The sequence below is a fragment of the Kitasatospora sp. NPDC059408 genome, assembly GCF_042751525.1.
Classification (GTDB): Bacteria; Actinomycetota; Actinomycetes; order Streptomycetales; family Streptomycetaceae; genus Kitasatospora.
This window is the reverse complement of sequence record NZ_JBHYWI010000048.1, coordinates 1-56,654: the sequence shown is the minus strand read 5'-3', so window position 1 is coordinate 56,654 and position 56,654 is coordinate 1. Positions and strand designations below refer to the sequence as shown.

The following is a 56,654-nucleotide window of genomic DNA, read 5'->3' as shown; positions in this document are numbered from 1 at the left end:
GGTAGCGCAGGCGGTCCGGCAGCCGGCGCAGGACGCCCCCGGCGCCGTGGTGCAGCAGCCGGGACAGCAGGGCGGCACGGCGGGTGCGGACCAGGCCGAAGCGCTCCCGGACGACGGGCGGCAGGTCGGCGATCGTCAGCGCCGTCACCACCCGGGCCACCACCGCCCGCACGGCACGCCAGCCCGCGTCCCCGAGGAACCGGAGCCGGCGCGGCCGGGGCGCCTCGCGCAGGATGTCGAACAGCAGGTAGCGCGCCGACTCGGTGAACTCCAGCCGTTCTCTGGCGACTTCGACGAAGTAGCCGGGCAAGTCGGCTGCCGACTGCGGGAGTTCATCAGCCGGAAGCCCGAAGGCGGCAACGACTTCGGCGAACTCGCGGTACGCCTGGTCGAGTTCGCCACGGTCGTACGGATCTCCGCCCAACTCCCGCATGGTGACGACCGATTCGAAGAGCGTCAGCAGCACCCACGCCCTGGTCGCCGCGTCCTTCGCGTCGTACGCACGCCCGTCCGCGTCCGTCCCGCGGATCCGCTTGTGCGCCCGCTCCAGCCGCGCGACCTCGCGCCGGAGCGCGTCGGCGTCCTGGTAGAACAGCCGCCGCCCGCTCCCCAGCGTGTGCTCCACCCGCCGCCACGGATGCGCGTGGTACGTCGAGTGCTCGTCCATCCCCGCCCCGACCACCGGATGCGCCGCCTGCAACACCAGCAGCCGCCACGCGACCAGCCCCACCCGCCACTCGGCCAAGTCCCGCCGGAACGACACCCCCGCCTCAGCCACGCCGCTCCCCGGTGATCTCCGGCCCGATGACGAACCCCTTGGCCGGGCCCTCCTCGATCACGGCTTCCTTGCCGTACGGGACCCGCGCGGAACGGTTGTAGGCCCGGCGCTCGACATCCGGGTCGGTGAGGATCGTCACCGCGCCGCCGTGGTCGTCATCGTCGATGATCTCGGCCCTGACGTACTCCGGGACTCGGAAGCGTTTCCAGACGTCCCAGAGCCGTTCTTCGGGGCTCATCACGCTTTCCTCGACCTCGGGGTTCATGGTCCGAACCGTGGCACGGATCCTGCCCGCCGATCGGGTGATCGGGTCGTATTCACCCGATCGGGGTCAGGAGGCCGTGGTCGTCGGGAGTTCGACGCGGAAGGTGGCGCCGGCGCCCGGGGAGGTTTCGAGGGTCAGGGTGCCGCCGTGCGCGTGGGTGAGGGCGGTGGCGATGGCGAGGCCGAGGCCGGCGCCGCCGCCGTCGTGGCGGCTGCGGGAGGCGTCGACGCGGTAGAAGCGCTCGAAGACCTGGAGGGCCTGGTCCTCGGTCAGGCCCGGGCCGGCGTCGGCGACCTCCAGGAGGCAGACCCCGCCCGGGCCGCCGCCGACGCCTATCCGGACGGGGGTGCCGGGCGGCGTGTGCTTGACGGCGTTGCCGACCAGGTTGGTGACGACCTGGCGCAGCCGCGCCTCGTCGCCGAGGACGGGGGCCGCGCCGGGGGCACCCGTCCCGGCCGGGCCGGTGAGGGCGACCGGGCGGGTCGGGTCGAGGGCGGTGAGGTCGTGCAGGGCGTCGGCGGCGAGGGTGCGCAGGTCCATCGGGGCGAGGTCGAGCGGGCGTTCCTCGTCGAGCCTGGCGAGCACCAGGAGGTCCTCGACGAGGGCGCCCATGCGCACGGCCTCGCTCTCGATCCGGGTCATGGTGCGCCGCACGTCCTCCTCGGTGGGCAGCGCGCCCATCCGGTACAGCTCGGTGAAGCCGCGGATGCCGGCCAGCGGGGTGCGCAGTTCGTGCGAGGCGTCGGCGATGAACCGCCGCATGCGGGCCTCGGATTCGGCGCGCGCGGCGAACGCGGCCTCGATCTGGGTGAGCATCCCGTTGAGCGCGATGGACAGCCGCCCGACCTCGGTGCGGCGGGAGGGTCCGGGCATGCGGTGGGAGAGCTCGCCGGCCGCGATCCTGGCCGCGCCGGCCTCGATGCGCCGCAACGGGCGCAGCCCGGTGCGGACGGCGAAGAAGCCGAGGGCGGCGATGATGACGAACACGGCGCCGCCGATGGCGAGGAAGGAGGTGCGGAGCTTGCCGATGGTCGCGTCGATGTCCTCGCGGGAGACGGCCACCATCAGGTAGGTCGGGGTGACGAGCGGCGACGCGTAGGGGCTGGCGACCGTCCCGGCGCCGGGCGTCTTGGCCGGCTGGAGCGGCAGGACGAGCACCCGCCAGCTGCGGTGGCCGCGCTGGTCGGGCAGGTCGAAGGGCACGTCGGGGGCGGTGGCGGCCGGGTCGAGGCCGGCCAGCTGGGGCGCCGGGTCGCTGTCGGAGACGGGCTGGCGCATGACGCCCTGCACCTTGCCGTCGGAGGTGAGGTACTGCACCAGGTACTGGCTGGGCAGGCCCTGCCCGCGCCGCCCGTTGACGGGCAACCGCCCCCCGGCGTCGGGCGGGCTGAGCTTGCCCGGCGACCGGTGGGACATCGGCAGCCCGAAGCGCTGGAGCTGCTGGTCGAGCTGCTCGACCAGTTGCACCCGGACGGTGCCGAGCACGATGGTGTCGCTGACCACGAGACCGGTGGTGACGAGGGCGAGCACGAGCACGAGCAGCCGGGCACGCAGCGAGAGCCGGGAGGTGAAGCGGGGCAGCACGGGACGGATCGGCACGGTCGGGCGGGTCCGGTCAGCCCTGCGGGGGCCGGCGCAGGGCGTAGCCGATGCCGCGCACGGTGTGGATCAGCTTGGGGCCGTGGGCGGGGCCGGAGTCGAGCTTGCGGCGCAGGTATGAGATGTAGGACTCGACGATGGAGAGGTCGCCGCCGAAGTCGTAGGCCCACACGTGGTCGAGGATCTGGGCCTTGGAGACGACCCGGCCGACGTTGGCCATCAGGTAGTGCAGCAGCTTGAACTCGGTCGGGGAGAGCGAGACCGGGATGCCGCCGCGGGTGACCTCGTGGGCGACGGGGTCGAGGCTGAGGTCGGCGACGATCAGCCGGCCGTCCTCGGCGGGGCCGCCGGCCCGGCGCAGGATGGCGCGGATCCGGGCGATCAGCTCTTCGAGGCTGAACGGCTTGGTGACGTAGTCGTCGGCGCCCGCGGCGAGGCCCTGGACCTTGTCGCCGACGCCGTCCTTGGCGGTGAGGAAGAGCACCGGGAGGTGGTCGCCGGGGTGGCCGTGGGCGGGCCCGGCGATCTGGCCGCGGCTGGTCTGCTCGCGCAGCTTCTCGACGACGGTGAAGCCGTCGAGGTCGGGGAGCATGACGTCGAGGACGACGAGGTCGGGACGCTCGTGGGCGATCAGCCGCAGGGCCTCGGTGCCGGTCGCGGCGGAGGCGACCCGGAAACCGGAGAACCGCAGGGAGGCGGAGAGCAGTTCGCGGATGTTGGGCTCGTCGTCGACGACGAGGAGGAAGGCCTCACCCGGCCCGCCGGCCACGGCGGAGCCGCCTGGCGTGGTCACAGTGCCTTGCACGGGGGTTTCGCCTCCCGGTCGGACGATGGCGTTCAGCATGAGGCTAGCCCCCGGAGGCTATGCGGCATGGATGAATGTTGGATTAACACCTTATCGGTCGGTTTTTGGCCGACAGGCCTACGACGAAGGGCTGGGTGGTGTGCGTACCGGCGAGTACGCAAACGCCGCCGGCCGGAGAGGTGGCTCCTGCGTCGCACGCGGCAGGATCGACTCCGCGATCAGCTCGAACTGCCGCGGCGAGGTACTTGAAGACCGTCCCCATGACCGGGCCGGCAAAGGGGTCCAGGCGAGCTTCCATCGTCCACTCCCAGGGTGTCGGTCGTGCGCTGTCACCCACGAAGGCAGGACAGCCCCTCACTGCGGGAAGCGTCGCCTCGCGCAGGCGTGCGCGAGGCGACGCAGAGGAAGGACCGCAGCGCAGGAAGTCGGCTGGGCCGACTTCCTGCGCTCTGATCCGAGAGGACTCAGCTGCTCCATCGCGTCGAAGAGCCGTCCGGAGCGGTGTAGCCGACGAGCAGTCCCTCCGGCCCCGCCTCGACGGTGAACCACTCGCGGCGGGGGCGGTTGTGGTCGAGCCAGGACCTGTGCGCGGCCTCGATCAGCTGCCAGAGGTCACGGGGACCGCTGACGAGGACGGTGTCGTCCTGCACGTAGGCGACCGAGCCGTCCGCCGGGTCGTGGAGGGTGCTGCCGCACCGGACGACCGTGGGGCCGAGGTGGAGACCCGCCCAGAACGAGAACCCGTGGTCGTCCAGGACACGGGAGCCGGCCGCAGTGGTCCGCCCGCCGGCCCCCGGCCCGGGAGCCGGCGGGCCGGGCTCGTCGGCGGAGCGCAGGGGCATGAAGGCGGCGGGCTGGTGGAGGAAGCGGCCCACGGCTCGGCCGTCCGGCAGCTTGGTCAGGCGGGCCCCGGCGCCGCCGCCCAACGCGTCGGCGATCGGGGCGACGATGAGGCCGCCAGGCGCGCACTGGTCGAGCCAGGCCCGGGGGATGCGGCGGACGGAACACGTGGCGATGATCCGGTCGAACGGCACTCGGTCCGGACACCCGTCCTGCCCGTCCGTCCGCAGGACGCTCGGTTTGAAACCGGCCTCGGCCAGCCGAGTGCGGGCTGTCGACACGAGGCGCTCGGTGCGGTCGATCGTGGTGACGTGAGCCGCGCCGGCGAGGTGGCACAGCAGAGCGGCGTTGACGGCGACCGACTCGCCGTCGAGCGTCCTGCGGATCGGGAGCAAGGGGCTGCAGGAGCGATTCGCCAGGGGGTGAGCTCGTCGGCCTTGGCGCGCTGGAGGAGGTCGGCGAGCTTCTGGGGGGTGGCGCGGAGGATGGCCTCGCTCTCGTCGGACCGAGACCACGCTCGACGGCCGCATCCGGGTGACGTTCTCACCGTCGCGCTCGGCGTCGTCGCGACGCTCAGGATGAAACCGCCGGACGACCGCGAGCAATAGGGCGCGCGAAGGCCCCCGCCCGATGACGGGCGAGGGCCTCGCGGCGGGCGGGGTCAGCCGCCGGACGGGGTGCGGTTGCCGCCACCGCCGCCGAAGCCACCGCCTGCGCCCGCGGCGCCTTCGACGAGCTGGCTGGCGGTGTAGCCACCGTTGGCGTCGGGGGTGCCGACGACGGTCACGCTCTGGCCGGGCTGCAGGTCCGCGACCTTGCCGTCCTTGTTGAGCTGGACCTTCGTCGCGTCGCCGGTGGTGACCTTGACGGTGTTGCCGTTGGCGTCGGTCAGGTAGACGGTCGTGCCGTCCACCGCCTTCACCGTGCCGCGCGTGAAGCCGGGCTGCCCGCCCTGCCCCTGGCCGCCCTGGCCACCGCCCCTGCGGGAACCGGTGCCGCCCTGGCCGCCGTAGCCGCCCTGCCCGCCCTGCCCGCCCTGCCCGCCCGCCGCGGCACGCTGCGACGCGCCTGCGGCCGAGGCCCGGGGCGCGGAGGAGGTCGTCCCGTTGTTCTGCTGGTACCAGACCCCGCCCGCGAACGCGGCCGTGGCGATCACGCCGCCCGCGAGGAACAGCGAGAGCCAGGGCAGCGGCCGGCGCGGCGGCGCCGCGAGCTCGCCGGCGACGTCCCGGGCGTCCGGCGGGGTGGCAAGGAGGGCGACCTGTTCGGCCGGGTCGTTGATCTCGGTCATGGTCGTGTCCTACTCGTGCCGGAGGGCGTCGATCGGCCGCAGCGAGGCGGCCCGGTTGGCGGGGTAGCTGCCGAAGAAGAGCCCGATGGCGACGGCGATGCCGAACGCGCCGAGCACCGACTCGGGGATCACCACCGGCTTGATGCCGACGATGCTGAAGTGCGAGCCGGCGATCCCGGCCGCGACCCCCAGCCCGGCGCCGATCACCGACAGCAGCGTGGACTCGGTGAGGAACTGCCCGAGGATCACCGCGCGGGGGGCGCCGAGCGCCTTGCGGATGCCGATCTCCCTGGTCCGCTCGGTCACCGTCACCAGCATGATGTTGGTGATCCCGATCCCGCCGACCAGCAGCGAGATCGCGGCCACCGCGCCGAGCAGCACGGTGAACGTCTTCGTCGTGCTCTCGCGGGCGGTGAGCAGCGAGGCCTGGTTGGTGATCCGGAAGTCGGCCTTGGCCGGGTCGGTGATCGCGTGGGCGGCGAGCAGCACCCGGGTGATCTCGGACTGGGCCGCCGTCGTGCTGTCCGCCGAGGCGGCCTGGACGAGGATCTGGTTGACCGGGCCGAAGCCGGTGAAGGCGTTCTGCACGGTGGGCAGCGGCGCGATCAGGACGTCGTCCGGGTCGGTGAAGCCGCTGCCGCCCTTGGCCTGGAGCACGCCGACCACCGTGAAGGGCGTGCCGCCGACGGTGATCTTCTTGCCGACCGGGTCCTCGGTGTCGAAGAGCTGCTTGGCGGTGGTGGCGCCGAGCACCGCGACCTTGCGCGAGCCGAGGACGTCGTCGTTGGTGAAGTACTCGCCGTGCGCGACCTTCTGGTTGGAGGTCTCGAAGTACGCCGGGTAGGTGCCGACGACCGAGCCGGGGCTGTACGAGACGTTCCCGTACAGCGCGGTGGCGCTGGTCGTGACGACGGGCGCGACGGACTTGACCGCGGCCGGGTCCGCCTCCGTCGCGAGCGCCTTGGCGTCGGCGACGGTCAGCTTCTTGACCGACGAGGTGGCGCGCGAGCCGCCGTTCGCCGAACCGGAGCTGACGGTGAGGGAGTTGGTGCCGAGCGAGGTGATCGAGTCCTTGACCGCGACCGACGAGCCGTTGCCGACGGCCAGCAGCAGGATCACCGAGGCGACGCCGATCAGCACGCCGAGCATGGTGAGCGCCGATCGCACCTTGTTGGCGGCGAGGCCGCCGACCGCGAAGCGGAGCATCTGCCAGAGGATCACGCCGGCACCCCCACGACGAGCGGAGGGCCGTCGAACAGCGGCGGCGGACCGTCCACGCGGGCCTGCCGGACGTCGCTGACGATCTGGCCGTCGACGAGCCGCAGCACCCGCTTGGCGTGCCGGGCGACCTCGTCCTCGTGGGTGATCAGGACGACGGTGCGGCCGGTGGCGTTGAGCCGGTCGATGATGGCCAGCACGTCCTCGGTGGCACGGCTGTCCAGGTTGCCGGTCGGTTCGTCGGCGAGCAGCATCGCGGGTGCGGTGACCAGTGCCCGGGCCACGGCGACGCGCTGCTGCTGGCCGCCGGAGAGCTCGTTGGGCCGGTGGCCGGCCCGCTCGGCGAGCCCGACCAGCGACAGCGCGGCCATCGCCCGGCGGCGCCGTTCGGCGGCGCGCACGCCCGCGTAGGCGAGCGGCAGCTCGACCTGGGCGAGGGCGGTGGTGCGCGGCACCAGGTTGAACGACTGGAAGATGAAGCCGATCTTGCGGTTGCGGACGAGCGAGAGCTGCCCCTCGTCGAGGTGCCCGACGTCGATGCCGTCCAGCTGGTAGCTGCCGGCGGTGGGGACGTCGAGGCAGCCGAGGATGTTCATGAGGGTCGACTTGCCGGAGCCGGAACTGCCCATGACCGCGACGTAGTCGCCCTGGTCGATGTCCAGCGCGACGCCGAGCGGCGTGCCGGTGGCCGGGTCGGCCGGGCCGCGCAGCGCGTGCACGGTGGCGTCGCCGTGGCCGTAGGCCTTGGTGAGCCGGCGGATCCGGATGACGGGTGGCGGGGGGCCCGCGGGCACCCGCTTGTCGATGACGTGACGCATGCTCAGCCCTTGCCGCCGCGGCCCGCGCCGCCGGCGTTGCCGCCACCGCCGCCGCCGGGGATGCCGCCGCCACCGCCACCGAAGCCGCCGCCACCACCGCCGAAGCCGGCCGCACCGCCGCGACCGCCCTGGCCGCCCTGCCCCGGGAAGGAGCCGTTCGGGAAGCCGTTCCCCGCGCTGGTGGTGGGGAGTTCGACCTTGTCGCCCTCCTTGAGCCCGGTGAGCACCTGCACGGTGCTGTCGCCCTCGACGCCGACCGTGACGCTCATCCGCTGGGTGGAGCCGTCGGCCTGCATCACGTTCGCCGTCCGGCTGCTGCCGGTGCCGGCGAGCGCGGAGGTGGGCAGCGAGAGCGCGTTGTCGGCCTCGCCGGTGACCACCGAGACGGTCGCGCTGAGGCCGGTGCGCAGGGTGCTGGTGTCGCCGCTGATCTGGAGCGTCGCCGCGTACTGGACGGCCGACGAGCCCGCGCTGCCGCCACCACTGCTGCTGGGCAGCGAACTGACCGACAGGACGGTCGCGTTGAGCTTGGTGTCGGACTGCGCGTTCAGCGCGACGGTGGCCGCCTCGCCCTTCTTGAGCTTGAGCGAGTCGAGCTCGGAGAAGTTGGCGGTGACCTGCATTCCGGTGGGGTTGGTCAGGACGATGAAGCCGCTCGGCGTGCCGCTGCTCGAACTCGCACTCGTCCCGGTCGACTTGGTCGATCCCGAGGTGGTGGCGGACGATCCCCCGCCGACGGTGTCGCCGACCTTGGCGGAGACCGACGCGACGGTGCCGTCCACCGACGCGGTGAGGGTCGTGCCGGCCAGCGCCGCCTGGGCGTTGGCCACGTTGGTCTGCGCGGTGGCGACCTGCTGCTCGGCCGAGGCGACGGCCGCGTCGTCCACCTTGGTGGTGGTGACGGTGGTGGTCTGCGGAACGGGCGCGCTGTTCCCGCCCGTTCCGCGGCCGCCGCCCCCGGCACCGGCGCTGGGGCTGGGGCTCGGGGCGGCGGGAGCGCCGGTCTGGGGCAGCGGCTCGACGGTCGTGGTGGTGACACCGGCCTGGGCCTTGGTGAGGTTGGCGTCGGCCGTGGTGAGCGCCGCGTTGGCCGCGTCCACCTGCTGCTGGGCAGCGGTGGTGTCGACGGTGGCCAGCACCTGGCCCTTCTTCACGGTGTCCCCGACCGCGACCTTGACGGCCGTGAGCCGGCCACCGGTGGTGAAGTCCTGGGCGGCGTCGGTGGGCGACACCAGCGTGCCGGTTCCGGACACGGTGGCCAGGACCGTCCCCTTGGCCACCGTCGCGGTCCGGGCCTTCGGCTGTCCGGCGGCCGCGCTCGGCCCGCTGTTCACCGTGGTGTACGCCAGCGCGGCGCAGGCCAGCAGGGCCACGCCCAGGGCGGAGTTGACGAGGACGGCGCCTCGCCGTCGTGGGAGCACCTTCATGGCGGACAGCTTCGCCGGGCGCTCTTGCGTCGGCCTGGGCGCGGGCTGGGAGAAGGCTGAACGGGTGGATCCGGACATTCCGCTCGCACCGGCCCGTTCGCGCGGGCCGCTTGGCCGCCGCGTGGCCGGCCGTTGGCCGAACTCCCAGCCCGCTCCCAGCGATCCCCAGGCATCCGGCAGCGCCCGGCACCACGCCGGCGGCATCCGCGCCTCCCGAAAGCGCCCGGAGCACCCCGCGAGCACGTCGCGAGCACCTCCGGAACGCCTCCCGAACGCCGCAGGGGCGCACCGCGCGTGCGGAACGCCCCTGCGTACGGACGCGGACGTCAGAGCGTCTTGCGGAACTCCTCGGCCACCGCGAGGAAGATCGTGTTGCCCTCGGCCTCGCCGATCGACACCCGCACGCCCTCGGGGAACGGCCGGACGATCACGCCGGCCGCGGCGGCCGCGGCGGCGAAGTCCGCCGAGCGCGCGCCGAGCGGCAGCCACACGAAGTTGGCCTGCGAGTCCGGGAGGTCCCAGCCCTGGGCGCGCAGCCCGGCCACCACCCGGGCACGCTCCTCCACGAGCGCGTCCACCCGCACCTTGAGCGCGTCCTCGGCGTGCAGCGAGGCGACGGCGGCGTCCTGCGCGAGCTGGTTCACGCCGAACGGGACGGCGGTCTTGCGCAGCGCGGTCGCCACCGGCTCGTGGGCGATCGCGAAGCCGACGCGCAGGCCCGCGAGGCCGTACGCCTTGGAGAAGGTGCGCAGGACGCAGACGTTCGGGCGGTCCCGGTAGAGGTCGATGCCGTTGGGCACCTCGGGGTCGCGGATGAACTCGATGTAGGCCTCGTCGACGACGACCAGCACGTCGCCGGGCACCGCGTCGATGAAGCGCTCCAGCTCGGCGCGGTGGATCACGTTGCCGGTCGGGTTGTTCGGGTTGCACACGAAGATCAGCCGGGTGTTCGGCGTGATCGCGGCGAGCATCGCGTCCAGGTCGTGGTCGCCGCCGGCGGTGATCGGGACCGGGACTGGGGTGGCGCCGGCGACCTGGGTGATGATCGGGTACGCCTCGAAGGAGCGCCAGGCGAAGATCACCTCGTCGCCCGGGCCCGCCGTGGCGAGGATCAGCGACTGGGCGACGCCGACCGAGCCGGTGCCGGTGGCGATGTGCTCGGCCGGCACGCCGAAGCGCTTGGCCAGCTCCTCGGTGAGCTCGTTGACCGCCATGTCCGGGTAGCGGTTGAACGACCCGGCCGCCTCGACCGCCGCGGCCAGGACGCCGGGCAGCGGCCCGTACGGGTTCTCGTTGGAGGACAGCTTGTAGGCGTCGGCGCCGGCCGGCTTGCCGGGCTTGTAGGTGGGGATGCCGTCCAGGGTCGGCCGCAGCCGCGGGCCCTGCGCTGACGTGTCGCTCACGGTCCTGCTCCTTCTCGATCTTCTCGATCTCCGCGTCGGGTGGACGCGCGATGTCCGGGTGTGCGTCCTCCGGTGCGGGTCCTCCGGTGCACACGCCCGGACCACCCCGGTCGGGTGCCTTGCACCATACCGACCGCGCTCACCCGTAGGAGTGAGTTGGCCGGTCGGCCCACCGGTGCAGATCAGCCATTCTGCCGGGTTCCTTTGGCACATGTCAGAGGTAAGACGCCAGGTTTTGGGCCGGTATCGAAGGGGCGCGCCCCGGCTCACTCGTGGAGAAACGTATCTCCAAAGGCTCCCGATGCGCCGGTCACAGGACCTTGTCAGGAGCCATACGATCGGTCCGCCATGACAGCAGCAGCCAACCAGAGCGGTCGGCGACCCACCACCTCACGGCGTCTGGAGCGGGCCGGCATCCGGGATGTGGCAGCAGCCGCCGGAGTGTCGATCACCACCGTCTCCGACGCGCTGAACGGAAAGGGCCGCCTGCCCGACGAGACCCGCAGCCGGGTGCGCGAGGTCGCCGAGCGCCTCGGCTACCGCCCCTCCGCGGCCGCCCGCACCCTGCGCACCGGACGGTCCGGCCTGATCGGGCTGACCGTCACGACCTACGGCGAGGAGCCGTTCACCTTCACGGAGTTCGCGTACTTCGCCGAGATGGCCCGCGCCGCCACCAGCGCCGCCCTCGGCCGCGGCTACGCGCTGGTGGTGCTGCCCGCGTCCTCCCGGCACGACGTCTGGGGCAACATCGCCCTGGACGGCACCGTGGTGATCGACCCGCCCGACCAGGACCCGCTGGTCAGCGAGCTCTACCGGTCCGGCGTCCCGGTGGTCAGCGACGGCAAGCCCGGCAACTGCCCGGTCACCGCCTGGGTCGACAACGACCACGAGGCCGCCGTGCTCGGCATCCTCGACCACCTCTCCGAAGCCGGCGCCCGCCGGATCGGCCTGCTCACCGGGACCAGCACCGACACCTACACCCGGCTCTCCACCGAGGCCTACCTCGGCTGGTGCGCCAAGGTCGGCCAGGAGCCGGTGTACGAGGCCTACCCCGCGCACGACCCGGCCGCCGGCGCCGTCGCCGCCGACCGGCTGCTCGCCCGCCCCGACCGCCCCGACGCCGTCTACGGCCTGTTCGACCCCAACGGCACCGACCTGCTCGCCGCCGCCCGCCGCTACGGGCTTCGGGTGCCCGACGACCTCCTGCTGGTCTGCTGCAGCGAGAGCGACGTCTACGCCTCCACCGAGCCCCCGATCACCACGCTCTCACTGAAGCCCCGCCGGATCGGCACGACCGTCGTCAACCTCCTCATCGACGCCATCGAGGGCGTCGACTCCGGGACGGGCGTCGACATCGCCCGGCTCTTCCCGCCCCGCTTCCGCACCGCCGGAACCGGCCCGCCGCCCGGCACCCTGATGCCCACCGAGCTGATCGTCCGGGCCTCCTCGCAGCGCCGCAGTCCGCGCACCACCGTCAGTCCTCCCCGACCCCCGGGCGAGGTCTAGACCATACCGAGCCGGGACAAAACGGACCTTGCGGGACGGCCCGGCTGACGCTCCGGAGGATTGGATACCCACCAGGTGACGACGCCGGGAGAGTGGTCTTCCTATGATGGGCGAATGACACCCGAGGACCGCTTCCCCGGGCCTGAACACCCCTCCTCAGGCCCCCGCCACCAGCCGGACCTCGACGTGCTGCCGTACGGCACCTACTACGAGCCCGAACCCGCCGGCTACGCCGGGACGCCGTACGAAGCGGAGACCTACAGCGGCTACGGCGGCGCCCGCTACCTCGAACAGCACTGGCCCGCCGACAGCCAGGCGCACGGACACACGATGCACGCCCCCGGGCAGGCGCCGGCGTTCAACCACCAGGACCACCCCGGCTACGAGCCGACCCTGCCCGACCGGCCCTCGCCGGCCCTCCAGTTCCCCGACGCGGTGCCCGACCCCCTGGCCGACGGACACCCCGACCGGCCGGCCGACCAGTTCCCCGGCCGCGACGACCCGCCGACCATCGAGCTCGGCCCGCCGCTGCCCGAGCCCGTGCCCAGCTACCCGTACCCGGCCCCCGGCCCGGACGAGCCACCCGGCCCGCTCTACGTCGTCGGCGACGTCCACGGCTACCTGGAAGAACTCGTCGCCGAACTCCGCCACCAGGGCATCATCGACGCCGACGGCCACTGGTGCGCCGGCCGCTCCCGGATCTGGTTCCTCGGCGACTTCACCGACCGCGGCCCCGACGGCATCGGCGTCATCGACCTCGTCATGCAGCTCGCCGCCGAGGCCGCCGCCGCGGGCGGCTACTGCCGGGCCCTGATGGGCAATCACGAACTGCTCTTCCTCGGCGCCGCCAGGTACGGGGACGAACCCGTCCAGTCCACCGCCGGCACCGCCTCCTTCCTCGCCGCCTGGCGGCTCAACGGCGGCCAGCAGCACGACCTCGACCGGCTCCAGGCGCACCACATCAGCTGGCTCTCCCGGCTGCCCGCCATCGCCATCGAGGACGGCCACCTGCTGCTGCACTCCGACACCACCGCCTACCTGGAGTACGGCGAGTCCATCCCCGACGTCAACGACGCGGTGCACAGCCTGCTCGCCGACGAGGGCGTGGACGAGTGGTGGGACTGCTTCCGCCGCTTCACCAAGCGCTTCGCCTTCCGCGGCGACGCCGGCCCGACGGCCGTCCACGAGCTCCTCGACACCTACGGCGGCAGCCGGATCGTGCACGGCCACAGCCCGATCCCGTACCTCACCGGCGCTGTGCACGCCGACGACGGCGCCCCGCCGCACATCCCCGGGCCGTACGTGTACGCCGACGACCTCGCGGTCGCCATGGACGGCGGCGTCACCATGGAAGGGCGCCTGCTCATCGCCCGACTGCCCGTCAACTGACGTCACCCGACGGCCCACCCGTCGCACGGGTGTTCCCGGCGCCCGGGCCGTCGCACGCGCGCGGCCCGGGGCGCGAAATTCCGGAATCGGACTGTCAGCGCGGGCGCACCCGCCCCTACCATGAGGCACACCACGAGCGGCCGCCCGTCCGGCGGCCCGCCTCCGCGCCCGATTCGGCGCCCCTGCGGGCCCACCCAGCCCGCGAGGCGGAGCGAACCGGGGTCCGCATGAACGGGGTCCCCATGACCAACCCCCCGCCGCTGCTCGCCGAGGACCGCCCGGAGTACGAGCGCCTCCTCGCCGAAGCCCTCCGCGACGGCACCGTCCGCACCGCCCTCCGCGCGCCCGGCGCACTCACCGCCGACCAGCTGCGCGCCCGCGCCCTGCGCGACGCCGACGCCATCGCCGCCGCGGCCGCCACCGAGTACGAGCACTACACCGGGCTGCGCGAGAGCCTGCGCAGCACGCCCCCGCCCGCCGAGGGCGCCGAGCCGGCCGCCCCCGGCCTGCTCTCCCAGCTGCGCTCCGCCGACGGCGGCGCCGGGCTCTTCCCGGTCCTCACCGTGCTCACCCCGATCCTGGCCTGGGCCGCGGCGCTGGTCCTGCTGCTCCTCGGGTACGCCCTGCGCGCCGCCGACCCCGGGCTCGTCCTCGCCCGCTCCCTGCTCACCGCGGGCTGGATCGCGCTCGCGGCCGGGATCGTCGCGATGACCGTCGGCCTCGTCGGGCTCGTCCTCACCGCGTTACGCGACGGCTCCGGCGCCCCCGCGGGCACCGACCCCGACCTCGCCGCCGAGCTCGCCGCCGCCCGCCGCGCCTGGCGCACCGCCCTGCGCGACCGCGGCCTCCTCCCCTACCTGCACGCCGGCCTCCCGGCCGTCCCCGCCCAGCGCCCGGACTTCACCAGCCCCGGCTACACCCCGCCGGGCTACACCAGCCCGGGCCCCGACGGCCTCACCGACCCCGAGGGCCGCGCCTCCCGCCCCGCCGCCTTCACCCCGCCCGACTTCAGCACCCCCGGCTACACCCCGCCGGGCTTCACCGGCCCCGACGAGGTCGGCTGACGCACCGCTGCCCCGGGCCACGCCCGGGGCAGCGCGCAGGACCCCGGAGCGGCCGCTACGGCAGGTAGCGTTCGAGCGCCGCCGCGCCCTTCTCGTCGATCTGCCGCCTGGCCCACGCGAGGCGCTCGGGCGTGACGTCCTGCCCGGACGCCATGACCAGGTCCTCGGGGTCGAAGGGCCGCTCGCCACCGCTGTACAGCTGCCGCGGGGACGCCTTGGCGTCCCGGTTCGTCTCGTCGCTCGGATCGGTCCCCTTGATCGGGCTGCCCATCGCTGCCTCCTTGGTCGGCCTTCCCCCCAGGGTGCCTCCGATTTCCCCCGGACGCACGACGGCGTGGCGGCAAAGGCCGGAACCCGTCCGAGGCCGCCGGGTGGAAAGGAAAACGGCCCGCGCTCTCCCCCCGGAGGAACGCGGGCCGGCTCTGGGGCGGCGGCGGTCAGTCCGCCATCGGCAGGTAGACCTTGTTGCCGTGGGCCTTGAACTCCTCGGACATGGCCTGCATGCCGGCCAGCGCCTCGGCGTCGAACTCGGTGCCGACGGCCGTGGAGCCGTCGCCGTGCTCGTCGCGGATCTTCTGCGAGATCTTCATCGAGCAGAACTTCGGGCCGCACATCGAGCAGAAGTGCGCGGTCTTGGCCGGCTCGGCGGGGAGGGTCTCGTCGTGGAAGTCGCGCGCGGTCTCCGGGTCGAGGGCCAGGTTGAACTGGTCCTCCCAGCGGAACTCGAAGCGGGCGTCGGAGAGGGCGTCGTCCCAGGCCTGGGCGCCGGGGTGGCCCTTGGCGAGGTCGGCGGCGTGGGCGGCGATCTTGTAGGTGATCACGCCGGTCTTGACGTCGTCCCGGTTGGGCAGGCCCAGGTGCTCCTTGGGCGTCACGTAGCAGAGCATCGCGGTGCCCCACCAGGCGATCATCGCGGCGCCGATGCCGGAGGTGATGTGGTCGTAGCCGGGGGCGACGTCCGTGGTGAGGGGGCCGAGCGTGTAGAACGGCGCCTCGTCGCAGATCTCCTTCTGGAGATCCATGTTCTCCTTGATCTTGTGCATCGGGACGTGGCCCGGGCCCTCGATCATCACCTGGACGTCGCGCTCGCGGGCGATCCGGCCGAGCTCGCCGAGGGTCTGCAGCTCGGCGAACTGCGCCTCGTCGTTGGCGTCGGCGATGGAGCCGGGCCGCAGGCCGTCACCGAGCGAGAAGGTGACGTCGTAGGCGGCGAGGATGTCGCAGAGCTCCTCGAAGTTCGTGTAGAGGAAGTTCTCCTTGTGGTGCGCGAGGCACCACGCGGCCATGATCGAGCCGCCGCGCGAGACGATGCCGGTCTTGCGGCGGGCGGTCAGCGGGACGTACCGCAGCAGCACGCCGGCGTGGACGGTCATGTAGTCGACGCCCTGCTCGCACTGCTCGATGATGGTGTCCCGGTAGACCTCCCAGCTCAGCTCCTCGGCCCTGCCGTCGACCTTCTCCAGGGCCTGGTACAGCGGCACGGTGCCGATCGGCACGGGGGAGTTGCGCAGGATCCACTCGCGGGTGGTGTGGATGTTGCGGCCGGTGGAGAGGTCCATGACGGTGTCGGCGCCCCAACGGGTGGCCCAGGTCATCTTCTCCACCTCCTCCTCGATCGAGGAGGTGACGGCGGAGTTGCCGATGTTGGCGTTGATCTTCACCAGGAAGTTGGTGCCGATGATCGCCGGCTCCACCTCGGGGTGGTTCACGTTCACCGGGATGACGGCCCTGCCGCGGGCCACCTCGTCGCGCACGAACTCGGGGGCCAGGCCCTCGCGCAGGGCGACGAACTCCATCTCCGGCGTGACGATCCCGCGCTTGGCGTAGGCGAGTTGGGTCACGGCGGCGCCGCCGCGGCCGCGCAGCGGGCGGCGGGGGCGGCCGGGGAAGACGGCGTCGAGGTTGCGCAGGTTCCCGCCGCGCGGCGAGGTGTGCTTGATGCCGTCGTCCTCGGGGCGGGCCTCGCGACCGTCGTACTCCTCGACGTCGCCGCGCTGGCGGATCCACGCGTCGCGCAGGGCGGGCAGGCCGCGGCGCACGTCGGGCTCGTAGGCGGGGTCGGTGTACGGGCCGGAGGTGTCGTACAGCGGAACGGTCTTGCCGTTGGTGAGCACCACCTCGCGGAACGGGACCCGCAGATCGGGGCGGGATCCCTCGCGGTGGGCCTTGCGCCAGGCCGGGGTCGGGTAGCCGGTGCGCTCGCTGCTGGGGGCGCTCTGGGCAGACTGCGGCTGTGCGTCGAACGTGGTCATCTGACCTTCACTCCCTACGCCGGCATTACCCGGTCCAGGTTCCTGCGGTCGGCGCAGCGTCCCGGCCGTCCGTCGACGGACCGTTCAGCGCCCTCTCAGCCCGGTGCTCCGAGCTCCCGCGTCCGCAGGCGGTGTTGCCTGCACATGACGCCCAACACCGTAGCGAGAGGATCGCCGCAGGTCCAGAGGGCTTCCGGTGGGCGGGCGGCGAGCGCAGACTGAAGCCCATGATCGGACTGACGGGACGGGTCACGGGGAAGGTCGGCGCGGGACTGGTCGGGGAGGTGCTGGTGCACGTGCCCGAGCGTCAGGGGACGGAGGCGTTCCTGGCGTACCTGGCGGTGCCGGGGGATCCGCTGCCGACGGGCACGCAGGTGATCGTGGTCGAGTACCAGGCGCCGCGCACGGTGTTCGTGTCGCCCCTCTGACGGACGATCCTCCCTCGTCACCGGGCCCGTGACAGGACCGGGACGAAGTCACGACGTCACCTACTGGCGCACGCGCACGAACAGGCGCAGAATCTCCGCTGCCACCGCGTCCGCGCACTCCTGCACAACCACGCGCAGCCACGGAGCGGTGTGCCTTGAAGGGGGAGTCGGCCGATGGTTATCGGCGTCGTCGCGGGGGCCGTGGTGGCCTCCATCATCGTTGTGATCATCCTGTTCAAGCTCATGTGGCGGGTCGCCGAGCCGAACGAGGCACTGATCATCTCCGGGTCGAAGCACGGGGACGGCCTGGGCTTCCGGATCGTCACCGGGCGGGGCACCTTCGTCGTCCCGGGCATGCAGGCGGTGCGCCGCCTGTCGCTGGACCTCAACGAGGCCGAGCTGGACGTCGAGTGCGTGACGCAGCAGGGCATCCCGGTGCACGTCAAGGGTGTCGTCATCTTCAAGGTCGGCGACGACTCGGTGTCGATCGCCAACGCCGCCCGGCGTTTCCTGGACCAGCAGAAGATGATGGGCCAGCGGGTGCACAACGTGTTCGCCGGTCACCTGCGCTCCATCGTCGGCGGGCTGACGGTCGAGGACATGATCCGCGACCGCGAGCGGCTGACCGGCGAGACCCGGGCCGCCTCGGGCGCCGAGATGGAGAAGCTCGGTCTGATCATCGACTCGCTGCAGATCCAGGAGATCCTGGACCCGACCGGGTACATCCGCAACCTCGCCGCCCCGCACGCCGCGGCCGTCCAGCGCGACGCCCGCATCGCGGCCGCCGCCGCCGACCGCGAGGCCACCGAGGCGGAGCAGGAGGCGTTCGCCCGCAAGGCCGAGGCCACCCGCAACAGCGAGATCCAGCAGGCCTCCTACCAGGCCGAGATGGACACCGCGAGCGCCCGCGCCCGGCAGGCCGGACCGCTCGCCGAGGCGGCCGCCCGCCAGGAGGTCGTCGTCCAGGAGACGAAGGTCGCCGAGCTGGAGGCCCAGCGCAAGGAGCAGCAGCTCCAGATCGACGTCCGCAAGCCGGCCGACGCCAAGGCGTACGAGACCCGCACCAAGGCCGACGCCGACCGTGACGCCCGGATCTCCTCGGCCCAGGCGCACGCCCGGGAGACCGAGCTGCGGGCGGCGGCCGACGCCAGCCAGGTGAAGGTCGCCGCGGCGGCCGAGGCGGAGGCCACCAAGCTGCGCGGCCTGGCCGCCGCCGAGGCGACCAGGGCCACCGGTCAGGCGGAGGCCGCGGCCGTCGAGGCCCGCGGTCTGGCGGACGCCGAGGCGGCCCGGGCGCTCGGGCTGGCCAACGCCGAGGGCATCCGGGCCCGCGCCGCGGCCCTCGCCGAGAACCAGGACGCCGTCGTGGCGCAGGAGTTGGCGGAGAAGTGGCCGGAGATCGTCCGGGCCGCGGCCGAGTCCTTCGGCAACGTCGAGCACATGGTGCTGCTCAACGGCGCGGACGGCATGGGCGAGATGTTCGCGAAGGCGCTCACCATGGGCGGCACCGGCCTCGGCCTGGCCCGCCAGCTGCTGAGCACCATGAAGGAGGCCCCGGCCGACGCGCCGGCCGACGCCAAGGCGCCGGTGGTGCAGCAGGTCCGCATCGAGGAGTGACCCGGCGCGGTCCCGCACCGCGACGGCCGAGGCCCGGCACCCCCACGACGGGGTGCCGGGCCTCGGCGTCGACGCCGGAGCGTCGTCAGAGCTTCGCCGCCTTCTTCACCAGGATGACCACGGCCGCCCCGATGCCGACCACGACCAGCAGCTTGATCAGCAGGCCCAGCAGCGCGCCGACCACACCGAACACGAAGGTCACGACGTTCCAGGCCAGCACCAGGACCAGCACCGGCACGACGATGTTGCGCACCCAGGAGGGCAGCGACTTCCAGAGCTCAGCCATGTCCGTTCCTTCTCTCCCCTCGGGCCGGCCGCCCCTTCGGTGCCGCATCCCGCTTGCTTTCGATACGTCGATCGTACGGGGGCGCCAGTGCCGGAACGAGGCCCAACGGCCCGGAGAGAACCCCGAGATCACCCCGACCCCGGCCCCCGGGGATGACCCTGGGGAACCGCCCCGGAAGCGTCAGACCGGCCAGCGCTCACCGCGCCACGCGGCGTCCCAGAACATCCACTCGTAGCGCGAGGTCGTCGTGAAGTGCTCGACCACCCGGCGGCGCTCGACGGGGGAGAGCTCCTCGCCGATCCGGTCCGCGAGCGCCAGCACGCGCCGCACCACCGACTGGAACGCCTCGTCGCCGTAGGTGGCGATCCACTTGGCGTAGAGCGGGTCCGGCGAGCCCTGGGCGAGCAGTGCCTCGCCGACCCGGGCGTAGATCCAGTAGCAGGGCAGCACCGCGCCGAGCGCCTCCGCGAAGGAGCCGCCGTAGACGGTCGCGAGCAGGTAGCTGGTGTAGGCCCGGGTGGTCGGCAGCACCGCCTCCTCGGCGGCCTGTTCGGCACTGGCCCCGAAGGCCGTCATGAACTCGGCGTGCATGCCCTGCTCCGCCGCGATCGCGCCGACCGCGTCGGCGGCGAACGCCCGCACGTCCTCCTCGCCGGGCGCCTTGGCGGCGCAGACGGCGAGCGCGCGGGCGTAGTCGCGCAGGTAGTGCGAGTCCTGCACGACGAAGTGGCGGAAGGCCTCGCGCGGCAGGGTGCCGTCGGTGAGGCCGCCGATGAAGGGGTGGGCCAGGATCTCGGCGTAGACCGGCTCGATGGCCGACCAGAGCTCTTCGGTGAGACGCATGCGTCCGACCCTAAAGCCTGCCGGTCAGTCCTCCGGGGGCGAGAAGACCACCAGGACCCGCAGCTCCTCGGTGACGTGGTGGAAGCGGTGCGGCGTCCCGGCCGGCACGTACACGACGGTGCCGCGCCCGACGGTCGCGGTCTCGCCGCCCACGGTCAGCTCGGCCCGGCCGCTGATCACCTGGTAGATCTCGTCCTGGTCGTGCGCGGTCTGCGGGTCGGTGGCGCCGGGGGAGAGCGCGTACAGCCCGGCGGACATCCGCGGTTCGCGCAGGAACCGCAGGTACGCGCCGTCGTTGGCCGCGCGTTCGGCGTCGAGTTCGTCCAGCCGGAACAGCTTCACCGGTGCCGTCTTCCCTTCTCCGTCCACCTCCGGGACCACCGGCATTCAACACCAACATGCCCGGCGGGAGCTTCCCTGCGCCCCCGGCGGCCTGCCAGGCTGGTCGGCATGAAGGGTTTCGTTCTCAAAACGCTGATCAACGCGGTGGCCATCTGGGTCGCCGCCTGGATCGTCACCGGCATCCAACTCACCGACGCCAACACCGACTGGCAGCACAAGGCGATCACCGTGGTGGCCGTCGCGCTGGTCTTCGGCGTGGTCAACTGGCTGGTCAAGCCGGTCGTCAAGCTGTTCTCGTTCCCGCTGTTCATCCTGACCCTGGGCCTGATCACCTTCGTGATCAACGCCCTGATGCTGCTGCTGACCTCGTGGGCGTCGGGGCGGCTCAGCCTCGACTTCCACGTCACCGGCTTCGTGCCGGCGCTGCTGGGCTCGCTGATCATCAGCCTGGTCTCGTGGGGCCTGCACCTGGCCCTGGACGACGACTGAGCGCAGCCGCCGCCGCATCGTGGGAAGGGCCCGTACCCGGGTGGTTCACCGGGGACGGGCCCTCCCCCTTCTCCGGCCGCCCCGGGCCGCCGCGCCCCGATCGGAGGCACCCCGGCGGGTCGGCGTTTCGTCCCGGCCCGGCTGCGGCAGACTCCCGCACAACGCTCGCGCCCCGGAGGTGGCCATGGGTCCCGACAACCGCACCCCGCCACCCCGCCCGGTCGTCAAGCGCACCGCGCGGGCGATCCTGCTGGAGCTGGACCCGGCGGACCCGCACGGCCCGGCCAGCCTCGTCGTGATCCGCCGGGTCCGCCCCGGCTCCCCGCACCCGTACTGGATCACTCCCGGCGGCGGGGTGGAGCACGGCGACCGGACGGTGGTCGAGGCGCTGCACCGCGAGGTGGACGAGGAGCTCGGCGGCAAGGTCGTCGACGTCGTGCCCGCGTTCGTCGACACCATCAGCCACACGCACCACGACGACGGCACGCTGCTCCACCCGCACGGGGTCAAGGTGCAGCACTTCTTCGTGTGCCGGCTCGCCTCGATGGACCTCAGCCGCCGGCACGGGCCCGAGGTGGACGACCCGAACGGCGAGTACGAGGTGGTCCGGCTGCCGTTCACGCGCGAGGGCGTCACGTCGGTCAACGTCGTCCCGCCCCGGCTGCGGGCCTACCTGGCGGCCAACATCGAGGGCATCCGCGCCCTGCTCGCCCCCGACCTCGGCTGAGCCCGGCCGGCGGCGCCTCAGCCCGCGGCCAGGTCCCCCACCAGGTCGTGCCGGATCCGCTCCACCGGCACCCCGGCGCGCACCAGCGCCCCGACGCTCCGGCGGACCATCGCGGCGGGCCCGCTGAGCACCGCTTCCCGGCCCGCCCACGGTCCGAACCGGCCCACCACCTCGGGGAGTTCACCGGCCAGCGCGCCCCCGGCGGGGCCGGTGCCGGAGACCACCGGGCGCACGGTGAGCCACGGGCACCGCCCGGCCAGTTCGCGCAGCCCGTCCAGGTCGTACAACTCGGCGGGCCTGCGGGCCCCGTAGAACACGTCGACGCGGCGGCCGGGACCGCCGTGCTCGGCGACCTCCTCGACCATCGCCCGGATCGGCGCGATGCCGGTGCCGCCGCCGAGGCAGAGCAGGTCGGTGCCGCAGCCGTGGTCGACGGTCATCGCCCCGGCCGCCGGGCCGAGCCGCAGGACGTCCCCCGGCGCCGCGCGGTGGACGAGCGCGTTGCTCACCCAGCCCGCCTGGACGGCCTTGACGTGGAAGGTCAGCAGCCCGTCCGGCCGCGGTGCCGAGGCGAACGAGTAGTGCCGCCACACCCGCGGCCACCAGGGCGTCTCCAGGCTCGTGTACTGCCCGGCGCGGAACGGGTAGGCCTGGTCCGGGCGGACGGTGATCACCGCGACGTCCCTGGTGCGGCGCTCGTGCCGCACCACCTCGCCGTGCCACCACGGCGGCGAGGTGCGGGCGGCCTCCTCCGCGGCCTCGATCATGATCGACGAGACCAGGCGGTAGACCCGGCGCCAGGCCAGCTCGGTCGCGGCGTCCCAGCGGCTGCCCGCGTACCTGGCCAGGGCCTGCACCAGGCACTCCCCGACCGGGCCGTAGTGGCCGGTCAGCGTGCCGTAGCGGCGGTGGCCGCGGCCGAGCGCGCTCAGGTGGGCGCGCAGGGCCGCCGGGTCGTCGGCACCGCGGGCGGCGGCCAGCAGGGCGCGGAAGAGGCGGTCGCGCTGGACGTCCATGGCGGCCGGGAAGAGGGCGCGGACCTCGGGGTGGTGCAGGAAGATCAGCGCGTAGAAGTGCGCGGTGGCCCGGTCGGCGACCGGCTCGACGACCGCCAGACTGGCCCGGATCAGCTCGATGTCCCGTGCGGTGGGCGGAAGTTCGGCGGCCGAGCAGGTGCCGCCGGCGAGCGCGGCGGGCGCCGGACCACCCTCGGCGAGGGCCTGCACGGCCCAGGCCTGGCTCCAACTGTCGCCGGGTCCGGCCCAGTTGAGGCCGGGAGCGTCGGCGAACAGCGGCCGGAACGGCGGGGCCGCGGGCGGCGCGGCGAGCGGGGCGGCAGGCGGCGCGGCGAGCGGGACCGCAGGCTCGGGGCTCGCCGGCCGCACGGGCCCGGTGACCAGGTCCGGCAGCACCGGCAGGACGGCCGTCGGCGCCTCCACGGGCGGGAGGTCCGGCGGGTCGAGCGGCATCGGGGGCGGCACGGGGGCCTGCGCCCGTTCGGCGGCCGGGTGGTCCGGGGGCAGTTCCGGCAGGCCCGGGACGGAGGAGACCCCCGCCGAGCCGTGCCCGGTGCGGACCAGAAGTGTTCTGCGGGGCTTCACCGCAACGTTTCGAGTACCCAAGAGAATCGTTTCGCCTCCGGCCGGCCTACGCCACCACCTGGCTTGTCCCTGTTGACGCCTAGGCAGCGTGGCACGCCCGAAGTGCTCATCCGACAAATCACGCGAAGCCCGGACGCCCGGCCCGGGAACGCGCTAGTGTCACTCATTCCACGGTCGCCCTGAGTGGCTCCCCCGTCTATTCAGGGCGACCGCGGTTCGAGAAGGGCCCGGTCAGAGCTGCCGCAGCAGCATCCCGGGCCGCTCCACGCAGTCCGCGACGAACCGCAGGAGCCCGCCCGCCGTGCCGCCGTCGCAGACCCGGTGGTCGAAGGTGAAGGACAGCTGCGTCACCTCGCGCACCGCCAACTGCCCCTCGTGCACCCACGGTTTGGCGACGATCCGGCCGACGCCGAGCATCGCCGCCTCGGGGTGGTTGAGGATCGGGGTGGAGCCGTCCACGCCGAACACGCCGTAGTTGTTCAGCGTGAAGGTGCCACCGGTCAGTTCGGCCGGGGTCAGCGAGCCGTTCCGGGCCGACTCGGTCAACCGGGCGAGCTCCTCGCCGAGTTGCTCGGTGCTCCGCGCGTGCGCGTCCCGCACCACCGGGACGACGAGCCCGCGCTCGCCCTGCGCGGCGAAGCCCAGATGCACCACCGAGTGCCGGATGATGCCCGAACCATCCTCCGTCACACTGGAGTTGAGCTCGGGGAAGCGCGCCAGCGCGACCGTGCAGATCCGGGCGAGCAGCGCCAGGACGCTCACCTTAGGACCGGGCGTGGCGTTCAACTGCCGTCGCAGCGCCATCAGTTCGGTGGCGTCAGCGTCCACCCAGCAGGTCGCGGCGGGGATCTCCCGGTGGCTGCGGCTGAGCTTCTCCGCCACCGCCTTGCGCAGCCCGCGCAGCGGGACGACGCCCTCGGCCGCGGCGGAGACGACCGCGGCGGGAGCGGCGACCGGAGCGGCGACCTTGGCCGCGACCGCCCGCTCGACGTCCGCCCGCATGATCAGCCCGTCCGGCCCGCTGCCCGCGACCGCCGCGAGGTCGACCCCCTGCTCCCGGGCCAGCCGCCGCACCAGCGGCGAGATCACCGGCACCACGGCGGGCGCCGCGGCGACCACCACAGGGGCAACGGGGACGGGGACGGGAACGGGAACGGGAACGGGAGCCGGAGCCGAGGAAGCCCCCACCCGGCGACGCCGTGCGCCCCGGGACTCCGCCACCCCGTACCCGACCAGCGGGCGCTCCACCTCTGCGGACGGCGCGGCGACGGGAGCGTCCGCCGGCCCGCCCGCGGCGGCCACCGCGACGGTGACCAGCGGCGCGCCCACGGCGATCTCCTCGCCCGGCTCGCCGTACCGCGCGGTGACCACCCCGCCGTACGGGCAGGGCACCTCCACCACGGCCTTGGCGGTCTCCACCTCCACCACCGGCTGGTCGACGGCGATCACCTCGCCGACCTCGACCATCCAGCGCACCACCTCCGCCCCGGTCAGTCCCTCACCGAGATCGGGCAGGGTGAACTCGCGCACGACGGGCATCATCCTCAGTCCTCCCACTGCAGCCGGGCGACCGCGTCCAGGATCCGGTCCACCCCGGGGAGGTGGTGGTGCTCCAGCATCGGCGGCGGGTACGGGATGTCGAAGCCGGTCACCCGGAGCACCGGCGCGGCCAGGTGGTGGAAGCAGCGCTCGGTGACCCGGGCGGCGATCTCCGCGCCGGTGCCGCCGAAGCCGCTCGCCTCGTGCACCACGACGGCCCGGCCGACCGAGCGCACCACGCGGGCGACCGTCTCGTCGTCGAACGGCACCAGGGTGCGCAGGTCCAGCACCGCGAGGTCCCAGCCCTCGGCCTTCGCCGCCTCGGCCGCCTCCAGGCAGACCGGCAGCGAGGGCCCGTACGTGATCAGGACGGCCGAGGTGCCGGTGCGCCGCAGCACGGCCCGGCCGATCGGCTCCACCGGCGCGGTCGGGTCGAACCCGTCCTTGCCCCAGTAGAGCCGCTTGGGCTCCAGGAACACGACCGGGTCGTCCGAGGCGATCGAGGCGCGCAGCAGCCCGTAGGCGTCGGCCACCGTCCCGGGCGTGACGACGTGCAGGCCGGGCGTGCTGGTGTAGTACGCCTCGGAGGCGTCGCTGTGGTGCTCGACCCCGCCGATGCCGCCGCCGTACGGGATGCGGACGGTGATCGGCAGCGGGAGCCTGCCCGCCGTGCGGTTGCGCATCTTCGCGACGTGCGAGAACAGCTGCTCCAGCGCCGGGTAGGCGAAGGCGTCGAACTGCATCTCGACGACCGGGCGCAGCCCGTACATCGCCATGCCGATGGCGGTGCCGAGGATGCCGGCCTCGGCCAGCGGGGTGTCCAGGCAGCGGTCCGGGCCGAACTCGGCGGTCAGCCCGTCGGTGATCCGGAAGACGCCGCCGAGCGCGCCGACGTCCTCGCCGAGCACGTGCACCGCCGGGTCGTCGCGCATGGCGTCCCGCAGCGCGGTGTTGAGCGCCTGCGCCATGGAGGCGGTGCGCGGGCCAGAGGTGCGCTGCGCAGCAGCTCGGCCAAGGGTGGGGGCGGGCGACGGGTGGGCGGAGTTCATCAGTGCTGCACCTCGGCCTCGGCGGCCAGCTCGGCGGACAACTGGGCGGCCTGCTCGCGCAGTTGCGGGGTCGGCTCGGCGTAGACGTGGGCGAACAGCGCCATCGGGTCCAGCTCGGCGTCGGCGTGGAACTCGGCCCGCATCCGGGCCGCCAGCTCCTCCGCCTCGTCGGCCGCCCGCCGGACCAGCTCGTCGTCCAGGATCCCGAGCTCGCGCATGGCGCGGTCCAACAGCAGGATCGGGTCGTGCTCGCGCCAGGCCGCCACCTCGTCGTCGGTGCGGTAGCGGGTGGCGTCGTCCGCGTTGGTGTGCGCGTCGATCCGGTAGGTCAGCGCCTCGACGAGGGTCGGGCCGCCGCCGGTGCGGGCCCGCTCGACGGCCTCGGCCAGCACGCCGTGCACGGCGGGCGCGTCGTTGCCGTCCACCAGGCGGCCCGGCATGCCGTAGCCGACGGCCTTGTGCGCCAGGCTGGGCGCGGCGGACTGCGCGGTGAGCGGGACGGAGATCGCGTAGCCGTTGTTCTGCACCAGGAAGACCACGGGGGCGCGCAGCACGGCGGCGAAGTTCAGCGCCTCGTGGAAGTCGCCCTCGCTGGTGCCGCCGTCGCCGAGCATGGCGAGCGCGACCACCGGCTCGCCGCGCAGCCGGGCGGCGTGCGCCAGGCCGACGGCGTGCGGGGCCTGGGTGGCGAGCGGGGTGCAGAGCGGGGCGGTGCGGGTGGCGCGCGGGTCGTACCCGGTGTGGGCGTTGCCGCGCAGGAGGGTCAGCGCCTCCAGCGGGTCGACGCCGCGGGAGACCACGGCGAGGGTGTCGCGGTAGCTGGGGAACAGCCAGTCCTGCTCGCCGAGCGCCAGCGCGGCGGCGATCTGGCAGGCCTCCTGGCCGGCCGACGCCGGGTAGACCGCGAGCCGGCCCTGCTTGGTCAGGGTGGTGGCCTGCTGGTTGTAGCGGCGGCCGATCACGAGCCGGCGGTAGAGCTCGCGCAGCAGGGCGGGGTCCTGCTTCTCCAGCGCCGGCGTGCCGAGCACGCGGACGGGGGAGGCGTCCGGCAGCAACGGGGCCGGGTCGGTGCGGGGGGCGGTGGCCCCGGGCATCCAGCCGGGCACCGCCGTGGAGTGTCTGTGGTCGAGAACGGTCATCTCGGGCACCTCCGGGGGTGGTGGGGGCTCCCTACCGATTGTTCGGTCGTCTGTTCATCTTGACCAGAAGCGTGACAAGGTGGTGGACATTCGGCCTGAGCGGAGGTCGACTGGTGGCAGTGCGTCCAATCGGTGAGGGTGGGGGGTCATGTCGGCTGAACAGATGTCCAGACTCGACCGTGTCGACCGGTCGATCCTGCGGCTGCTGCAGCAGGACGGTCGCGCCTCGATCCGCTCGGTCGCCGAGCGGGTGCACGTGTCCCGGGCGAACGCCTACGCCCGGATCTCCAGGATGGTCGAGGACGGCGTCATCCGCGGCTTCACGGCCAGGGTCGACCACGAACGGGCCGGTCAGGGCGCGTCCGCGTACATCACGCTGAAGATCGTCCAGAACTCCTGGCGCACGGTGCGGGAGCAGCTGCTGGAGCTGCCGGGCGTCGCGCACATCGCCCTCGTCGGCGGCGACTTCGACGTCCTCCTGCTGGTGCACACCGCCGACAACCACGCCCTGCGGGAGCTCGTGCTCAACCGCATCCAGTCCATCCCGCAAGTGCTCGGTACACGAACGATGCTGGTGTTCGAGGAGACCGACCAGGTTCCGCCGGACTAGGGCGTGCCGTGGCGTCGCGGCACCCGGCCCGACCCGACAGACACGCCCCAGTGGGCTACCGCGCGCGGAGCCCGTCGAAGGCCAGGTGGACGACGGCGTCGGCCACGCCGTCCGCGGCCTTGAGGCCGGGGCGGTACCACTCGACGATCGAGTTGATCATGCCGAACAGCAGCCGGGTGGCCAGCCGCGGCTCGACGTCCGCGCGCAGCGAGCCGTCCGCGACGGCCGCCCGCAGCAGCTCGGCGACCTGGTGGTCGAACTCCCGGCGGCGCTCCAGCGCCCACTGCTCGGTGGCCGTGTTGCCGCGCACCCGCAGCAGCAGGGTGACGTACGGCAGCTCCGCCAGCAGCACCTCGGCCGTGCGCCGCACCACGTGCTCCAGCCGCACCACGGCCGGACCCGTGACCGCGGCCGGCTCGGCCAGGATCCCGAACAGCCCGTCCAGCGCCCGGCCGACCGCGAGCCGCAGCAGCTCCTCCTTGCCGCGGACGTGGTGGTAGATCGAGGACTTGGAGATCCCCGCGGCCCGCGAGAGGTCCTCCATCGAGGTGCCGTCGTACCCGCGCTCGTTGAACACGTCGACGGTCACGGCGAGCAGCGACTCGACGGTGTAGGCGGGACGCGTGGTGTGATCGGCCATCCCCCGAGTATCCCCGGCCCCACCCGGCCCCACGCGATCGGGTCTCCGCCCGGCCGCAGCCGCCTCGTTGGTCCGCACCAGGAGGATGGGCACAGGCCCTAGAATCTCCGGACGATCGTCCACGGCCAGCAGGGTGGGTCCAGTCCGATGACCGCAATACCGGCAGTCGAGTCCGACGTGCCAGAACAGCGCAACGACGAACCGGCCGCACCCGCCGCCGGCTGGCAGGGACGCGCCCGCGCCCTGGCCGTCCGCTTCGGGCCCGCCGTGTGGTGCTACGCGGTGCTCAAGCTGATCGGCTTCACCGTCTTCATGAAGCTGCTGTCGTTCTCCGGGGAGTACGCCAAGAAGCACCCCCGCTTCGGCGGCGGTGCCAACCCCTGGGACGTCCTCGCCAGCTGGGACGGCTGGTGGTACCAGCAGGTGGCGCAGTTCGGCTACCACCCGGCGCTGGTGCCGGTCCCCGGCGGCCAGGTCGGCTTCAGCATCGAGCAGAACTCGGCCGCGTTCTTCCCGCTCTACCCGGGCCTGATGCGGCTGACCTCGGACGTCACCGGCCTCGGCCTGTACGGCGCCGGGATGCTGGTGTCGGTGCTCGCCTCGCTGTTCGCCGCCGCCGGCATCTACGCCGTGGTGGACCGGCTGGCCGGCCCCCGCGCGGGCGTGATCGCGGCGGGCATCTGGGCCGTCGCCCCCGGCTCCGGCGCCGAGTGGGCGCTCTACTCGGACTCGACGTTCGTCGCCCTGGCCGCCTGGGCCTGCTACTGCGTGATGACCAGGCAGTGGGTCGCGGCCGGCGTGATCACCCTGTTCGCCGGCCTCAACCGCCCGACCGCGGCCGCCCTGATCGGCGCCGTCGGCCTGGCCGCGCTGGTCGAGCTGTGGCGGCGGGAGAGCGGCGTCCTGCGCCCGCTGGCCGCGATGCTGCTCGCCCCGCTCGGCCTGCTCGGCTACGTCGGCTGGGTGGGGTGGCGGACCGGCGAGTGGGGCGGTTACTTCCGCCTCCAGCACGACGCCTGGCTGCACTACTTCGACTGGGGCCAGGGCACCTTCCACGCGATCCGCGGCGTGATGCTCGGCCGCAACGACTACCCGTTCGCCTTCGCCCTGCCGGACCTCTTCGCGACCCTGATCGTGCTGACCCTGCCGGCCCTGATCGTGCTGCTGGTCCGGCTGCGCCCGCCGCTGGTGCTCACCGCCTACACCCTCGCCACGATCGTCTCGGTACTCGGCAGCCTGGGCATCTTCGGGAACGTCTCGCGCTACCTGCTGCCCGCGTTCCCGCTGTTCATCGCGCTCGCCATCGGCATGCGCAAGCTGAGCTGGCCGGTGCTGGCGACGGTGCTGGGCACCGCGGCGGCGGCGTCCGGCTGGTACGCCGGGTACGTCATCTTCGAGCTCGGCGTGCCGTAGACCGCCCGTCCTCCCCGCTTCCGGGGGCGCGTCCGCCACGGACGCGCCCCCGTTCTCTTCTCCGGAACCAAATCCCTTCCCCCTCTTGAGCCGACCGATCGTTCGGTTACTCTGTGACGTGTCCCGTCTTCCTCCCCGAGGCTCTCTGAGGAGCGAACAGATGTCCGCGGTCACCCACCCCCTCGTCAGCGAGCTGGTCGCGCGCCACCAGGCCACCCTGGACGCCGCGCTCGACGCCGCCGCCAAGCGCGACTACTGGTCGCCCTACCCCGAGTTCCCGAAGGCGTACGGCGAGAGCGGCCCCGCGGACGGCAAGGCGGCGTTCGACGCGCTGCTCGGCGCCCCGTTCGCCCTCGACGGCCACCCCACCGACGGCGACCTGGTGGGCGGCGAGACCTCCCCGTACGGCGTGGAGCTGGGCATCACCTACCCGCACGCCGGGCCGGACGCGCTGATCGCCGCGCTGAGCGCCGCCCGCCCCGCCTGGGCCGCCGCGAGCCCGCTGGAGCGCGCCGCCGTCTGCATGGAGATCCTGCAGCGGATCAACGCCCGCTCGCACGAGTTCGCCCAGGCCGTCATGCACACCACCGGCCAGGCCTACGGCATGGCCTTCCAGGCCGGCGGCCCGCACGCCCAGGACCGCGGCCTGGAGGCCGTCGCCTACGCGTACGCCGAGCAGACCCGGCTGCCCCGGCAGGCCGGCTGGACGAAGCCCCAGGGCAAGCGCGACCCGCTGGTGATGAGCAAGGAGTTCACCGTCGTCCCGCGCGGCCTCGCGCTGCTGATCGGCTGCAACACCTTCCCCACCTGGAACGGCTACCCCGGCCTGTTCGCCTCGCTGGCCACCGGCAACCCGGTGCTCGTCAAGCCGCACCCGCGGGCCGTCCTGCCGCTCGCGCTGACCGTCGCGATCGCCCGCGAGGTGCTCGCCGAGGCCGGCTACGACGCGAACCTGGTCTGCCTGGCCGCCGAGCACGAGGGCGGCACCGTCGCCAAGGACCTCGCCGTCCGCCCCGAGATCCGGATGATCGACTACACCGGCTCCACCGCCTTCGGCGACTGGCTGGAGGAGCACGCCGGGCAGGCCCTGGTCTACACCGAGAAGGCCGGCGTCAACGCCGTCGTCATCGACTCCACCGACGACTACAAGGGCATGCTCGGCAACCTGGCCTTCGCGCTCTCGCTCTACAGCGGCCAGATGTGCACCACCCCGCAGAACCTGCTGATCCCGCGCGGCGGCATCGGCACCGACCAGGGCGACAAGTCCTTCGACCAGGTCGTCGCCGACCTCGCCGGCGCGATCGAGGGCCTGCTGTCCGACGACGCCCGCGCCGCCGCCGTCCTCGGCGCCGTCGTCAACCCCGGCGTGCTCCAGCGCTCGGCCGCCGCGGCCGGCGGCGAGTACGGCGAACTCGTCCTCGCCCCGCGCGCGGTCGTCTGCGCCGAATTCCCCGGCGCGACCGTGCGCACCCCCGCCCTGGTCAAGCTCGACGCCGACAAGCCGGACGACCGCGCGGTCTTCCGCAGCGAGTGCTTCGGCCCGGTCTCCTTCGCCGTCGCCGTCGAGTCCACCGCCGCCGCGGTCGAGCTGCTGCGCACCACCGTCCGCGAGAAGGGCGCGATGACGGCCACCGGCTACACCACCTCCCCCGAGGTCGAGGCCCTGCTGGTGGAGGCCGTGCTGGACGCCGGCGTCTCGCTCTCGCTCAACCTGACCGGCGGCGTCTTCCCCAACCAGACCGCCGCCTTCTCCGACCTGCACGGCACCGGCGCCAACCCGGCCGCCAACGCCGCCTACTGCGACGGCGCGTTCGTCGCCAACCGGTTCCGCACGGTGGAGATCCGCCGGCAGGGCTGAGCCTTCCGGCACGTCACCGGGCCCCGGCGGTCACCGACCGCCGGGGCCCGGCGGTTCACACCCCGCGCCCGGGCCGGGGGATGATGGAGGCTGGAGGGACGCCGAACGACGCGTCCAACCGCCCTCCGACCACCGGGAGCTGACACATGACCGCGAAGCAGACCGTCACCGACGTCCTGATCGTCGGCGCCGGACCGACCGGCCTGCTGCTGGCCGGCGACCTCGCCGCCGCCGGCCTCGCCGTCACCCTCCTGGAGAAGCGCGGCGCCGAGTCCAACCTCACCCGGGCCTTCGCCGTGCACGCCCGCACGCTCGAAATGCTCGACGCCCGCGGCCTCGCCGACGACCTCATCGCCACCGGCCGGCCGCTCACCTCGCTGAAGATGTTCAACCGCTTCGGCGTCGAGCTCGGCAACCTGCCGACCCGCTTCCCGTTCGTCCTGATCACCCCGCAGTACAACGTCGAACGGCTGCTGCACGAGCGCGCGGTCGGGGCCGGCGCGACGATCGTGCGCGGCAGCGAGGTCACCGGCCTGCGGCAGGACGCCGAGGGCGTCACGCTGGAGACCGCCGACGGCACCACCCACCGCGCCCGCTACGCGGTCGGCACCGACGGCGTCCGCTCCACCGTCCGCGAGCTGCTCGGCGTCCCGTACCCCGGCGAGTCCGTGGTCGACTCCGTCCTGCTCGCCGACGTCCGGCTGGAGCGGGAGCCCGAGAACACCATCACCGTCGGCGCCGGCAGCGCGGGCTTCGCCTTCCTCGCCCCCTTCGGCGACGGCTACCACCGCGTCATCGCCTGGGACCGCACCGAGCGCGTCCCGGACGGCACCACCCCCTCGCTGGAGCGGATCGCCGCCATCACCGAGGCCGCCATCGGCGAGGACTTCGGCATGCACGAGGCCCGCTGGGCCTCCACCTTCCACAGCGACGAGCGCCAGGTGCCCAACTACCGCTCCGGCCGGGTCTTCCTGGCCGGCGACGCCGCGCACTGCCACTCGCCGGCCGGCGGCCAGGGCATGAACACCGGCCTCCAGGACGCCGCCAACCTCTCCTGGAAGCTCGCCGCCGTGCTGCGCGGCCACGCCACCGACGCGCTGCTCGACAGCTACCAGACCGAGCGCCACCCGGTCGGGAAGATGGTCCTGCGCACCTCCGGCGCCCTGATCCGGCTCGCCCTCGCCGAGTCCGCGCCCACCCGCGCCCTGCGCGGCGCGCTCACCGCGCTCGGCGGCCACCTCGACCCGGTCACCGAGCGCGGCGCCCGGCTGGTCTCCGGGATCGACATCGCCTACCCCGCCCCGAAGGACGCCCACCCGCTGGTCGGCAAGCGCGTCCCCGACCTGCGGCTGACCGCGATCGAGAAGCCCCGCGACGACGAGCCCGCCGCACCCGAGCGGCTCTACGAGGCGCTGCGCGCCGGGAAGTTCGTCCTGGTCAGCAACGACGTCCAGAGCGCCGCCGCCCCCTGGGCCGGCCGGCTCGTCACCACCGCCCCCGCCGACCCGCACGGCAAGCTGCGCGACACCGTCCTGCTGATCCGCCCCGACGGCTACGCCGCCTGGGCCGCCGTCGACCCGGGCCACCGCGACGTCACCGAGGCCCTCACCGCCCACCTCGGCGCCCCGACGACGGCCTGAGGACCCCTTCGTTCTCCCGCGCCCCGTGCGGGGCGCGGGAGAACGCCGCGCTAGCCCTTCGCCTTCACGTAGTGCCGGGCCGCCTTCGCCCGGTTCCCGCACACGGCCATCCGGCACCACCGCCGCCGCCCGTTCTGCGACGCGTCGAAGAAGTGCAGGATGCAGGCGTCGTGCGCACACTGCCGCACCCGGTGCGCCCCCTGCGCGACCAGCCCGAGGAAGTCGTCCACCGCGAGCCAGGCGGCCAGCCACTGCGGCTCGTCGACCTCGATCCGGTCCTCCGCGCCGCCCGCGCCGGCCGTCCGCCGGATCCGTCCGTGGGCGAGCACCTCGTCCAGCCCGGCCCGCGCGGCCCCGCCCAACTCCCCGTTCTCACCGAGCGACCGCACCGCGGCCCCGAGCGCCTCACGGGCCCCGAGCACCGCGGCCAGCCCGGCGGCGTCGGCCTCGCAGCGCTCGCCCAGCCCGGCGGAGGAGAGCCAGATCCCGTACCCGTCGGGCTCGCCGAGCAGGTCGTTGAGGGGGGTGCCGGCCCAGCGCGTGTTGAGCAGGTCGAGCGCCAGCGGCTCGCCGATCAGCGGGCGGGGGTCCCTCGGGTCCGCCTTCACGTCAGTCATCGTTCTCCCTCGGCTCCACGCGATTCTACGGCCGTCCCGGAAGCCCCAACTGGTGTGGACCACCGCCGAATTTCCGATCATTCACTGTATGAAACACCTGCCGTTCCGCCGTTCCACACTTGACTGTTTTTTAGCAACGAATTGCCTGACCATGAGCCAATCCCCGGAGTTGTTCTGTCATGTTCTAGCCAGCGTTCTACCCCAGAGCGTCAAGTGCCCCTTGCCGGACCCCACATCCGGCCAGAGGAGGATCCGTTGCGCCCCCGCACCCTCGCCCTCGCGGCCGCCATAGCCGTGCTGCCGCTGACCGCCGTCTCGCTCGGCGTCACGACCGCGCAGGCCGCGTCCACCCCCCACGCCGCTCCCCGCATCGAGCTGCCGAACACCGTGAACCCCGCGGTGGCCCACTCCGAGAAGAAGGGCGACGTGCCCGCCGAGCAGCAGATCTCGGTCGCCGTCAGCCTGAAGCTCCGCAACGCCGACGAGCTGGAGCGCTTCCTCGCGGCGGTCACCACCCCGGGCACTCCGGAGTACGGCCACTACCTGACGCCGGAGCAGTTCAACCAGCGGTTCGGCCCGACCCAGGCCGCCGTCGACCAGGTCAAGGCCTACCTCGCCGGCCAGGGCCTGACGGTCACCGAGGTGAGCGCCAACCGCCAGGTCGTCAGCGCCCGCGGTACCAACGACCAGGTCTCGCAGGCCTTCGGCACCCACGAGAGCTCCTACGTCGACCCGCAGCTGCAGCGCGCGTTCTACGCGAACGACGCGGCCGCCTCCGTCCCGGCCGACCTCGCCGACGTCGTCCAGGGCGTGCACGGCCTGGACAACCACGCGGTCCGCAAGAACCGCCTGGCGACCCCGCACGCGGTCACCCCGAACGCGGCCTCGGCCACCCCGAACGGCGTGGGCCCGGCCCAGTACGACGGCGCCTACAACCTGGACAAGACCGGCGCCGACGGCACCGGCGTCACCGTCGCCCTCTGGGAGTTCGACGGCTACACGTCCTCGGACCTGACCACCTACGACAGCCAGTACGGCCTCTCCGGCCCGGCCGTCTCCACGGTCTCGGTCGACGGCGCCAACTACGACTCCGCCCCCGGCCAGGGCCAGGGCGAGGTCGAGCTGGACAGCGAGATCGTCCGCGGTGCCGCCCCCAAGGCGACCCAGCTGATCTACGAGGCCCCGAACTCGGACCAGGGCGAGATCGACATGGCCAACAAGATCGTGGCCGACAACAAGGCCTCGGTCATCTCGATCTCCTGGGGCTCCTGCGAGCCGGACACCACGGCCGCGTCGATGACCGCCGTCGACAACGCCTTCAAGCAGGCCGCCGCGCAGGGCATCTCGATCTTCTCCGCCTCCGGCGACGACGGCTCGCGCGACTGCACCCGCTCAACCAGCGGCTCGACCGTCAAGGCCGTCGACTTCCCGGCCTCCAGCCCGCACCAGACCGGTGTCGGCGGCACCAACCTCAAGGTCTCCGGCAACGCCTACTCCTCGGAGAGCGCCTGGAGCACCGCCGGCGGCGGCGTGTCCACCGTCTTCAGCAAGCCGACCTGGCAGACCGGCACCGGCGTCAACGGCACCATGCGCACCGTCCCGGACGTCGCCTCCAACGCCGACCCGGCGAGCGGCTTCGCGATCTACACCGCCGGCGCCTGGCAGGTCTACGGCGGCACCAGCGCGGCCGCCCCGCTGTGGTCCGGCTACGCCGCCCAGTTCAACCAGAAGGCCAAGGCGGCCGGGCAGTCCGCCCTCGGCGAGGCCAGCCCGCGCCTGTACGCCGTCGCCAACAGCAGCAGCTACGGCAGCACGTTCCACGACGTGAAGACCGGCTCGAACCAGGACTTCCCGGCCAAGACCGGCTACGACCAGGTCACCGGCTGGGGCTCCCCGGTCGCGGACGCCCTGACCACCGCCCTGCTCGGCGGCGGCGGCACCCCGACCCCGCCCCCGACCGGCGGCTGCACCGCGGCCCAGCTGATCGGCAACGGCGGCTTCGAGTCCGGCACCGCGGCCCCGTGGACGACGTCGAGCGGCGTGGTCGACAACAGCAGCTCGCAGCCGGCCCACGGCGGCAGCTGGAAGGCCTGGCTGGACGGCTACGGCAGCTCGCACACCGACACCCTGTCGCAGACCGTCTCGATCCCGGCCGGCTGCACGTCCGCGTCGCTGACGTTCTGGCTGCACATCGACACCGCCGAGAGCGGCAGCACCGCGTACGACACGCTGACCCTGCAGGCGAACTCGACCACGCTGAAGACCTGGTCCAACGTGGACGCGGCCGCCGGCTACGTGCAGCGCACCGTCGACCTGACCTCCTTCGCCGGCCAGACCGTGACCCTCAAGTTCACCGGCACCGAGGACGGCTCGAACCAGACCAGCTTCGTGATCGACGACGTCGCCCTGAACGTCGGCTGATCACCTTCTGGTAACCGAGACCCCGCCGGGGCGGCGCCGTCAGGGCCCGCCCCGGCGGTGTGTTATACGTCACCACCTGGGACGATGCGTGTTTCCGCAATGTTTCAAGATCGCTAACCCTGCGGTTCACCTCCCGTGACCACTGTCATACGCACGACGGATGACGTAGCCTCTCGACCGTGCATAGGGTTCCCCAAAGCTCGGTGAAGCCGCTGGCGGCGCGCCCCGGCGCCGACCCGGTCCCGCCGAACTCACCTGGTGGGGAGGGTTACCGCATGGCCGCACAGCAGCCCCAGGACGCCGCGCGACTCCGGCTGGTCGAAGAGCGCCCGGAGCGCACCGGCCCGCCCGTACTCGCGCCCGCGCCGGTACCGGCGGCCCTGCCGCCCGCCGGATCGCCGGCCGCCGGCCGGCCCGCCACCGCGGGCGGCTTCGCGGACACCCTGCACCTGGCGATCGAGGCCAGCGGCCTCAGCCTGGACCGGATCCGGGCGGCGCTCACCCAACGCGGCGTCAGGGTCAGCGTCACGACGCTGAGTTACTGGCGGCGCGGCCGCAGCCAGCCCGAGCGGGCCAGCTCGCTGCGCGCCGTCCACCTGCTGGAGGAACTGCTCGGCCTGCCGCACAGCTCGCTGTCCTCGCTGCTCGGCCCGCCGCGCCCGCGCGGCCGCTGGGCCGCCGCCGCCAACACCTGCCACCTCGGGCTGGAGGACGTCTGGCCCGGCGAGCAGGAGATCGCCGACATCTTCGCCGAGCTGGACGCCCCGCCGGCCGGCGAGCTGGAGCGGCTGAGCATCCACGACTCGTACTACGTCGACGCCCAGCGCCGTGGCAACCTGCTGCGGATGCGCCAGGTGGTCCGCGCCACCGTCGCCGGCGTCGGCCGCTGCCTGGTCGTGCACAAGGCCGACGAGGAGGCCACCGGCTGCCCCGAGATCACCTCGGTCCGGCACGGCCGGCTCGGCCGCGTCCGCCGCCGCCCGGAGGCCGGGCTGACCGTCGGCGAGATCATGCTGGACCGCCCGCTCGGCCTGGGCGACAGCACGGTCTTCGAGTACGAGGTGGAGATCCCGCCCGGCGGCCCGACGCTGGAGTACAGCCGCCGCTTCGCGACCCAGGTGCGCGAGTACGTGCTCCAGGTCCACTTCGACCCCGCGGCCGTCCCGGTGCACTGCGAGCGGTACGACCGCGACCCGGGCGAGGACGTCGACAGCCGCCGCGAGCAGCTGTGGATCGGCGCCTCCGCGAGCGCCCACGTGCTCTCCCCGGACCAGCAGCCGGGCCACATCGGCATCCGGTGGGAGTGGGAGTAGCCGCCGCGCGGCTCCCCACTCCCACTCCCGTTCCCCCCTTCCCGCTCAGTCGCGCCCTCGCGCCCTCGCGCCCTCACACCGCCGCGCCCTCATGCCGCCACCACCTAACCCCTGCATGCCCTGATACCGGTTGACGCTCCATCACCTAACCACTAACTTCATGAGTACCGGTTAGGCACGAGCCCCTCCGGACCACCCAGCCACGGGAGCGTCCAGGCATGTCCAGCCCCGCCCTGATCCACACCCTGAAGACCGGCCACGTCGGCCTCAACGTCACCGACCTGGAGCGCTCGATCGCGTTCTACCGCGCCGTCCTCGGCGTCCAGGTGACGCACGAGGGCACCGACGCCGAGCGCCGCTACGCCCTGATGGGCCGCGACGGCCGTCTGGTGGTCACCCTCTGGCAGCAGAGCACCGGCACCTTCGCCACCGCCTCCCCCGGCCTGCACCACCTGTCCTTCGAGGTCGAGAGCCTCGACGAGGTCCGCGCCACCGAGCACCGACTGCGCGAGCTCGGCGCCGAGTTCGCGTACGACGGGGTCGTGCCGCACGGCGAGGGCTCGGACTCCGGCGGCATCTTCTTCACCGACCCCGACGGCATCCGGCTGGAGATCTACGCCCGCGCCGGAGTCGCCGCGACGGGCGCCGCAGCGCCCACGGCGGACGCCCCGACCTGTGGCTTCTTCTAGGCCGGAGGCCGCCGTGACCACCTCCGTCACGCCCTACCACCCCGGCGAGCTCGCCGCCCAGGCGCTGGCCGGCGTGCGGGAGCGCGCCGACCACGCCGGCCGGGCGATCCGCGGCACCATCCCGCCGGTCGCCGCCCGCTTCCTCACCGAGCGCCGGACGCTCGTGGTCGGCGCCGCCGACCCGGACGGCCGGGTCTGGGCCACCCAGCTCGCCGGTGCCCCCGGCTTCCTCCAGGCCGGCGACGAGCGGACCATGACGGTCGCCGCCCGCCCCGCCGGGGACGACCCGCTGGCCGCCGCCCTGGCCGGCCCGGCCCGGGTCGGCACCATCGCCCTCGACCCGGCCGGGCGGCGCCGGATGCGGCTCAACGGCCGCTCGGTGCCGGACCGCCGGGGCGGTCTGGTGATCACCGCCGACCAGGTCGTCTCCAACTGCCCGAAGTACATCCAGCGCCGCACCCCGCTCGACCGCCCGTCCGCCGGCGCCCCGCGCGCCGTGTCCGCCGGGCCGGCGCTCTCCACCGCGCAGCGGCTGACCGCCGCCACCGCCGACACGTTCTTCGTCGCCACCGTCGGCCCGGACGGCGGCGTGGACGCGTCCCACCGGGGCGGCTTCCCCGGCTTCCTGCGGGCCGCGGCCCCCGACCGGCTGGTCTGGCCGGAGTACCAGGGCAACAGCATGTTCATGACGCTCGGGAACCTGGAGCTCGACCCGCGGGCCGGCCTCCTCCTGCCCGACTGGGAGACCGGCGGCGCCCTGCTCGTCACCGGCGAGGCCCGCACCGAATGGTCCCCCGGGGCCCGCGCGGGCGTGCCCGGCGCCCAGCGGATGGTCGAACTGGCCGTCACCGGCGTCGTCGAACTCGCCGACGCCACCCCGCTGGCCTGGACCGACCCCGAGTACTCCCCGGCCAACCCGCACCCTGCCGACCGAACCGCCGACTGACCCCGCCGACCGGCCGAGCCGCCGTCAGCTCCGGTGCCGGCACTACCGTCTCCCCTCCACCCCCGCCACGCCCGGGCCGCCGAACGGCCGTCACCCGCGCGGCCCAGCCCGCCGCGCCGCGGCCCGCCCGCTTTGGGACCTTGGTCCCGGTACCACGCGGAACCGGCCCGGGAAGGTCAGTCCTGCCACACCGTCAGACCGACCATGAAGAGGTGGACCATGACCGGCGCCGACCCGTCCCCGCTGCTGGAGTTCGTCGAGGTCGAACCCGGCGACGACTGCATATGCGGGGGCTGCAACGCCCGCCGCCGCGCCCGGCTGCACGCCGCCCCGGTGCACGAGGGCGGGCACGCCGCGGCCCGCAGCGTCCGCCGCCGGGCGGCGGTCCTGGTGGCCGCCGTCGGCACCGCGATGGGCGGCGGCGCGGCCGCGGCGACGGCGGCGGTCGCCGCCCCCGCGCCCAACCCGGGCGGCGGCAGCAGCGCCACCCCGCAGAACCCGCAGGGCGAGGTCAGCAGCCTCTACGGCGAGGACGACGGCGGCACCGACACCACCCCGCGCACCTCCGCCCAGCCGGTGACGAGGGCCCGGATCATCCAGCGCGCGCAGAGCTGGGTCGACCAGCGGGTGCCGTACGGCATGGGCCGCTACTGGTCGGACGGCTACCGGCAGGACTGCTCCGGCTTCGTCTCGATGGCCTGGGGCCTGGACGGCAGCCAGACCACCTGGACCCTGCCGAACTTCGCCGAGCGGATCGGCAAGGCCGACCTCCAGCCCGGCGACGTCCTGATCTACAACAACCCGGCCAACCCGCAGGCCGGTTCGCACGCGACGATCTTCGGCGGCTGGACCGACTCCACCCGCACCCGCTACGTCGCCTACGAGCAGACCGCCCCCGGCACGACGAAGCGCAGCACGCCGTACGCGTACTGGAACAACCCCGGCTCGTACGTCCCGTACCGCTACACCGGCCTCTCCGGCGCCGGCAACGACGGCACCCCCTCGACGGCCTTCCCCGGCGCCGACAAGTTCGGCCCCGGCGCGAACAACGCGTACGTCACCGAGCTCGGCCGGATGCTCGTGCAGCGCGGCGGCGCCCGGTTCTACTCCGAGGGCCCGGGCCCGCAGTGGGGCGAGGCCGACCGCAAGGCCACCGAGGCCTTCCAGCTCGCCCAGGGCTGGCGCGGCGGCGAGGCCGACGGCATCCCGGGCAAGGACACCTGGGACTACCTGGTCAACGGCAAGGGCCGGAGCATCGACGCCGGCGCCCCACTGCCACCCCCGCCCCCGCCCGCGAGCGGCGCACCCGCGTACCCGGGCGCCGACCGGTTCGGGCCCGGCGCGAACAACGACTCCGTCCGTCAGCTCGGCGAGCAGCTCGTCCGCAAGGGCTTCGGCGGCGCCTACGCCGTCGGCCCCGGCCCGCAGTGGGGCGAGGGCGACCGCGCCAACGTCCAGTCCTTCCAGCAGGCCCAGGGCTGGAGCGGCATCGACGCCGACGGCTACCCGGGCCCGGAGACGTGGCGGCGGCTGTTCTCCTGACGCCCCGGCGCCCGCCCGCTCAGCCGCGGCCGGGCGGGCGCCCCGACATCCAGTGGAAGAGCCCCATCGCGACGCTCGTCGCGAGGTTGAAGCTGGACACCCCCGGCTGCATCGGCACCGCGACCAGGTGGTCCGCACGAGCCTTGAGCTCCGCCGAGACGCCGTGCCGCTCGGTGCCGAACGCCAGCAGCGCGTCGTCCGGGAACGCCAGCGTGCGGATGTCCGCGCCCTCGGGGTCCAGCACGTAGAGCGGCCCGGCGGGCAGCTCCGGCAGGGCCAGCCGCTCGACCGCGGTCGCGAAGTGCAGGCCCGCGCTGCCGCGCACGACGGTCGGGTGCCAGGGGTCGAGGTCGCCGGTGGTGACGACCCCGGTGGCGCCGAAGCCCGCCGCGAGCCGGATCACCGCGCCGACGTTGCCCAGGTTGCGCGGGTTCTCCAGCAGCACGACCGGCGCGCGGCGGGGCCGGTGCCCGAGCGCGGCCCGGTTCGCCCCGGCGGACGGCCGCACCGCCAGCGCGATCACCCCGGTCGGGTGCAGCCGGGGCGCCAGCGTCCGCAGCGCGGTCTCCGGCACCTCCACCGCGAGGCCGGCCAGCGCCGGCCCGACGTCCTCGGCCAGCTCGGCGGCGAGCGCCAGCAGCGCGGCCCGGTCCGCGGTCAGCACCTGCCGGACCTCCCCGCCGAAGCGCAGCGCGTGCTTCAGCGGGTGGAACCCGTCCAGCAGGACCGTCCCCGGCTCCCGCTCCACCGCCCGCCAGCCGCGCACCACGTCGTCCACACCGCTCATGCCGTTCATGGCGTTCATGCTTCCACCCCGCCGTCCGCGGGCTCACCGCCACCCGCGTCCGCCACCCGCGTCCGCCCCCCGAACGTCCTCCCGCCCCCGCAAAGCCCGCTCCAGCTCCTTCAACGCCTGCATCAGCAACCGCACCCCCGCCCACAGCACATCCCGCTGCACCCCCTCCGGCACCTCCGCCAGCCGCTTCTCCAACTGCGCCTGCGCCCCCCGCACCGCCCCGAAGTCCACCGGCCGCCCGGTCAACAGCGCCCCCGCCGCGAGCGCCGTCCCGAGCCGCAGCTCCTCGGCGAACCCGGCCGCCCCCGGCACCGGCTCGGCGTCGCCGGCCGGCAGGTGGGCCTCCAGCAGGACGGCCGCCCGCCCGAGGCGTCCGACCGCGGCCCTGGCCCGGTCGATCCGGCGCCGGCTCACCCCGGGCAGTCCGGACGCGTGCCGTCCCGGTTCGGCGTCGGCCCGTTCCATCGCCTGGAGCAGTTCGGAGCGTGCCTCCCGGGAGTCCAGCAGCGCCGTCCGCACGTCCCGTCCGCGCGGCGCCGCCGGGTCCTCGTAGCCGTCGATCACCGCCGCCGCGTACCGCCCGGCGGCGGCCAGCCACTCGGCGAGCCGCTCACCGAGCCGGGCGGTCTGCCAGGTCGGGAAGAGCGCGTACGTGACGAGCGCGACGGATCCGCCGAGCAGGGTCAGCCCGACCCGTTCGAAGGCGGTCGTCAGCGGGTCGCCCGGCTGCAGTCCGAGCAGGAAGACGACGTACGACGAGATGCCCACGGTCATCAGCGCGTACCCGGTCCGCAGCGTCAGGTAGGCCCCGCCGATGCAGAGCACCGCCAGCGCCGCGAGCACCCACGCGCCGGGGTGCGCCAGCTGGACCACGAGGGTCGGGACGGCGACCCCGACGACCGTCCCGGCGAGCCGGGCGACGCCCCGGCTGTAGGTCTGGGCGAAGTCGGGCCGCATGACCATCGCGGCGGTCATCGGCGCCCAGTGGCCGTGCTCGAACCCGGCGGCCCGCGCCAGCAGGTACGCGGCCGTGACGACCCCGGTGAGCCGGACGGCGTGCTGGAACACCGCCGAGCGCGGCCGGACCTGCCGCCGCACCGCCCGCAGCGCGGCGGGCAGCATCCGGAACAGCGGCGGCTTGTGCAGGGCGCCGCCGGCCCCGACGACGGGCACCGTGACGGTGTCCACGTCGCCGCGGTCCAGCGTGTCGGCGGCCTTGCGCAGCAGCCCGCCGAGCCGCCGGGCCGAGCGCTTGGCCGCACCCCGCAGCCGCCCGTCCGCCTCGGGTGCGGCCAGCGGGACGGGTGCGGCGAGCGCGTAGACGGGCGCGGTGCGGGGGAGGCGGACGGGATCACCGGTCCTGATGGCCCGGGCGAGGGCGTCCATGGCCTCGGCGGACGCGGCGAGGACCTCCCGGGCGCGGTCGCGCTGCGGCCCTTCCGCCGGCGCGCCGACCTTGGGGTCGGCGAGCGCGGCGAGGGTGGGGCGGATGCGTTCGGCGATGCCGCGCAGGCCGCGCAGTTCGGGCGGCCGGTGGCGGTCCTGCCAAGGGGTGAGGGCGGCGGCGTGCCGGGCGGTCATGAACGGCGCGGGGTCGACGTGCGCGGTCGGGTCCTGCCGCAACCGCCGTGCGTAGTCGCCCAGTTCGGCGTAGGTGTCGGCGAGTGCCACCCGCTGGGCGGTCCAACTGCCGATCGGCCACAGGGTGATGACGGCGGCCTGGACGACGCCGCCGAGGGCCGCGACGAGTCCGTGGCCGAGCGCGGCGAGCACGCCGACCGGGAGCTGGACGACGATCAGCATCACCGAGACGGTGTTGGCCGCGACCACCCCGGCGGTCGGCCCGATCGCCCAGGCGAGTCCGGCGGCGAAGGCCCACACCGCGAGCAGCGCCGGGAACAGCCCGAAGACGCCGACGGCCAGGTACCCGAGGAAGGTGCTGGTGCCGAGCCCGATCCCGGCGGCGACGGCGAGGCTGGCCCGGGGCCGGAAGCTGCGCTGGAAGGTGGCCGTCCCGGCGATGAACGCGCCCATCGCGGCCGAGGTCGCGAGCGAGGGCCCGCCGAGCGCGAGGGTCGGGAACAGCACGAGCCCCACGGCGACGGCCCCGCGCGCCGCCCGTTTGGGGTCGGTCAGCGCCCGGTCGAGGGTGAGTCCGGTCCGCGCGGTGTCACGTAGCGCGGCGAACCAGGACATAGCGCCATCCTAGAGCGGCTCGTCCGCTCCCACCGGCTCTCGCTCCCGCTCCCGCGGGACCGCACCGCCCCGCCGGACCGGCCGCACCCGCCGCACCCGCCGCACCTGCCGCTCCGCCCAGAGCAGCGCCCCGGTCGGCAGGAACACCGCGTCCGCCGCGACCATCGCGAGCGAGAACACCGGAAGCCCGAGCACCACCGCGATCCCGAGGTGCTCGGCCATCATGATCGCCAGCAGGACGTTCTTGACCCGCCGGTCGAGCAGCGTGAACGGGAACGCGACCTGCACGATCACCGTGCCGTAGGAGATCAGGAACACCGGCACCAGCGCCGAGCCGACCAGCGCGGACAGCGCCGGCCAGGGCGCGAAGTAGTCCAGGTGGAGCGGGTAGTACAGCGCGGTGCCGTCCTGCCAGCGCGTGCCCTGCACCTTGTACCAGCCGGCCGTCGCGTAGATCAGCACCACCTCGGCGGCGATCACCAGCATCGCGCAGTTGTGCACCGTGTTCGCGAGCCCGTCGAGCACCGCCCGCACCTCGCCGTCCGGCCGCAGCCGGCCGAGCGCCCACCAGAGCCCCGCCACCGCCCAGAGCCCCCAGAACAGCGGTGCCCACCCGAGGTACGGGAACGCGGCGGAGGTCCAGGTCAGGCTGTCCCCGGAGAAGTCCCCGAGCTGACAGACCGCCAGCACGGCCCCGAGGACGGCCCAGAGCACGACGCCGCCCCACCCGGGACGGCCCCGCCGGGCGTCGAGCGACCACACCTCGGCGCAGCGGGTGAAGACCAGGTAGACGGCCATCAGGTGGACGACGTTGTCGCCGCCGTCGCCGAGGAAGACGTCCCGGTTCTGCAGCGACAGCACGGTGACCAGGAAGAGCACGGTGCTCGCCCGGGTCCGCCAGCCGAGCACCACGGCGAGGGCGGCGAGCACCGCCAGGTGGTAGACCGCCTCGAACCAGAGCCGCCCGTCGAACCAGGGCAGCACGGTGAAGGCCCCGTTGTCGGCGAGGAGCTGCCGGGCGAGGTCCAGGGACCAGGGCGACCGGTCGCCGTACAGCACCCGCCGGTTCGGCCACTCGCGCAGCAGGTAGGCGAGCCAGACCAGCCCGAAGCCGATCCGCACCACGGCCGCCTGGTGGCGGCCGAGCACCCGCCCGGTGAACGCCTCCAGCGCCCGGCCGACGCGTGCGAGCGGACCCGGGGCCGGTGTGGGCACGGACTCGGGTGCGGACACGGCAACGACCTGCTGCCCGCCCTGGCACGGGATCCCGTCCAACCGCGGCTGTTCGCCCCCGGACGACGAGACCTCCCGCGGCTGTTCGACACCGGACGGCGAGACCCCCGACGGCGAAACCCCCGACGGCGAGACCTCCGGCTGCGACACCTCGTTCACCCGAGCCCCCGGAAGTCCGCGTCGTCCACCGGCCACCAGGGCAGCTCCCGCGTCTTCGGCTCGGGCGGCGGGGCCTCCCCGCTCCAGGACGGCGGCGGGACGGTCGCCGAGGTCACCCGGAACTGGATCTCCAGGATCCGCTCGCCGTCCACGCTCCGGCCGATCCGCTGGAGCGCTATGCGCTTCAGGTACTCCTCGGCGAGCTTGCCCCGGCTGTTGGTCAGCGTCTCGTCCTGCGGGTTGTGCGAGCCGTCGTAGAAGTCCCAGGCCCGCCGCAGCAGGTTCTGGTCGACGTGGCTGGGCGCCGGGTTGCCCCTTATCGCGGCGATGTCCCGGGCGGTCAGCCCGAGCCAGTCGCGGGTCTCGGTGGCGCCGCCGCCGGCGACGGTCCGCACCCGGGCGTCCAGGCTGACGTTCTGCTGGAGCGGGTTGGGCGCGAAGAGCTTCCAGTTCTGTTCGAACTCGGGGTAGACCACCCCGTCGATCTGCTCCCGGTACTGCCGGGACACCGTGTTGGCGGGCGCGACGTGCAGGAACACCGCGCCGAGGAACAGTCCCGTCCCGGTGAGCAGCACCACGGCGGCCAGGCCCAGAACGAGCTGCGCGGGCCGCGACCGGACCCGCGCGCCGGCCGGTGTGTCCGTGCTGTCCGCCATGCGCGCTCCCCCTGCCGGACGGGCGCCGCCGGGCCCGTCCCGGGTCGGTCGCGCGCCCATCCTGCCCTACCGGGCCAAAGGGTGCGTACCGGTCGGAGCGGGGTTCAGAGGACGAACGCGTCCTGGCCGGTGCTGCTGACCATGGGCCGGCCGGCGCCCTCCCAGGCGTACATGCCGCCGTCCACGTTCACCGCGTCCCGGCCCTGCTGCACCAGGTACTGGACGACCTGCGCCGAGCGGCCGCCGACGCGGCACAGCACGTACAGCTTGTCGTCCGGCAGCTCGCCGAGCCGGGCGATGACCTGCCCGAGCGGGATGTGCAGGGCGCCGTCCACGTGGCCCGCGTCCCACTCGTCCTGCTCGCGGACGTCCAGGAGGACGGCATCGGCGGGCACGGAGGCGGCGTCGGCGGAGGGGATCTGCGGGAACATCGTGTGGGTCTCCTGGGGCTCGATCGGGTCCGTGCCATTGTCGCCCACCGGGGGCCGGGGATCGCCGAGCAGCCGGGCCAGCTCGGCCTGCCGGTCCGCGGCCTTGGCCAGCAGCTCCTCGGCGAGCTGCTCCAGCAGCCCGTCCGGGTCCTGCGGCGCGAGCGCGAGGAGCTCCCCCATCGGGGTGCGCTCCAGCCGGACCTGCTCGGCGGCGGTCTCGGCGATCTTCGCGGTGAGCCATTCCAGTCGGCGGCGCAGCCACTCCAGCCGGTCCGGCGCGTCCGGCGCGGGGGCCGCCTCGGGCGCGGTGGACCACTCGGCGGCCAGGCCGGCCAGCGCGCCGGCGTCGCCGAACGCGTAGGCCTCGTTGACCCGGACGAGGAACGCGGCCCGGCGCTCCTGCTCGGCCGGGTCGGTGGTGAGGTCGGGGTGGGCGCGGCGCACGAGGTCGCGGTAGATCCGCTGGGCCTCCCGTCCGGAGCGGACCTTGGCCGGGGCGGCGGGCGGCGGCGGGACGGCCTCCTCCTCGCCGCCGCGCTCCTCGCGGACCGCCTGGACGGAGTCGAACAGCGCGTCCAAGTCGGGGAGTTCCTCGACCTGCTGCCTGGCCTCGGCGGCCCGCCGGACGTCCTCGGGGCGCCCGGTCGTGGCCGCGACGGCCTCGGCGACCAGGGCGTCCAGCTCGTCGAGCCGGGCGTAGAGCGGGCCGAGCAGCTGATGGTGGATCAGCGCGAAGTTGTCGATCTCGACCCGCAGCGTCTGCACGTCGACGTCCATGCTCAGCCAGGCGAGTTCGGCGGCGGCGACCCGCTCCTCCAGCTCCTGCTGCTCCGGGTCCGTCCAGCGGACGGGGATCTGCGCGGTCACTTCTCGCCTCTGTCTCGTCCCTACTGCGTTCGGCCGCCGGGCGGCCCGGCCTGCCACCCTACCCCCGCGCGGGAAGCGTCAACCGGGCGGAAGGGGGGTACGAACCGGCGCGAGGCAAGCGGCGTGCAACCGATCCTGATGAATCTCCCCGTTTCGCTATCGAGCCCGGCCCGGTCCGTGCTTCGCTGGTATCCGCACAGCGTGCCTTCCTCCGGAGAGACGGCCGCCTCCAGGCGTGGCGGCCAGGCGGGAGCAGACCGAATCCATGGTGGACGAGCCCAACTCCACACCGCGTCCGGCGGGCGCCGAGGCCGTTCCGGGAGGCCACCCGGCGGGTGTCGCCGCCCTGGTCCGGCTCGCCCTCGTCCTGGTCGACCGGGCCGGACGGATCGCCCAGTGGAGCCGGGCCGCCGAGGAGCTCTTCGGGCACCGGGCCGAGGTCGCCCGCGACCGCCCCGCCTCGGGCCTGCTGCCCGCCATGGAGCCCCGCGGATCCGCCGGCGCCACCTGCGCCCGCCGCCGCTGCGACGCCCTCGACACCCTGGCCGCGCTGACCGCCGACGGCCCGCCCTGGGCCGGCCAGATGCCCGTCACCGACCGCGAGGACCACCTGCGCGACGTGCTGTGGTGGGCCTACCCGCTGCCCGGCCCGTCCGGCGGCCTGCTCGCCCTGGCCGCGGACGCCCGCCCGCTGCGCACCTCGGGACCGCGCCTCGCGCTGGGCGAGCGGCTGCTGCCGTTCGCGCCCGCCCCCGCCGCCCGGGGCGGCTTCCACGGGCTGGTCGCCGCGCTCACCCCGCCCGGCGGAGCACCCGCCGGTTCCGCCGCGGCGTCGGCGCTGGCCCGGCTCCTGCCCGCCGCCCACCGGGCACCGCTGGTGGCGGCGCTGGAGCTCGCCGGGCTGCCCGCCCTGCGGCTGGACGCGGCCACCGTGCTCCCGGTGCTGCCCTCCGACCCGCAGTGCGGCGCCGCGCACGCCGCCGCCGGGATCGGCCGCCGCTACCCCACCGCCCAGCAGCGCGCCGCCCGGGTGGGCCCGCCACCGCAGCCCGAGCAGGCCGGCGCGTCCCGGACCGTCCGCGGCCGCCCGGCCGGCCCGCTGCCCGGCCAGCGCGACTGCGCCGAACGGCCCGCCGCCAGGCCGGCCGCCCTGTCCGTCCCGTCCCCCACCGGAGGAGGCGCCGCCATCGAGCCGGCCGCCGTCGAATCGTCCGCCAACGGGCACCAGGCCCTCGCCCCGGCCCCGGTCGGGCGGAGCGCCCGCGGCGACCAGTCCCCGGGCACCGCCCCGGACACCACCGCGTCCGCCGTCCCGGCCCCCGCCGGCGCCGACGGCCCGCCCCACGGCGGCCGCCTCGGCCCGTTCCTGACCAACGGCCACGCCGGCGAGCAGCTGGCCCTGCTGAACGAGGTCGGCGGCAAGGTCGGCACCACCCTGGACCTCGGCTTCACCGCCCACGAGCTCTGCCAGGTGCTGGTCCCCCGGGTCGCCGACTTCGCCTGCGTGGACCTCGTGGACGGGCTGATCTCCGACTCGGAGCTGCCCGCCGCCCGGCCGGACGACGACACGATGCTCCGCCGGGTCGCCCTGGTCTACAACGAGACCGGCGGCGCCTGGGACCACGTCCTGTCCGAGGGCGCGCTGGTCAGCATGCCCCGCCGCACCCCGCCCGGGATGGCCCTCCAGCTGAACCAGCCGGTCCTCGTCCCGGTGGTCAGCGACGACGTCGCGGTCGACTACGCCATCGCGCTCGGCGGCGCCCGGCTGGCCCCGGTGGTCTCCGGCCGCTCGATGCTCGTCGTCCCGCTCTCCGCCCGGGGCACCGTGCTCGGCATCCTCAAGCTGCTCCGGCTGCCCGACCGCACCCCCTTCGACGAGAGCGACGCCGCGACCCTCAAGGAGCTGGCCGTCCGCGCCGCCCTGTCGCTCGACAACGCCAGGCTGCACCGCGCCGAGTCCCGGGTCGCCACCACGCTGCAGCGCTCGATGATCCCGACCCGCCCGCCGCAGATCCCCGGCGTGCAGATCGCCCACCGCTACCTGCCCGGCGACCCGAAGGCCGAGGTCGGCGGCGACTGGTTCGACGCCATCCAGCTTCCCGGCAGCCGGGTCGCCCTGGTGGTCGGCGACGTGATGGGCCACGGCCTGCACTCGGCCGCCGCGATGGGCCGCTTCCGCACCGCCATGCAGACCCTCGCCGCCCTCGACCTGCCGCCCGGCCAGCTGCTGCGCCACCTCGACAACCTGGCCCACAAGCTCGGCGACGACCACCTCGCCACCTGCCTGTACGCGGTCTACGACCCGATCAACCGGACCTGCGAGCTGGCCAGCGCCGGCCACGTCCCGCCGGTCCTGGTGCACCCGGACGGCACCGGCGAGCTGCTGGAGATCCCGGCCGGCGCGCCGATCGGGGTCGGCGGGGTGCCGTTCGTCGCCAAGACCATCGACGTGTCGGACGGCTCGATGCTGGTGCTCTGCACCGACGGGCTGGTCGAGGTCAGGGGCGGCGACATAGGAGCGGGCCTGGCCGCGCTCTGCGGCAACCTGATCGACCCGCGGCAGAGCCCCGAGCAGGCCTGCGACGTCGTGCTGGAACGCCTGCACTCGGACGACCGCAAGGACGACGTCGCCCTCCTGGTGGCCCGCTTCGACGGGGTCGCCCCGTCCGAGGTGGCCACCTGGGACCTCACCGTCGACCACCGCGAGGTCCGCCGGGCCCGCGCCCTGGTCCGCGAGCAGCTGGCCGCCTGGCACCTGGAGGCGCTCAGCGACACCACCGAGCTGCTGGTCAGCGAGCTGGTGACGAACGCCGTCCGGGTGGCCAGGGACCGGGTCCGGCTGCAGCTGATCCGGGTGGACAAGCTCCTGGTCGAGGTCAGCGACGACAACCACAACCTGCCCTCGCTGGAGCCCGCCGAGCAGCTCGGCGAGACCGGCCGCGGCCTCACCCTGGTGACCAAGCTCGCCGAGCGCTGGGGCACCGCCCGCAAGGCGGTCGGCAAGGTCGTCTGGTTCGAGCTCCCGCTGCCCCACGGCCCCCGGAAAGCCTGAGCGGCCGGGCACCGGGCGTGCTGCCCGGTACCCGGCCGCTCAAGGCCGCAACGATGCTCCCTACGGGATGACGGCGCCCGCCGAGGTCCGCCGCCGGGCCTCCACCGCGACCTCGCGGGAGGCCGCCGTCGCCACCGAGGTGGCGGCCCCGACCCCGGCCAGCACCCGCGGCCAGAAGTCGCCGAACACCTCGACCGAGACGGCGATCAGCAGCGCGGTGATCACCGCGACGACGTGCTCCAGACCGGCCAGGTTCGGCAGGACGACCGCCTCGCCGACCATCAGGACCACCACCAGCCCGGCGGTGAACCAGGCCCGGCAGCGGAACGCGATGCAGATCGCCAGCGCCACCACCGCGGCCGAAGGCCCGGTGTCCCGCACGTAGGCGACCCACTTCGGGAAGCCGAACAGGTGGTCCGGCCCGATCGCCACGCCGAACCGGGCGAACAGCGTGCCCGCCAGGGTGCAGGCGTAGGCCACCACCAGCGTCATCCGGCGGCCGAGCACGATCTCGGCGATGCCGAAGACCAGGAAGACCTGGGCCAGCGCCCCCCAGACCGGCAGGTCCAGCGCCGGGACGTACAGCGACAGCGGGGTGCGCAGCAGGGAGACGTCCAGCGGCAGCGCGGCCTTCACCACACCGATGTGGTTGACGAAGCGCTCGCCGCCGGGCAGGTGCTGCACGATGCTGAACAGCAGGATCAGAAACGTCGCCGTGGTGGCCAGCGGAACGGCGGCGAACTTCTTGCGCACCACCTGGTCGCGGACCGTCACGAACAACGTCCCCCACTCGGCGACAGCGGCCGCTCTGGCTGTCGCCAGCGGCCCCTTTCGCACGCCCCCCGCGTGGGTCCTGTGAATCACAGCCGTCCTCTCCCGAATCCCCGAACCGTTGAGTCTTTTCTCAGCTACCTCAACATTAGAAGCCTCTTAACAAATCCACATCGGCATGGATGGGGATAAGGGTCATCCTCAGGGGGGAGGGGATCCCCCCTATGGCACCCCCATCCGGCCGTCCGCCGCCCCCCGCCCCCCGGCGGAGAAGCGGGCGGAGGACTACTCCTCGCCCTGCTGCGCGCCCACGGGCACCCGGGGCGCCACCACGGCGGACCCGGAGTGCCGGCGCCGGAACAGGGCCGGCATGCTCGGCGCGACGATGAAGCCCTCGGCACGGGCGCTCGCGATGCCGATCCGCGGAATCTCGCTGCTCTTCTCGAAGAGCAGGTAACGCGGTTCCCAGATCGGCCGGTACTTGGCGTTGGCGCGGTACAGCGACTCGATCTGCCACCAGCGCGAGAAGAAACCGAGCACCGAGCGCCACAGCCGCAGCACCGGGCCGGCCCCGAGCCGCGAACCGCGCTCGAAAACGGAACGGAACATCGCGAAGTTCAACGAAACCCGCTTGAGCCCCACCTCGTCGGCGCGCTGGAGGAGTTCGATCACCATGAACTCGACCAGGCCGTTCTCGGTGTCCCGGGCCCGGCGCATCAGGTCCAGCGAGAGCCCGTCCGGGCCCCACGGCACGAAGCTCAGCAGCGCCTTGAGCTCGCCGTCGCCGTCGTGGCACTCCAGCATCACGCAGCGGCCGTCGGCCGGGTCGCCGAGGCGGCCGAGCGCCATCGAGAAGCCGCGCTCGGTCGCGCCGTCGCGCCACTCGTCGGCCTTGGCCACCAGCCGCTCCATCTCCGCCTCGGAGATGTCCTCGTGGCGGCGGATCCGCACGGTGTACCCGGCCCGCTTGACCCGGTTGTACGCCTGCCGGACGACCCGCATGGCCCGGCCCTCCAACGAGAACTCGTCCAGCTCGACGATCGCCTCGTCACCCAGCTCCAGCGCGTCCAGCCCGTGCCGGGCGTAGATCACGCCGGCCTCCTCGGAGGCACCCATGACGGCCGGCGCCCAGGCGTGCTCGCGGGCCTCGGCGAGCCAGGCGTCGATCGCCCCCGGCCAGGCCTCCGGGTCGCCGATCGGGTCGCCCGAGGCGAGCGACACCCCGCCGATCACCCGGTAGGTGACGGCCGCCTTGCCGCTGGGGGAGAAGATCACGGCCTTGTCCCGGCGCAGCGCGAAGTAGCCGAGGGAGTCCCGCTCGCCCTGCTTGTCGAGCAGGGTCCGGAGCTTGGCCTCGTCCTCGGGGTTCAGCAGCTCCTTGCCGCGCGGGCTGCGGAAGGCGACGTACAGCACGAGCAGGAACAGCACCGCGCCCATCGCGTTGATCACCGCGTTCACCCAGGTCGGTGCGTTGATCACGGAGCGCAGGTGCTCGGACGGGGTGATGGTGATCATCCGGCCGACGGAGTAGCGGAAGAGGTCCCAGAAGCCGGCGCCGCCCAGGTCGTTGGTCAGCCACACCAGCAGCGCGCCCACCCCGCCGCCGAACAGCAGCCCGCCGACGAAGGTCGCGGCGGCGGTCTTCGGGTTGGACTGGTCGCCCTTGGAGGTGAACTCCTTGCGCCCGATCAGCAGCGCCAGCACGAACAGGCAGGTCAGCACCGTGGAGATGTAGTTCAGCGGGTGCCGGTTGAAGCGCTCGTCGGGCAGCACCATGGCAGCCAGGTAGAGCAGGGCGAACATCCCGGCCAGCGCCGCGTTGAAGATCCACGCGGCCCGCTTGCGCCGCCGCATCGCGACCGCCAGGAACACCGACAGCACCGCGCTGGCCAGGCCCGAGGTCATCAGGTACGGCGTGAAGTACTCGCCCTCGTTGTGCTCGCTGACCTGGTCACGGAACGGCACCAGGAGTACCGTCGCCACGTTCAGCAGCGCGATCAGCCGCAGGTACCAGACGGAGGCCGCGGCGGCCCGCGGGCGCCAGCGGTCGAGCGGGCCGACGGGCCGGGGCCCGGTGGACGTGGCGGACGGCTCCGACTTCACAGTGGACGACACAGCTCAATTCCAAACGATCAGATGGTGGGGCGCATCCGCACACGGCCCGGCGCCGGGCGCCCGCACGGGCCCGACGGACTGACCGGCGGCCCCGGGCCCACCGGCCCCCGCACCGGGGAGCGGGCCGACGAAAGGGCAGCCACCAACATGGTTCCCCACCTCACGTGAGAATCGCGTGAACCGGGTAGCGGATTCCAGCCCCCGCCGAACGGCGGGGGTGCGGACCCGCCATGCGTTCGGCGGCCCGACCCGGCTACCCCTACCCTCGACATCGACCCGCGCGGACCGCCCCCACCCGGCCGCCCCAACCGAGGAGGCACCATCACCACCACCCGCGTGCTGATCGTGGACGACGAGATCCTGGTCCGCTCCGGCCTCGGCCTCATCGTCGGTTCCGCCCACGACCTGGAGGTGGTCGGCGACTGCTCCGGCGGCCAGGCCGAGGACCACGTCCAGCGGCTGCGCCCGCACGTCGTGCTGCTCGACATCCGGATGCCCGACCTCGACGGCATCTCGGTGCTGCGGAGGGTCCGCGCCCTGCCCGACCCGCCGGCCGTCGCGATGCTGACCACCTTCGACACCGACGAGTACATCGGCACCGCGCTGCGGGCCGGCGCCTCCGGCTTCCTCCTCAAGGACACCGCCCCCGAGCAGCTGGTGCACGCCGTCCGGGTGCTCGCGGCCGGCGGCAACATCCTCTCCCCGACCGTCACCCGCACCGTGATCGGCGGCTACGTGGACGGCGGCGGCCCGGACGCCGAGGCCTCCGCGCTCACCCGCACCCTCACCGGCCGGGAGCTGGACGTCCTGGCGCTGCTCGGCGAGGGCCTGTCCAACGCGGAGATCGCCGACCGGCTGTTCCTCGGCACCGGCACCGTCAAGGACCACATCAGCGCGATCCTCGGCAAGCTCGGCGCCGCGAACCGCGTCCAGGCCGCCGTGGTCGCCCACCGGGCCGGACTGGTCCGGCCGAAACCCGGCGACGGGGCATGACCGCCGCCGACCAGTTGCCGTCGAGACGGCTGCCGGCCTGGTGCACCGCGCCCTGGCTGATGCTGCTGCTGCCCGCGCTGTACTCCCTGATGGACGCGGCCCTGGTCGCCCGGGACGCCCCGTGGTGGCAGGTGGCGCTGTCGGTGCTGGCCGCCGTGACGCTGCTCTGGCGCCGCCGCTTCCCGGTCCTGGTGCTGCTGCTCACCATGCCCGGCAGCTACGTCGCCGACATCTGGCTGGCCCCGATCACGGCCGTCTACACGCTGGCGGCCGAACGCCCCAACCCCCGTCTGGTCATCCCCCTCGGCACCCTCTTCACCCTCGTCGAGTTCTTCCACTGGCCGATCTCCGACCAGACCGTCTGGCTGAGCCGCGACACCGCGCTCTACGCCATCCAGTCGATCATGCTCGCCGCCGGCCCCGCCGCCACCGGCCTGCTCGCCCGCACCCGACGGGAGCTGGCGGCCCGGGTCGAGGAGCTGATCCGGGGCCAGGAGCGGGAGACCAGGCTGCTCGCCGAGCGGGTGCTGATCAGCGAGCGCGGCCGGCTCGCCCGCGAGATGCACGACGTCGTCTCGCACCAGGTCAGCCTGATCAGCATCCAGGCCGGCGCGCTCCAGGTGAGCACCCCCGACCCGGCCGCGGTGGCCACCGCCCGCACCATCCGCGAGCTCTCCGTGCGCACCCTCGACGAGCTGCGCCAGATGGTCGGCGTGCTGCGCACCGGCGACCCGCGCCACAACACCCCGCTCGCCCCGCAGCCGCGGCTGGCCGACCTGCCCCGGCTGATCGAGCAGAGCGGCCTGGCCGCCGACGCCGAGCTGGCGCCCGGCGACCGCCCGTGGCCGGAGGCGGTCGAGCGGGCCGCCTACCGGACGGTCCAGGAGGCGCTCACCAACATCACCAAGTACGCCCCGGACGCGGCCGTGCACGTGAAGGTGCGGGCGAAGGGCCGGCGGCTGCGGGTCGAGGTGCGCAACGACCCCCCGCCGGTGCGGCCGGCCCGGGCGGACGCCCTGACCCTGCCGGGCGGCGGTCACGGGCTGGTGGGCCTGCGCGAGCGCGCCCAGCTCCTCGGCGGCACGCTGACCGCGGGCCCCACCCAGGAGGGCGGTTTCGAGGTCCGCGCCGAACTCCCCGCCTCCCGCGCCTGAGCCGGCTGCCAACCGCCGGGACGCCGCCCGGGGGCGGTCCCGCCGGAGAACGAGAAAGCCCCGCAGATCCGAAGATCTGCGGGGCTTCGCTGTGCGCGAGGGGGGAGTTGAACCCCCACGCCCTTTCGGGCACTGGAACCTGAATCCAGCGCGTCTGCCTATTCCGCCACCCGCGCATGGGTGCGTCTTCCGTGCCGACCGGATCCCCGACCCACCAGCGCCTCGCGGCCCTCGTGGTTCTTCGTTCCGGCCTCCCTCTCGGGCGGCCCTTCCGACGTGGAAAACAGTAGCACGACCTGGGGGAGTCCTCCGAATCCGTTCCGGCGGGACGGTTCCACCCCCGGTCCGCCACCCGAGCGCGTCCGAACGGATGCGCCCCGAACGTCCGGGCGAAGCGTGGAACCCCCTTCCGACGGGCACACCTGGCGTGCCGTACCCGATATGCGTCACCCTGTGTGTCCGAGCCCACCCCCGGGCACGACGCGTTCCGGGAACCGTACGGATGGGCCCGGCGTGGATACGATCAGTACGGAAGTACCGCAAGTAGGCACGACCGGCTCTCCGGGGCCCGGTCGGCAGGCAGGCGAACGAACCCTGGAAGGGGGTGCCCCATGGGAGTGCTGAAGAAGTTCGAGCAGCGACTTGAGGGTCTCGTCAACGGCACCTTCGCGAAGGTGTTCAAGTCCGAGGTCCAGCCCGTGGAGATCGCCGGTGCGCTGCAGCGCGAGTGCGACAACAACGCGAGCATCTGGAACCGCGACCGCACCGTCGTGCCGAACGACTTCATCGTCGAGCTGAGCCCGCACGACCACGAACGCCTGAGCCCCTACTCCGGGCAGCTCGGCAGCGAGCTCGCCGGCATGGTCCGCGAGTACGCCGAGGCCCAGCGGTACAGCTTCATGGGCCCCCTCCAGGTGAACCTGGAGAAGGCCGACGACCTCGACACCGGCCTGTACCGGGTGCGCAGCCGCACCCTGGCGGCCGAGGAGCCCCAGCAGTACGCCCCGTCGCAGCCCGGCTACGACCGCCCGCCGGCCGCCCCGGCCCCCGGCGCGCCGTGGCAGCAGCCGGGCGCCGACCAGTACGGCGCGCCCCCGCCGCCGGCCGCGCCCCCCGCCATGCCCCCGGCCCCGCCGACCGCGGGCGGCAACGTCCGCGCGTTCCCCGGCTCCGGCCACGGCGCCTCGGTCCGCACCTGGATCGAGGTGAACGGCACCCGCCACCAGATCTCCGGCGGCACGTGCGTGCTCGGCCGCTCGACCGAGGCGGACGTCCGGATCGACGACCCGGGCGTCTCCCGCAAGCACGCCGAGATCCGCCCCGGCAACCCTTCGATGGTCCTCGACCTGGGCTCCACCAACGGCATCGTGGTGGACGGACAGCACACCCAGCGCGCTACGCTCCGCGACGGCTCGCGAATCGTCGTGGGCTCCACCACCATCGTCTACCGACAGGTCGAAGGGTAGTGTCCGATTTGTTCGCGCGCTTCGCTCACCCACACGCGGGGCGGCCATGTCCGAACTGACCCTGACGGTGATGCGGCTGGGCTTCCTCGCCGTGCTGTGGCTGTTCGTCATCGTCGCGATCCAGGTGATCCGCAGCGACCTCTTCGGGACCAAGGTGAACCCCCGCTCCTCGCGCCGCGGCGGTGCCGCGCCCGCGCCCGGAGCCGGTGCGGCCACCGCTCCCGCCGCCGGACGCCCCGCGCCGACCCCGGGCCCGGGCGCCCGCCCCCACGCCCCGCCCGCGGGGCGGGGCCGGGGCCGCGGCCCCCCGACGCCGCGGGTCGGTGGCCGGGGGGCCCGGGGCGGGACCACCCGGGCGCGG

General features: G+C 73.9%; 48 protein-coding genes, 1 tRNA gene, 1 pseudogene and 1 riboswitch (1 of these 51 running past the window's edge). Of the genes and pseudogenes, 21 read left to right on the top strand and 29 right to left on the bottom strand.

Annotated features, from left to right (window positions below):
- The 10 genes from ACFXDE_RS28180 to hisC all read right to left on the bottom strand — a co-directional run.
- Positions 1-778, bottom strand: partial view of an oxygenase MpaB family protein gene (locus ACFXDE_RS28180; RefSeq protein ID WP_380497483.1) — the 5' portion only. 584 nt of this gene lie to the left of the window's left edge; the window shows 778 of its 1,362 coding nt (coding positions 1-778); its start codon is at positions 776-778; its stop codon lies beyond the left edge, outside the window.
- Entirely contained in the window at positions 771-1,043 is a 273-nt protein-coding gene (locus ACFXDE_RS28175) for a hypothetical protein (protein ID WP_380497482.1), read from the bottom strand. Before ACFXDE_RS28175 ends, ACFXDE_RS28180 begins: the two co-directional genes overlap by 8 nt.
- 66 nt (positions 1,044-1,109) lie before the next feature.
- Entirely contained in the window at positions 1,110-2,642 is a 1,533-nt protein-coding gene (locus tag ACFXDE_RS28170) for a sensor histidine kinase (RefSeq protein ID WP_380497481.1), read from the bottom strand.
- A gap of 16 nt (positions 2,643-2,658) precedes the next feature.
- Positions 2,659-3,486, bottom strand: coding sequence for a response regulator transcription factor (locus tag ACFXDE_RS28165; RefSeq protein WP_380439654.1), 828 nt, complete (start codon positions 3,484-3,486; stop codon positions 2,659-2,661).
- A 425-nt stretch (positions 3,487-3,911) separates the two neighbouring features.
- Positions 3,912-4,682, bottom strand: a complete 771-nt coding sequence (locus tag ACFXDE_RS28160; protein ID WP_380497480.1) for a hypothetical protein — start codon at positions 4,680-4,682, stop codon at positions 3,912-3,914.
- Positions 4,683-4,948: 266 nt separating this feature from the next.
- Positions 4,949-5,578, bottom strand: a complete 630-nt coding sequence (locus tag ACFXDE_RS28155; protein WP_380497479.1) for a DUF5666 domain-containing protein — start codon at positions 5,576-5,578, stop codon at positions 4,949-4,951.
- 9 nt (positions 5,579-5,587) lie between these two features.
- Positions 5,588-6,799: an ABC transporter permease gene (locus tag ACFXDE_RS28150; RefSeq protein WP_380497478.1), complete on the bottom strand. Its 1,212-nt coding sequence runs from the start codon at positions 6,797-6,799 to the stop codon at positions 5,588-5,590.
- Entirely contained in the window at positions 6,796-7,614 is an 819-nt protein-coding gene (locus tag ACFXDE_RS28145) for an ABC transporter ATP-binding protein (protein WP_380439662.1), read from the bottom strand. Before ACFXDE_RS28145 ends, ACFXDE_RS28150 begins: the two co-directional genes overlap by 4 nt.
- 2 nt (positions 7,615-7,616) lie before the next feature.
- Positions 7,617-9,041, bottom strand: a complete 1,425-nt coding sequence (locus ACFXDE_RS28140) for an efflux RND transporter periplasmic adaptor subunit (RefSeq protein WP_380497477.1) — start codon at positions 9,039-9,041, stop codon at positions 7,617-7,619.
- A 326-nt stretch (positions 9,042-9,367) separates the two neighbouring features.
- Positions 9,368-10,444, bottom strand: coding sequence for a histidinol-phosphate transaminase (hisC, locus tag ACFXDE_RS28135; RefSeq protein WP_380439666.1), 1,077 nt, complete (start codon positions 10,442-10,444; stop codon positions 9,368-9,370).
- A gap of 348 nt (positions 10,445-10,792) precedes the next feature.
- Here hisC and ACFXDE_RS28130 point away from each other — a divergent pair, with 348 nt between their 5' ends.
- The 3 genes from ACFXDE_RS28130 to ACFXDE_RS28120 all read left to right on the top strand — a co-directional run bounded on the left by ACFXDE_RS28130 (position 10,793) and on the right by ACFXDE_RS28120 (position 14,403).
- Positions 10,793-11,950, top strand: coding sequence for a LacI family DNA-binding transcriptional regulator (locus ACFXDE_RS28130; protein ID WP_380439668.1), 1,158 nt, complete (start codon positions 10,793-10,795; stop codon positions 11,948-11,950).
- 114 nt (positions 11,951-12,064) lie between these two features.
- Positions 12,065-13,339, top strand: coding sequence for a metallophosphoesterase (locus ACFXDE_RS28125; RefSeq protein WP_380439670.1), 1,275 nt, complete (start codon positions 12,065-12,067; stop codon positions 13,337-13,339).
- A 242-nt stretch (positions 13,340-13,581) separates the two neighbouring features.
- Positions 13,582-14,403: a hypothetical protein gene (locus ACFXDE_RS28120; RefSeq protein ID WP_380497475.1), complete on the top strand. Its 822-nt coding sequence runs from the start codon at positions 13,582-13,584 to the stop codon at positions 14,401-14,403.
- A 55-nt stretch (positions 14,404-14,458) separates the two neighbouring features.
- Here ACFXDE_RS28120 and ACFXDE_RS28115 read toward each other — a convergent pair whose 3' ends face one another.
- Positions 14,459-14,674 carry a hypothetical protein gene (locus ACFXDE_RS28115; RefSeq protein WP_359964259.1) on the bottom strand — a complete coding sequence of 72 codons (216 nt, stop codon included), beginning with the start codon at positions 14,672-14,674 and terminating at the stop codon, positions 14,459-14,461.
- A gap of 166 nt (positions 14,675-14,840) precedes the next feature.
- Entirely contained in the window at positions 14,841-16,655 is a 1,815-nt protein-coding gene (thiC, locus tag ACFXDE_RS28110) for a phosphomethylpyrimidine synthase ThiC (RefSeq protein WP_380439674.1), read from the bottom strand.
- Positions 16,650-16,785, bottom strand: a riboswitch (TPP riboswitch). (Overlaps the previous gene by 6 nt.)
- A 97-nt stretch (positions 16,786-16,882) precedes the next feature.
- Between thiC and ACFXDE_RS28105 the strand changes: the two genes are divergently transcribed.
- Both ACFXDE_RS28105 and ACFXDE_RS28100 read left to right on the top strand, forming a co-directional pair.
- Positions 16,883-17,083, top strand: a complete 201-nt coding sequence (locus ACFXDE_RS28105; RefSeq protein WP_380439676.1) for a hypothetical protein — start codon at positions 16,883-16,885, stop codon at positions 17,081-17,083.
- Positions 17,084-17,257: 174 nt separating this feature from the next.
- Positions 17,258-18,700, top strand: coding sequence for an SPFH domain-containing protein (locus ACFXDE_RS28100; protein ID WP_380497474.1), 1,443 nt, complete (start codon positions 17,258-17,260; stop codon positions 18,698-18,700).
- 85 nt (positions 18,701-18,785) lie between these two features.
- Here ACFXDE_RS28100 and ACFXDE_RS28095 read toward each other — a convergent pair whose 3' ends face one another.
- The 3 genes from ACFXDE_RS28095 to ACFXDE_RS28085 all read right to left on the bottom strand — a co-directional run bounded on the left by ACFXDE_RS28095 (position 18,786) and on the right by ACFXDE_RS28085 (position 20,171).
- Positions 18,786-18,986 carry a DUF5326 family protein gene (locus ACFXDE_RS28095; RefSeq protein ID WP_380439679.1) on the bottom strand — a complete coding sequence of 67 codons (201 nt, stop codon included), beginning with the start codon at positions 18,984-18,986 and terminating at the stop codon, positions 18,786-18,788.
- Between the two features lie 180 nt (positions 18,987-19,166).
- Positions 19,167-19,829 carry a thiaminase II gene (gene tenA, locus ACFXDE_RS28090; RefSeq protein WP_380439681.1) on the bottom strand — a complete coding sequence of 221 codons (663 nt, stop codon included), beginning with the start codon at positions 19,827-19,829 and terminating at the stop codon, positions 19,167-19,169.
- Positions 19,830-19,853: 24 nt separating this feature from the next.
- On the bottom strand, positions 19,854-20,171 hold the full coding sequence (locus ACFXDE_RS28085) for a cupin domain-containing protein (protein ID WP_380497488.1): 318 nt from the start codon (positions 20,169-20,171) through the stop codon (positions 19,854-19,856).
- Positions 20,172-20,279: 108 nt separating this feature from the next.
- Here ACFXDE_RS28085 and ACFXDE_RS28080 point away from each other — a divergent pair, with 108 nt between their 5' ends.
- Both ACFXDE_RS28080 and ACFXDE_RS28075 read left to right on the top strand, forming a co-directional pair.
- The gene (locus ACFXDE_RS28080; protein ID WP_380439683.1) at positions 20,280-20,660 is read left to right on the top strand and encodes a phage holin family protein; all 381 of its coding nucleotides are present in this window, start codon (positions 20,280-20,282) and stop codon (positions 20,658-20,660) included.
- Between the two features lie 184 nt (positions 20,661-20,844).
- On the top strand, positions 20,845-21,387 hold the full coding sequence (locus ACFXDE_RS28075; RefSeq protein WP_380497473.1) for an NUDIX domain-containing protein: 543 nt from the start codon (positions 20,845-20,847) through the stop codon (positions 21,385-21,387).
- 17 nt (positions 21,388-21,404) lie between these two features.
- Here ACFXDE_RS28075 and ACFXDE_RS28070 read toward each other — a convergent pair whose 3' ends face one another.
- The 4 genes from ACFXDE_RS28070 to pdhA form a co-directional block, all read right to left on the bottom strand.
- A complete protein-coding gene (locus ACFXDE_RS28070; RefSeq protein WP_380497472.1) occupies positions 21,405-22,988 on the bottom strand; it encodes a globin domain-containing protein in 1,584 nt (527 codons plus the stop codon).
- A gap of 231 nt (positions 22,989-23,219) precedes the next feature.
- Positions 23,220-24,527, bottom strand: a complete 1,308-nt coding sequence (locus ACFXDE_RS28065; RefSeq protein ID WP_380497487.1) for a dihydrolipoamide acetyltransferase family protein — start codon at positions 24,525-24,527, stop codon at positions 23,220-23,222.
- Positions 24,528-24,532: 5 nt separating this feature from the next.
- A complete protein-coding gene (locus tag ACFXDE_RS28060; RefSeq protein ID WP_380439733.1) occupies positions 24,533-25,495 on the bottom strand; it encodes an alpha-ketoacid dehydrogenase subunit beta in 963 nt (320 codons plus the stop codon).
- 80 nt (positions 25,496-25,575) lie between these two features.
- On the bottom strand, positions 25,576-26,715 hold the full coding sequence (gene pdhA, locus ACFXDE_RS28055) for a pyruvate dehydrogenase (acetyl-transferring) E1 component subunit alpha (RefSeq protein WP_380439689.1): 1,140 nt from the start codon (positions 26,713-26,715) through the stop codon (positions 25,576-25,578).
- A gap of 163 nt (positions 26,716-26,878) precedes the next feature.
- On the opposite strand from pdhA, the gene ACFXDE_RS28050 reads away from it, so the two are divergent.
- Entirely contained in the window at positions 26,879-27,325 is a 447-nt protein-coding gene (locus tag ACFXDE_RS28050; RefSeq protein WP_078859968.1) for an Lrp/AsnC family transcriptional regulator, read from the top strand.
- A 55-nt stretch (positions 27,326-27,380) separates the two neighbouring features.
- Here the strand turns inward: ACFXDE_RS28050 and ACFXDE_RS28045 are convergent, their stop codons facing one another.
- The gene (locus ACFXDE_RS28045) at positions 27,381-27,965 is read right to left on the bottom strand and encodes a TetR/AcrR family transcriptional regulator (protein WP_380497471.1); all 585 of its coding nucleotides are present in this window, start codon (positions 27,963-27,965) and stop codon (positions 27,381-27,383) included.
- A gap of 147 nt (positions 27,966-28,112) precedes the next feature.
- Here ACFXDE_RS28045 and ACFXDE_RS28040 point away from each other — a divergent pair, with 147 nt between their 5' ends.
- From ACFXDE_RS28040 to ACFXDE_RS28030, 3 genes are all read left to right on the top strand, one after another.
- Entirely contained in the window at positions 28,113-29,378 is a 1,266-nt protein-coding gene (locus ACFXDE_RS28040; protein WP_380497470.1) for a glycosyltransferase family 39 protein, read from the top strand.
- Positions 29,379-29,538: 160 nt separating this feature from the next.
- On the top strand, positions 29,539-31,236 hold the full coding sequence (paaN, locus tag ACFXDE_RS28035; protein WP_380497468.1) for a phenylacetic acid degradation protein PaaN: 1,698 nt from the start codon (positions 29,539-29,541) through the stop codon (positions 31,234-31,236).
- 146 nt (positions 31,237-31,382) lie between these two features.
- Complete coding sequence (locus ACFXDE_RS28030) at positions 31,383-32,876, top strand: FAD-dependent monooxygenase (protein ID WP_380497467.1); 1,494 nt, start codon at positions 31,383-31,385, stop codon at positions 32,874-32,876.
- Between the two features lie 50 nt (positions 32,877-32,926).
- Here ACFXDE_RS28030 and ACFXDE_RS28025 read toward each other — a convergent pair whose 3' ends face one another.
- On the bottom strand, positions 32,927-33,493 hold the full coding sequence (locus ACFXDE_RS28025) for a CGNR zinc finger domain-containing protein (protein WP_380439699.1): 567 nt from the start codon (positions 33,491-33,493) through the stop codon (positions 32,927-32,929).
- 255 nt (positions 33,494-33,748) lie between these two features.
- On the opposite strand from ACFXDE_RS28025, the gene ACFXDE_RS28020 reads away from it, so the two are divergent.
- The 5 genes from ACFXDE_RS28020 to ACFXDE_RS28000 all read left to right on the top strand — a co-directional run bounded on the left by ACFXDE_RS28020 (position 33,749) and on the right by ACFXDE_RS28000 (position 40,404).
- Positions 33,749-35,914 carry a protease pro-enzyme activation domain-containing protein gene (locus ACFXDE_RS28020; protein WP_380497466.1) on the top strand — a complete coding sequence of 722 codons (2,166 nt, stop codon included), beginning with the start codon at positions 33,749-33,751 and terminating at the stop codon, positions 35,912-35,914.
- 275 nt (positions 35,915-36,189) lie between these two features.
- Positions 36,190-37,227, top strand: a complete 1,038-nt coding sequence (locus tag ACFXDE_RS28015) for a hypothetical protein (protein ID WP_380497465.1) — start codon at positions 36,190-36,192, stop codon at positions 37,225-37,227.
- A gap of 218 nt (positions 37,228-37,445) precedes the next feature.
- Positions 37,446-37,916, top strand: coding sequence for a VOC family protein (locus tag ACFXDE_RS28010; protein ID WP_380497464.1), 471 nt, complete (start codon positions 37,446-37,448; stop codon positions 37,914-37,916).
- Between the two features lie 13 nt (positions 37,917-37,929).
- Positions 37,930-38,862, top strand: a complete 933-nt coding sequence (locus ACFXDE_RS28005; RefSeq protein ID WP_380497463.1) for a pyridoxamine 5'-phosphate oxidase family protein — start codon at positions 37,930-37,932, stop codon at positions 38,860-38,862.
- Between the two features lie 204 nt (positions 38,863-39,066).
- Positions 39,067-40,404 carry a peptidoglycan-binding protein gene (locus tag ACFXDE_RS28000; protein WP_380497462.1) on the top strand — a complete coding sequence of 446 codons (1,338 nt, stop codon included), beginning with the start codon at positions 39,067-39,069 and terminating at the stop codon, positions 40,402-40,404.
- Between the two features lie 19 nt (positions 40,405-40,423).
- Here the strand turns inward: ACFXDE_RS28000 and ACFXDE_RS27995 are convergent, their stop codons facing one another.
- From ACFXDE_RS27995 to ACFXDE_RS27975, 5 genes are all read right to left on the bottom strand, one after another.
- Positions 40,424-41,209: a TrmH family RNA methyltransferase gene (locus ACFXDE_RS27995; RefSeq protein ID WP_380497461.1), complete on the bottom strand. Its 786-nt coding sequence runs from the start codon at positions 41,207-41,209 to the stop codon at positions 40,424-40,426.
- A gap of 24 nt (positions 41,210-41,233) precedes the next feature.
- Complete coding sequence (locus ACFXDE_RS27990) at positions 41,234-43,396, bottom strand: FUSC family protein (RefSeq protein WP_380497460.1); 2,163 nt, start codon at positions 43,394-43,396, stop codon at positions 41,234-41,236.
- A gap of 9 nt (positions 43,397-43,405) precedes the next feature.
- Complete coding sequence (locus tag ACFXDE_RS27985) at positions 43,406-44,629, bottom strand: HTTM domain-containing protein (RefSeq protein ID WP_380497459.1); 1,224 nt, start codon at positions 44,627-44,629, stop codon at positions 43,406-43,408.
- A 155-nt stretch (positions 44,630-44,784) separates the two neighbouring features.
- A complete protein-coding gene (locus ACFXDE_RS27980) occupies positions 44,785-45,444 on the bottom strand; it encodes a DUF5819 family protein (protein WP_380497457.1) in 660 nt (219 codons plus the stop codon).
- Between the two features lie 104 nt (positions 45,445-45,548).
- Positions 45,549-46,742: a rhodanese-like domain-containing protein gene (locus ACFXDE_RS27975; protein WP_380497456.1), complete on the bottom strand. Its 1,194-nt coding sequence runs from the start codon at positions 46,740-46,742 to the stop codon at positions 45,549-45,551.
- Between the two features lie 265 nt (positions 46,743-47,007).
- Here ACFXDE_RS27975 and ACFXDE_RS27970 point away from each other — a divergent pair, with 265 nt between their 5' ends.
- A complete protein-coding gene (locus tag ACFXDE_RS27970; protein WP_380497455.1) occupies positions 47,008-49,794 on the top strand; it encodes a SpoIIE family protein phosphatase in 2,787 nt (928 codons plus the stop codon).
- Positions 49,795-49,854: 60 nt separating this feature from the next.
- Here ACFXDE_RS27970 and ACFXDE_RS27965 read toward each other — a convergent pair whose 3' ends face one another.
- Positions 49,855-50,568, bottom strand: coding sequence for a hypothetical protein (locus ACFXDE_RS27965; protein ID WP_380497454.1), 714 nt, complete (start codon positions 50,566-50,568; stop codon positions 49,855-49,857).
- A 282-nt stretch (positions 50,569-50,850) separates the two neighbouring features.
- Positions 50,851-52,680, bottom strand: a complete 1,830-nt coding sequence (locus ACFXDE_RS27960) for a phosphatidylglycerol lysyltransferase domain-containing protein (protein WP_380439723.1) — start codon at positions 52,678-52,680, stop codon at positions 50,851-50,853.
- Between the two features lie 339 nt (positions 52,681-53,019).
- On the opposite strand from ACFXDE_RS27960, the gene ACFXDE_RS27955 reads away from it, so the two are divergent.
- On the top strand, positions 53,020-53,673 hold the full coding sequence (locus ACFXDE_RS27955; RefSeq protein ID WP_380439735.1) for a response regulator: 654 nt from the start codon (positions 53,020-53,022) through the stop codon (positions 53,671-53,673).
- Positions 53,670-54,827, top strand: a complete 1,158-nt coding sequence (locus ACFXDE_RS27950; protein ID WP_380439725.1) for a sensor histidine kinase — start codon at positions 53,670-53,672, stop codon at positions 54,825-54,827. Before ACFXDE_RS27955 ends, ACFXDE_RS27950 begins: the two co-directional genes overlap by 4 nt.
- 92 nt (positions 54,828-54,919) lie before the next feature.
- On the opposite strand, the gene ACFXDE_RS27945 is transcribed toward ACFXDE_RS27950, so the two are convergent.
- Positions 54,920-55,003, bottom strand: a tRNA-Leu gene (locus ACFXDE_RS27945).
- A 435-nt stretch (positions 55,004-55,438) separates the two neighbouring features.
- Here ACFXDE_RS27945 and ACFXDE_RS27940 point away from each other — a divergent pair.
- Both ACFXDE_RS27940 and ACFXDE_RS27935 read left to right on the top strand, forming a co-directional pair.
- A complete protein-coding gene (locus ACFXDE_RS27940) occupies positions 55,439-56,293 on the top strand; it encodes an FhaA domain-containing protein (protein ID WP_380497452.1) in 855 nt (284 codons plus the stop codon).
- Between the two features lie 46 nt (positions 56,294-56,339).
- Positions 56,340-56,654: pseudogene (locus ACFXDE_RS27935) on the top strand (FHA domain-containing protein); the annotation flags it as partial.

Bases quoted from the DNA above. Each gene is read 5' to 3' on its own strand.
- ACFXDE_RS28175 (WP_380497482.1), bottom strand. From the start codon at position 1,043: ATGAACCCCGAGGTCGAGGAAAGCGTGATGAGCCCCGAAGAACGGCTC.
- ACFXDE_RS28165 (WP_380439654.1), bottom strand. From the start codon at position 3,486: ATGCTGAACGCCATCGTCCGACCGGGAGGCGAAACCCCCGTGCAAGGC.
- ACFXDE_RS28155 (WP_380497479.1), bottom strand. From the start codon at position 5,578: ATGACCGAGATCAACGACCCGGCCGAACAGGTCGCCCTCCTTGCCACC.
- ACFXDE_RS28145 (WP_380439662.1), bottom strand. From the start codon at position 7,614: ATGCGTCACGTCATCGACAAGCGGGTGCCCGCGGGCCCCCCGCCACCC.
- ACFXDE_RS28140 (WP_380497477.1), bottom strand. From the start codon at position 9,041: ATGAAGGTGCTCCCACGACGGCGAGGCGCCGTCCTCGTCAACTCCGCC.
- ACFXDE_RS28130 (WP_380439668.1), top strand. From the start codon at position 10,793: ATGACAGCAGCAGCCAACCAGAGCGGTCGGCGACCCACCACCTCACGG.
- ACFXDE_RS28125 (WP_380439670.1), top strand. From the start codon at position 12,065: ATGACACCCGAGGACCGCTTCCCCGGGCCTGAACACCCCTCCTCAGGC.
- ACFXDE_RS28120 (WP_380497475.1), top strand. From the start codon at position 13,582: ATGACCAACCCCCCGCCGCTGCTCGCCGAGGACCGCCCGGAGTACGAG.
- ACFXDE_RS28115 (WP_359964259.1), bottom strand. From the start codon at position 14,674: ATGGGCAGCCCGATCAAGGGGACCGATCCGAGCGACGAGACGAACCGG.
- thiC (WP_380439674.1), bottom strand. From the start codon at position 16,655: ATGACCACGTTCGACGCACAGCCGCAGTCTGCCCAGAGCGCCCCCAGC.
- ACFXDE_RS28105 (WP_380439676.1), top strand. From the start codon at position 16,883: ATGATCGGACTGACGGGACGGGTCACGGGGAAGGTCGGCGCGGGACTG.
- ACFXDE_RS28100 (WP_380497474.1), top strand. From the start codon at position 17,258: ATGGTTATCGGCGTCGTCGCGGGGGCCGTGGTGGCCTCCATCATCGTT.
- ACFXDE_RS28095 (WP_380439679.1), bottom strand. From the start codon at position 18,986: ATGGCTGAGCTCTGGAAGTCGCTGCCCTCCTGGGTGCGCAACATCGTC.
- tenA (WP_380439681.1), bottom strand. From the start codon at position 19,829: ATGCGTCTCACCGAAGAGCTCTGGTCGGCCATCGAGCCGGTCTACGCC.
- ACFXDE_RS28080 (WP_380439683.1), top strand. From the start codon at position 20,280: ATGAAGGGTTTCGTTCTCAAAACGCTGATCAACGCGGTGGCCATCTGG.
- ACFXDE_RS28075 (WP_380497473.1), top strand. From the start codon at position 20,845: ATGGGTCCCGACAACCGCACCCCGCCACCCCGCCCGGTCGTCAAGCGC.
- ACFXDE_RS28065 (WP_380497487.1), bottom strand. From the start codon at position 24,527: ATGCCCGTCGTGCGCGAGTTCACCCTGCCCGATCTCGGTGAGGGACTG.
- ACFXDE_RS28060 (WP_380439733.1), bottom strand. From the start codon at position 25,495: ATGGCGCAGGCGCTCAACACCGCGCTGCGGGACGCCATGCGCGACGAC.
- pdhA (WP_380439689.1), bottom strand. From the start codon at position 26,715: ATGACCGTTCTCGACCACAGACACTCCACGGCGGTGCCCGGCTGGATG.
- ACFXDE_RS28050 (WP_078859968.1), top strand. From the start codon at position 26,879: ATGTCCAGACTCGACCGTGTCGACCGGTCGATCCTGCGGCTGCTGCAG.
- ACFXDE_RS28045 (WP_380497471.1), bottom strand. From the start codon at position 27,965: ATGGCCGATCACACCACGCGTCCCGCCTACACCGTCGAGTCGCTGCTC.
- ACFXDE_RS28040 (WP_380497470.1), top strand. From the start codon at position 28,113: ATGACCGCAATACCGGCAGTCGAGTCCGACGTGCCAGAACAGCGCAAC.
- paaN (WP_380497468.1), top strand. From the start codon at position 29,539: ATGTCCGCGGTCACCCACCCCCTCGTCAGCGAGCTGGTCGCGCGCCAC.
- ACFXDE_RS28030 (WP_380497467.1), top strand. From the start codon at position 31,383: ATGACCGCGAAGCAGACCGTCACCGACGTCCTGATCGTCGGCGCCGGA.
- ACFXDE_RS28025 (WP_380439699.1), bottom strand. From the start codon at position 33,493: ATGACTGACGTGAAGGCGGACCCGAGGGACCCCCGCCCGCTGATCGGC.
- ACFXDE_RS28015 (WP_380497465.1), top strand. From the start codon at position 36,190: ATGGCCGCACAGCAGCCCCAGGACGCCGCGCGACTCCGGCTGGTCGAA.
- ACFXDE_RS28010 (WP_380497464.1), top strand. From the start codon at position 37,446: ATGTCCAGCCCCGCCCTGATCCACACCCTGAAGACCGGCCACGTCGGC.
- ACFXDE_RS28000 (WP_380497462.1), top strand. From the start codon at position 39,067: ATGAAGAGGTGGACCATGACCGGCGCCGACCCGTCCCCGCTGCTGGAG.
- ACFXDE_RS27995 (WP_380497461.1), bottom strand. From the start codon at position 41,209: ATGAACGCCATGAACGGCATGAGCGGTGTGGACGACGTGGTGCGCGGC.
- ACFXDE_RS27990 (WP_380497460.1), bottom strand. From the start codon at position 43,396: ATGTCCTGGTTCGCCGCGCTACGTGACACCGCGCGGACCGGACTCACC.
- ACFXDE_RS27980 (WP_380497457.1), bottom strand. From the start codon at position 45,444: ATGGCGGACAGCACGGACACACCGGCCGGCGCGCGGGTCCGGTCGCGG.
- ACFXDE_RS27970 (WP_380497455.1), top strand. From the start codon at position 47,008: ATGGTGGACGAGCCCAACTCCACACCGCGTCCGGCGGGCGCCGAGGCC.
- ACFXDE_RS27950 (WP_380439725.1), top strand. From the start codon at position 53,670: ATGACCGCCGCCGACCAGTTGCCGTCGAGACGGCTGCCGGCCTGGTGC.
- ACFXDE_RS27940 (WP_380497452.1), top strand. From the start codon at position 55,439: ATGGGAGTGCTGAAGAAGTTCGAGCAGCGACTTGAGGGTCTCGTCAAC.